This is a genomic window from Noviherbaspirillum phoenicis (assembly GCF_047237965.1).
In the GTDB taxonomy this organism is placed as follows: Bacteria; Pseudomonadota; Gammaproteobacteria; order Burkholderiales; family Burkholderiaceae_D; genus Noviherbaspirillum_A.
The window spans coordinates 1,536,941-1,594,611 of sequence record NZ_JBDFLX010000001.1; the positions used below are offsets into that span (position 1 = coordinate 1,536,941).

Annotated in this window: 47 protein-coding genes, 1 tRNA gene and 1 pseudogene (2 of these 49 running past the window's edge); 21 read left to right on the plus strand and 28 right to left on the minus strand. The window is 60.8% G+C overall.

Annotated elements, in window-relative coordinates:
* From hisS to ndk, 6 genes are all read right to left on the minus strand, one after another.
* A protein-coding gene (gene hisS, locus ABC383_RS06935) for a histidine--tRNA ligase (RefSeq protein ID WP_413012625.1) crosses the window boundary here: on the minus strand, positions 1–773 show its 5' portion. It extends 595 nt beyond the left edge of the window; 773 of the gene's 1,368 nt are visible here — the first part of the coding sequence; it begins with the start codon at positions 771–773; its stop codon lies beyond the left edge, outside the window.
* Between the two features lie 5 nt (positions 774–778).
* Positions 779–2,086 (minus strand): flavodoxin-dependent (E)-4-hydroxy-3-methylbut-2-enyl-diphosphate synthase, encoded by a 1,308-nt coding sequence (gene ispG / locus ABC383_RS06940; RefSeq protein WP_413012626.1) that lies wholly within the window; start codon positions 2,084–2,086, stop codon positions 779–781.
* A 91-nt stretch (positions 2,087–2,177) separates the two neighbouring features.
* Positions 2,178–3,101 carry a RodZ domain-containing protein gene (locus tag ABC383_RS06945; RefSeq protein ID WP_413012627.1) on the minus strand — a complete coding sequence of 308 codons (924 nt, stop codon included), beginning with the start codon at positions 3,099–3,101 and terminating at the stop codon, positions 2,178–2,180.
* A 7-nt stretch (positions 3,102–3,108) separates the two neighbouring features.
* On the minus strand, positions 3,109–3,903 hold the full coding sequence (pilW, locus tag ABC383_RS06950; protein WP_413012628.1) for a type IV pilus biogenesis/stability protein PilW: 795 nt from the start codon (positions 3,901–3,903) through the stop codon (positions 3,109–3,111).
* Positions 3,900–5,072: a dual-specificity RNA methyltransferase RlmN gene (rlmN, locus tag ABC383_RS06955; protein WP_413012629.1), complete on the minus strand. Its 1,173-nt coding sequence runs from the start codon at positions 5,070–5,072 to the stop codon at positions 3,900–3,902. Before rlmN ends, pilW begins: the two co-directional genes overlap by 4 nt.
* A 51-nt stretch (positions 5,073–5,123) precedes the next feature.
* Entirely contained in the window at positions 5,124–5,549 is a 426-nt protein-coding gene (gene ndk, locus ABC383_RS06960) for a nucleoside-diphosphate kinase (RefSeq protein WP_194714824.1), read from the minus strand.
* Between the two features lie 199 nt (positions 5,550–5,748).
* On the opposite strand from ndk, the gene ABC383_RS06965 reads away from it, so the two are divergent.
* Entirely contained in the window at positions 5,749–6,441 is a 693-nt protein-coding gene (locus tag ABC383_RS06965; protein WP_413012630.1) for a Bax inhibitor-1/YccA family protein, read from the plus strand.
* Between the two features lie 67 nt (positions 6,442–6,508).
* Here the strand turns inward: ABC383_RS06965 and rlmD are convergent, their stop codons facing one another.
* The 6 genes from rlmD to surE are packed head-to-tail and all read right to left on the minus strand — an operon-like array spanning position 6,509 to position 12,257.
* A complete protein-coding gene (gene rlmD, locus ABC383_RS06970; RefSeq protein ID WP_413012631.1) occupies positions 6,509–7,864 on the minus strand; it encodes a 23S rRNA (uracil(1939)-C(5))-methyltransferase RlmD in 1,356 nt (451 codons plus the stop codon).
* 57 nt (positions 7,865–7,921) lie between these two features.
* Positions 7,922–8,713 (minus strand): 3'-5' exonuclease, encoded by a 792-nt coding sequence (locus tag ABC383_RS06975; RefSeq protein WP_413012632.1) that lies wholly within the window; start codon positions 8,711–8,713, stop codon positions 7,922–7,924.
* Positions 8,710–9,708, minus strand: coding sequence for an RNA polymerase sigma factor RpoS (gene rpoS, locus ABC383_RS06980; protein WP_413012633.1), 999 nt, complete (start codon positions 9,706–9,708; stop codon positions 8,710–8,712). Before rpoS ends, ABC383_RS06975 begins: the two co-directional genes overlap by 4 nt.
* Before the next feature lie 5 nt (positions 9,709–9,713).
* Positions 9,714–10,685: a peptidoglycan DD-metalloendopeptidase family protein gene (locus tag ABC383_RS06985; RefSeq protein WP_413012634.1), complete on the minus strand. Its 972-nt coding sequence runs from the start codon at positions 10,683–10,685 to the stop codon at positions 9,714–9,716.
* 37 nt (positions 10,686–10,722) lie between these two features.
* Positions 10,723–11,523 carry a protein-L-isoaspartate(D-aspartate) O-methyltransferase gene (locus tag ABC383_RS06990; protein ID WP_413012635.1) on the minus strand — a complete coding sequence of 267 codons (801 nt, stop codon included), beginning with the start codon at positions 11,521–11,523 and terminating at the stop codon, positions 10,723–10,725.
* On the minus strand, positions 11,520–12,257 hold the full coding sequence (gene surE / locus ABC383_RS06995; RefSeq protein WP_413012636.1) for a 5'/3'-nucleotidase SurE: 738 nt from the start codon (positions 12,255–12,257) through the stop codon (positions 11,520–11,522). The genes ABC383_RS06990 and surE overlap by 4 nt, the downstream gene beginning before the upstream one ends.
* Positions 12,258–12,360: 103 nt before the next feature.
* Between surE and ABC383_RS07000 the strand changes: the two genes are divergently transcribed.
* The gene (locus tag ABC383_RS07000) at positions 12,361–13,341 is read left to right on the plus strand and encodes an NADPH:quinone oxidoreductase family protein (protein ID WP_413016260.1); all 981 of its coding nucleotides are present in this window, start codon (positions 12,361–12,363) and stop codon (positions 13,339–13,341) included.
* Here the strand turns inward: ABC383_RS07000 and yoaA are convergent.
* Complete coding sequence (gene yoaA / locus ABC383_RS07005) at positions 13,322–15,331, minus strand: DNA repair helicase YoaA (RefSeq protein WP_413012637.1); 2,010 nt, start codon at positions 15,329–15,331, stop codon at positions 13,322–13,324. The genes ABC383_RS07000 and yoaA overlap by 20 nt on opposite strands.
* A gap of 99 nt (positions 15,332–15,430) precedes the next feature.
* Positions 15,431–15,634, minus strand: a complete 204-nt coding sequence (locus ABC383_RS07010) for a YdcH family protein (RefSeq protein ID WP_413012638.1) — start codon at positions 15,632–15,634, stop codon at positions 15,431–15,433.
* Positions 15,635–15,740: 106 nt separating this feature from the next.
* Between ABC383_RS07010 and ABC383_RS07015 the strand changes: the two genes are divergently transcribed.
* Positions 15,741–16,547 carry a PP2C family protein-serine/threonine phosphatase gene (locus ABC383_RS07015; RefSeq protein WP_413012639.1) on the plus strand — a complete coding sequence of 269 codons (807 nt, stop codon included), beginning with the start codon at positions 15,741–15,743 and terminating at the stop codon, positions 16,545–16,547.
* Positions 16,548–16,566: 19 nt separating this feature from the next.
* On the opposite strand, the gene ABC383_RS07020 is transcribed toward ABC383_RS07015, so the two are convergent.
* The 13 genes from ABC383_RS07020 to ABC383_RS07080 form a co-directional block, all read right to left on the minus strand.
* The gene (locus ABC383_RS07020; protein WP_413012640.1) at positions 16,567–17,325 is read right to left on the minus strand and encodes a hypothetical protein; all 759 of its coding nucleotides are present in this window, start codon (positions 17,323–17,325) and stop codon (positions 16,567–16,569) included.
* Positions 17,322–18,422: a cell division protein ZapE gene (gene zapE / locus ABC383_RS07025; RefSeq protein WP_413012641.1), complete on the minus strand. Its 1,101-nt coding sequence runs from the start codon at positions 18,420–18,422 to the stop codon at positions 17,322–17,324. Before zapE ends, ABC383_RS07020 begins: the two co-directional genes overlap by 4 nt.
* Before the next feature lie 321 nt (positions 18,423–18,743).
* The gene (locus ABC383_RS07030) at positions 18,744–19,172 is read right to left on the minus strand and encodes a hypothetical protein (RefSeq protein ID WP_413012642.1); all 429 of its coding nucleotides are present in this window, start codon (positions 19,170–19,172) and stop codon (positions 18,744–18,746) included.
* Positions 19,173–19,199: 27 nt separating this feature from the next.
* Complete coding sequence (lpdA, locus tag ABC383_RS07035; RefSeq protein ID WP_413012643.1) at positions 19,200–20,627, minus strand: dihydrolipoyl dehydrogenase; 1,428 nt, start codon at positions 20,625–20,627, stop codon at positions 19,200–19,202.
* Positions 20,628–20,704: 77 nt separating this feature from the next.
* Complete coding sequence (gene odhB, locus ABC383_RS07040; protein WP_413012644.1) at positions 20,705–21,973, minus strand: 2-oxoglutarate dehydrogenase complex dihydrolipoyllysine-residue succinyltransferase; 1,269 nt, start codon at positions 21,971–21,973, stop codon at positions 20,705–20,707.
* A gap of 67 nt (positions 21,974–22,040) precedes the next feature.
* Positions 22,041–24,896: a 2-oxoglutarate dehydrogenase E1 component gene (locus ABC383_RS07045; RefSeq protein WP_413012646.1), complete on the minus strand. Its 2,856-nt coding sequence runs from the start codon at positions 24,894–24,896 to the stop codon at positions 22,041–22,043.
* Between the two features lie 372 nt (positions 24,897–25,268).
* Positions 25,269–26,573: a citrate synthase gene (gene gltA, locus ABC383_RS07050; RefSeq protein ID WP_413012648.1), complete on the minus strand. Its 1,305-nt coding sequence runs from the start codon at positions 26,571–26,573 to the stop codon at positions 25,269–25,271.
* 77 nt (positions 26,574–26,650) lie between these two features.
* Positions 26,651–26,920: an FAD assembly factor SdhE gene (locus ABC383_RS07055; protein ID WP_194714847.1), complete on the minus strand. Its 270-nt coding sequence runs from the start codon at positions 26,918–26,920 to the stop codon at positions 26,651–26,653.
* 79 nt (positions 26,921–26,999) lie between these two features.
* Positions 27,000–27,710, minus strand: a complete 711-nt coding sequence (locus ABC383_RS07060) for a succinate dehydrogenase iron-sulfur subunit (RefSeq protein WP_413012650.1) — start codon at positions 27,708–27,710, stop codon at positions 27,000–27,002.
* A 22-nt stretch (positions 27,711–27,732) separates the two neighbouring features.
* Positions 27,733–29,511 carry a succinate dehydrogenase flavoprotein subunit gene (gene sdhA, locus ABC383_RS07065; RefSeq protein WP_413012651.1) on the minus strand — a complete coding sequence of 593 codons (1,779 nt, stop codon included), beginning with the start codon at positions 29,509–29,511 and terminating at the stop codon, positions 27,733–27,735.
* Between the two features lie 2 nt (positions 29,512–29,513).
* The gene (sdhD, locus tag ABC383_RS07070; RefSeq protein ID WP_194715335.1) at positions 29,514–29,885 is read right to left on the minus strand and encodes a succinate dehydrogenase, hydrophobic membrane anchor protein; all 372 of its coding nucleotides are present in this window, start codon (positions 29,883–29,885) and stop codon (positions 29,514–29,516) included.
* 4 nt (positions 29,886–29,889) lie between these two features.
* Entirely contained in the window at positions 29,890–30,300 is a 411-nt protein-coding gene (sdhC, locus tag ABC383_RS07075; RefSeq protein ID WP_413012653.1) for a succinate dehydrogenase, cytochrome b556 subunit, read from the minus strand.
* Between the two features lie 145 nt (positions 30,301–30,445).
* Complete coding sequence (locus tag ABC383_RS07080) at positions 30,446–31,234, minus strand: GntR family transcriptional regulator (RefSeq protein WP_413012655.1); 789 nt, start codon at positions 31,232–31,234, stop codon at positions 30,446–30,448.
* Between the two features lie 313 nt (positions 31,235–31,547).
* On the opposite strand from ABC383_RS07080, the gene ABC383_RS07085 reads away from it, so the two are divergent.
* The 6 genes from ABC383_RS07085 to ABC383_RS07110 all read left to right on the plus strand — a co-directional run bounded on the left by ABC383_RS07085 (position 31,548) and on the right by ABC383_RS07110 (position 38,786).
* The gene (locus ABC383_RS07085) at positions 31,548–32,537 is read left to right on the plus strand and encodes a malate dehydrogenase (RefSeq protein WP_194715783.1); all 990 of its coding nucleotides are present in this window, start codon (positions 31,548–31,550) and stop codon (positions 32,535–32,537) included.
* 100 nt (positions 32,538–32,637) lie between these two features.
* Positions 32,638–33,609: an HpcH/HpaI aldolase/citrate lyase family protein gene (locus ABC383_RS07090; RefSeq protein WP_413012657.1), complete on the plus strand. Its 972-nt coding sequence runs from the start codon at positions 32,638–32,640 to the stop codon at positions 33,607–33,609.
* 70 nt (positions 33,610–33,679) lie between these two features.
* Positions 33,680–34,222 carry a hypothetical protein gene (locus ABC383_RS07095; protein WP_413012659.1) on the plus strand — a complete coding sequence of 181 codons (543 nt, stop codon included), beginning with the start codon at positions 33,680–33,682 and terminating at the stop codon, positions 34,220–34,222.
* 81 nt (positions 34,223–34,303) lie between these two features.
* Complete coding sequence (gene acnA, locus ABC383_RS07100; RefSeq protein WP_413012661.1) at positions 34,304–37,012, plus strand: aconitate hydratase AcnA; 2,709 nt, start codon at positions 34,304–34,306, stop codon at positions 37,010–37,012.
* A 139-nt stretch (positions 37,013–37,151) separates the two neighbouring features.
* Positions 37,152–37,319, plus strand: a complete 168-nt coding sequence (locus tag ABC383_RS07105) for a hypothetical protein (RefSeq protein ID WP_413012663.1) — start codon at positions 37,152–37,154, stop codon at positions 37,317–37,319.
* A 273-nt stretch (positions 37,320–37,592) separates the two neighbouring features.
* Entirely contained in the window at positions 37,593–38,786 is a 1,194-nt protein-coding gene (locus tag ABC383_RS07110) for a DUF2863 family protein (RefSeq protein ID WP_413012665.1), read from the plus strand.
* 90 nt (positions 38,787–38,876) lie between these two features.
* Here the strand turns inward: ABC383_RS07110 and ABC383_RS07115 are convergent, their stop codons facing one another.
* The gene (locus ABC383_RS07115) at positions 38,877–40,013 is read right to left on the minus strand and encodes a M14 family metallopeptidase (protein ID WP_413012667.1); all 1,137 of its coding nucleotides are present in this window, start codon (positions 40,011–40,013) and stop codon (positions 38,877–38,879) included.
* A 78-nt stretch (positions 40,014–40,091) separates the two neighbouring features.
* Between ABC383_RS07115 and ABC383_RS07120 the strand changes: the two genes are divergently transcribed.
* The 12 genes and pseudogenes from ABC383_RS07120 to drmB all read left to right on the plus strand — a co-directional run.
* Positions 40,092–40,168, plus strand: a tRNA-Pro gene (locus ABC383_RS07120).
* Positions 40,169–40,260: 92 nt separating this feature from the next.
* Positions 40,261–40,593 (plus strand): annotated as a pseudogene (locus ABC383_RS07125) (lysozyme); the annotation flags it as partial.
* 163 nt (positions 40,594–40,756) lie between these two features.
* Positions 40,757–40,954 (plus strand): methylation-associated defense system helix-turn-helix domain-containing protein MAD1, encoded by a 198-nt coding sequence (gene mads1 / locus ABC383_RS07130; RefSeq protein ID WP_413012668.1) that lies wholly within the window; start codon positions 40,757–40,759, stop codon positions 40,952–40,954.
* Positions 40,955–41,020: 66 nt separating this feature from the next.
* Positions 41,021–42,064, plus strand: a complete 1,044-nt coding sequence (locus ABC383_RS07135) for a DNA cytosine methyltransferase (protein WP_413012670.1) — start codon at positions 41,021–41,023, stop codon at positions 42,062–42,064.
* Positions 42,065–42,082: 18 nt separating this feature from the next.
* Positions 42,083–42,541 (plus strand): very short patch repair endonuclease, encoded by a 459-nt coding sequence (locus ABC383_RS07140; protein ID WP_413012672.1) that lies wholly within the window; start codon positions 42,083–42,085, stop codon positions 42,539–42,541.
* 19 nt (positions 42,542–42,560) lie between these two features.
* Positions 42,561–45,701 carry a DISARM system SNF2-like helicase DrmD gene (drmD, locus tag ABC383_RS07145; RefSeq protein WP_413012674.1) on the plus strand — a complete coding sequence of 1,047 codons (3,141 nt, stop codon included), beginning with the start codon at positions 42,561–42,563 and terminating at the stop codon, positions 45,699–45,701.
* On the plus strand, positions 45,698–49,750 hold the full coding sequence (locus ABC383_RS07150; protein ID WP_413012676.1) for an Eco57I restriction-modification methylase domain-containing protein: 4,053 nt from the start codon (positions 45,698–45,700) through the stop codon (positions 49,748–49,750). The genes drmD and ABC383_RS07150 overlap by 4 nt, the downstream gene beginning before the upstream one ends.
* Positions 49,747–50,292 (plus strand): KAP family P-loop NTPase fold protein, encoded by a 546-nt coding sequence (locus tag ABC383_RS07155; protein WP_413012678.1) that lies wholly within the window; start codon positions 49,747–49,749, stop codon positions 50,290–50,292. The genes ABC383_RS07150 and ABC383_RS07155 overlap by 4 nt, the downstream gene beginning before the upstream one ends.
* A 4-nt stretch (positions 50,293–50,296) precedes the next feature.
* Positions 50,297–52,177, plus strand: coding sequence for an ATP-binding protein (locus ABC383_RS07160; protein WP_413012679.1), 1,881 nt, complete (start codon positions 50,297–50,299; stop codon positions 52,175–52,177).
* Positions 52,177–53,379: a restriction endonuclease gene (locus ABC383_RS07165; RefSeq protein WP_413012681.1), complete on the plus strand. Its 1,203-nt coding sequence runs from the start codon at positions 52,177–52,179 to the stop codon at positions 53,377–53,379. The genes ABC383_RS07160 and ABC383_RS07165 overlap by 1 nt, the downstream gene beginning before the upstream one ends.
* Positions 53,380–53,387: 8 nt before the next feature.
* Positions 53,388–57,392 carry a DISARM system helicase DrmA gene (gene drmA / locus ABC383_RS07170; protein WP_413012682.1) on the plus strand — a complete coding sequence of 1,335 codons (4,005 nt, stop codon included), beginning with the start codon at positions 53,388–53,390 and terminating at the stop codon, positions 57,390–57,392.
* Between the two features lie 2 nt (positions 57,393–57,394).
* Positions 57,395–57,671: the 5' portion of a DrmB family protein gene (gene drmB / locus ABC383_RS07175; RefSeq protein ID WP_413012684.1), read on the plus strand. The gene runs 1,583 nt beyond the window's last position; 277 of the gene's 1,860 nt are visible here — the first part of the coding sequence; its start codon is at positions 57,395–57,397; its stop codon lies beyond the right edge, outside the window.

Below are 57,671 nucleotides of genomic sequence, written 5' to 3' on the forward strand. Positions count from 1 at the left end.
ATGGTGAATGGGATATTGCTGTGGCGCAGAATGGTCTGTACGCCTTCGAAATGCGCCTTCGATTCCTCGCCCAGATAGTCCAGCAGCTTCGGCGCGGCATTCACCAGTTCCTGCATCGCCGGATTCTTGGTGTCAAGGATGCGCAGCGGATTGCTGTGCAGGCGGCGCTGGGCATCGGCGTCAAGCTGGTCGCGATGCGCCTCGAAGTAGGCGATCAGGTCGGCACGGTGCCGGCTGCGCTCCTCGGCGTCGCCGATCGAGTTGAGTTCCAGGCGGATGCTGTCGAGGCCAAGATCGTCCCAGAGACGCTGGCACAGCATGATCAGTTCGGCATCGATGTCCGGCCCGGCAAAGCCGATCGCTTCAGCGCCGACCTGGTGAAACTGGCGATAGCGGCCGCGCTGCGGACGCTCGTGGCGGAACATCGGGCCGGCATACCAGAGCCGTTTCGGGCCGTCGTAGGTCAGGTTGTGCTCCAGCGCCGCGCGCACCACGCCGGCGGTGCTTTCCGGCCGCAGCGTCAGCTGGTCGCCATTCATCGAATCGGTGAAGGAATACATTTCCTTCTCGACGATGTCGGTGACTGCGCCAAGGCCGCGGGCAAACAGCGGCGTCGGCTCGACGATGGGCGTGCGGATCTGCTGGAAGCCATAGCTCTTGAGCACGGTCTGCACCGTGTTCTCGAACAGTTCCCACAGCGGCGCATCGGCCGGCAGGATGTCGTTCATCCCTTTGACGCCGACGATTTTTTCGGTTTTTTTATTTTCTGACATGATCTCTACGACTCGTTTTCAACTTGGCTGGCCGCGTCGGCGGCCTGCGATGTACTGCCATTTCCATAGTGGCTGCGCACGTAATCCAGCACGATGGCCTGGAATTCCTCGGCGATGCGCTCGCCGCGCAGCGTGACGGTTTTCTTGCCATCGACAAAGACCGGCGCCGCCGGCGACTCGCCGGTGCCCGGCAGGCTAATGCCGATGTTGGCATGCTTGGACTCGCCCGGTCCGTTGACGATGCAGCCCATCACGGCCACATTCATTTCCTCGACGCCGGGGTACTGCGTCTTCCAGGCCGGCATCTGCTCGCGCAGGAAGGTCTGGATATCGTCCGCCAGTTCCTGGAACACGGTGGACGTGGTGCGGCCGCAGCCAGGACAGGCGATGACCATGGGCGTGAACTTGCGCAGGCCCATGGTCTGCAGGATTTCCTGTCCGACGATCACTTCCTTGGTACGGTCGCCGCCCGGTTCGGGGGTGAGCGAAATGCGGATGGTATCGCCTATGCCCTGCTGCAACAGCACCGACAGCGCCGCGGTGGAAGCCACGATGCCCTTGCTGCCCATGCCGGCTTCGGTCAGGCCCAGGTGCAGCGGGTAGTCGCAGCGACTGGCCAGTTCGCGATACACCGCGATCAGGTCCTGCACGCCAGACACCTTGCACGACAGGATGATGCGGTCGCCAGCCAGGCCCAGTTCCTCGGCGCGACGGGCGTTTTCGATTGCCGACGTCACCAGCGCCTCGTACATCACCGCCTGCGCCGACCATGGCTGGGCGCGCCGCGCATTCTCGTCCATGATGCGCGCCAGCAGCGACTGGTCCAGGCTGCCCCAGTTCACGCCGATGCGCACCGGCTTGTCATAGCGGCAGGCCACCTCGATCATCTGGGCGAACTGGCTGTCGCGCTTGGCGCCCTGCCCGACGTTGCCCGGATTGATCCGGTATTTCGACAGCGCCTGGGCGCATTCCGGGAAGTCATTGAGCAGGGTGTGGCCGTTGTAATGGAAGTCGCCGACCAGCGGCACGTCGATGCCCATGCGGTCCAGCTGCTCGCGTATCGCCGGCACGGCGGCGGCGGCCTCGGGATTGTTGACGGTGATGCGCACCATCTCGGAGCCGGCACGCGCCAGTTCCTTGACCTGGATCGCGGTGCCAATGGCATCGGCCGTGTCGGTATTGGTCATCGACTGCACCACCACCGGCGCATTGCCGCCGATGATGATTTCCCGGCTGCCATGGCGCACCACCGCGCGCCGCGTGGCGTGGCGCGGGGACGGGCCCGATGCCGCGGCCTGGCTTGCTTGATTCATGGCGAATTTCCTTCCTTGTATGACGTGGCCTTGGCTTGGCGGGGAAGCAATCAGGGATGCTCTGCTGCCCGCCTGCCTGCCGCGCTCGGTGTTATTTCACGGTGAGGCGGGCAACGTTGTTGCGTGTCGTGCCAGCCAGGTTCAGCGGCTCGCCGCGCACGCTGGCCTCGACGCCCCGGGCATTGCCCACGGTCAGGGACAGCGGACCAGCCAGCTCGAAGGATTCGGTCGTGCCGGCACGCATCACGCGCGCCACCACGGTGCTGTTGTCCGCCCGCTTTACTTCAACCCAGGAATCCTGCCTGAAATTGAGCACCAGCGCGCTGCTGGCTGGCGTTGCAACGGCCAGGGGCGCTTGCGCGGCCGGCGCCGGCGTTGCCGGCTCGGGCGGCGGGGCTGCCGGGACCGGCGTCGGCGCAGCCTGCTGTGCCGGGGCCGAATCGGCATGCGACAGCGGCGGCGTCACGTCCGTTTCCACCACGCGGCCCGGCTTGTCGGCGGCAACCGTCGGCGCTGCCTCCTTGTTCAGGCGCTCGGCCACCGACGGCGGCATCAGTTCAGCCAAACGGTCGCGCTGACTGATCAGGGCAGCCGCGGCAAAGGCCAGCACGACCACGCCGCCCACCATCAACAATTTGCCTGGGCCACGCTGCCGACGGTGTGAAGCGGCGCGGTGCGGCGTGAAGGTGGCGGTCGGGATCGCCCGGCGCAGGGGAATCGCCTGTTCCGCCACGCCGGGGATCTGGGCAATCTGCGCCAGCATGGGCGTCGCGTCGAGCTGGAGCAGCTTGGCATAGGCGCGAATGAATCCGCGTGCCACCGCCATACCCGGCAGCGCGCCGTAATCGTCGGTTTCCATCGCGAGTATCTGGCGCGGCGCCAGGTTGAGCTGCCGGGCCACCTGGTCGACGGTCCAGTTGAATTGCTGACGCCGCATGGCCAGTTGCATGCCTGGCGTTGGCTGTCCGTGTTCCGCCGGCGTCTGCTGGCTGGCGTGTTCAGTCGGTTCAGTCATGGAAAAATCACTCATCGTATGCCCCGCGCGTCAGGGCGGCATATTCACGCGAATCCGGAAAGCGGCGGCGCAGCTGGTTCGACAGCGAGGATTCGGCGTCCCGGTCGCCGAGCTTGCGCTCGACCCTGATTGCCATCCAGAGCGCGGCGGCGTTGCTTTGCTCTGCGCGCAACAGGCGGCTGACGTAAAAACGCGCGCGCTGATAGTCGCCGCGGTCGTAGTAAAGCCGGGCCAGGTTCAGGTTCGCATCCGGATTGCCGGGATCGGCCTGGAAAGCCTGGTTGAAATAGCGCTCCGCTGCCGCCGCGTCCTTGAGCCGCAGGCTGCAGACGCCGGCATTGTTCAACGCCTTGGCGGGCGAAGTGTAGCTGCGGTTCTTCAGCGCGCTTTCGAAATAAGCCAGCGATTCCGTTGCACGACCGTTTTCGCACAGGAACCACCCATAGTTGTTGGCAAAGTCCGGGTTGCCGGGCGCCAGCTTCATCGCCCGCTGGAAGCTGTCTTCCGCCAACTGGGTTTCATGCATGTCCATGTAGATCAGCGCGCGCACGCTGTAGGCATCCGCCAGCGCCGGATTGATCTGGATTGCCTGCTTGATCTCGTCCAGCGCAGTGGCGAGCTGGCCCTGGCCATAGTAGCCGACCGCAAGCTGCAGCCGGATCTGGGCGCGACGCTCGATGTCAGTCTGATCGACGCTGGTACGCAGGTCCTGCGGCGCCGGCGCCTGGCCGACGCCCGCGCACGCGCCGAGCAACAGAAGGGAAAACGCTACGCCTGACCAGCCGTCCAGGCCAGCCTTCACGAAGATATCTCCACGATGCGGCCGAAATCCTTGCCGAACTTCTGCTGGTACTCCGCCATCTTCTGCATCCGTTCCTGCACCCGGGTACGGTCCTGGACTTCACCCGCCAGCTGGCCGCAGGCGGCATCGATATCGTCACCGCGGGTCTTGCGGATGGTAGTGACGATGCCGGCATCCATCAGCACCTTGGCGAACGCCTTGATGCGCACATTGTTGGAGCGTTTCAGGCCCGATTCGGGGAAGGGATTGAAGGGGATCAGGTTGAACTTGCACGGCACCGGGTTATCGCCTTGCTGCACCAGCGCGATCAATTCACGGGCATGCTGGTCGGTGTCGTTGACGCCATCCAGCATGCAGTATTCGAAGGTAATGAAGTCGCGCGGCGCGAACGCCAGATAGCGACGGCAGGCCGCCATCAGGTCACGCAGCGGATATTTCTTGTTCAGCGGCACCAGTCCGTCGCGCAGCGCATCGTTGGATGCATGCAGCGATACGGCCAGCGCCACCGGGCATTCCTGGGAAAGCTTGTCCATCATCGGCACCACGCCACTAGTCGACACGGTGACCCGCCGGCGCGACAGGCCGTAGGCATTGTCGTCCAGCATCAGCTTCAATGCCGTGACGGTGGGCTCGAAATTGAGCAACGGCTCACCCATGCCCATCATCACGACATTGGTGATCTGGCGCTCGCCCTTCGGCCCGGGCTCGATACCCTTGGCGCGACGCAGCGCAAATTCAGCCATCCAGAGCTGGCCAATGATCTCGCCCACCGTTAGGTTGCGCGAGAAGCCCTGCTTGCCGGTCGAACAGAAACGGCAGTTGACCGCGCAACCAGCCTGGGTGGAGATGCACAGGGTGCCGCGATTTTCCTCTGGAATGAAAACGGTTTCGACCGCATTGCCCTGTCCGACGTCGAGCAGCCACTTGCGGGTGCCGTCGCTGGAGGTGTGGTCGCTGATCACGGACGGCGCCGCGATGAAGGCGCGCGTGGCCAGCTTGTCACGCAGGGACTTGGCAAGATCCGTCATCGCATCGAAGTCGCTGGCGCCAAACTGGTGTATCCAGCGCAGCAATTGCTTGGCGCGAAACGGCTTCTCACCCAGCTCGGCGCAATAAGCGACGAGTTGCGCGGGATCCTTGTCCAGCAGATTGGTGAGGTGCGTCATCACTAGCATTCCAGAGGAATGGCGCCGCCTGAATGGCGGCGCCGGTTGAACGAATTAACGGGAGTAGACGTTCAAGGTGGGGAAGAAGTAGGCGATTTCAACGGCAGCGGTTTCGGCCGCGTCGGAGCCGTGAACGGCGTTTGCGTCGATGGAATCGGCGAAATCGGCGCGGATCGTGCCCTTGTCAGCCTTCTTCGGATCGGTGGCGCCCATCAGGTCGCGGTTCTTGGCAATTGCGCCTTCGCCTTCCAGCGCCTGCACCATCACCGGGCCGGAGATCATGAAATCGACCAGGTCCTTGAAGAAGGGACGCTCGCGGTGCACCGCGTAGAAGCCTTCAGCTTCGGCACGCGACAGATGCATCATGCGGGCGGCGACCACTTTCAGACCCGCGTTCTCGAAACGGGTGTAGATCTGGCCAATAACGTTTTTAGCGACTGCGTCCGGTTTGATGATCGACAGGGTGCGCTCAATTGCCATAGTTGAAAACTCCAATGAAAATAATGGGTTAAAGATCAGGGGAAGGAATAGGATTAGCCGGTGATTTTACCACGAATGCTCTACCGCACAGAAGAAGCGAGCTTGCCGCCGTCAGGAATGGACCGGGAGGGAACTTCAAATGAAGCGTGGTATGCTTTCCGGGTACTTACCTGCATTGCTCACATACGGAGAAAACAGCATGGATACCAGATTGCAATCGACTTTCGGCGGCGCCGGCGAAGCTCTGGCAAGCCGCCACCGCGTCCTGCGCAACACCTACTGGCTGCTTGCGCTGTCAATGATTCCCACGGTGCTGGGCGCCTGGCTGGGCGTGCAGATGAAGTTCACTTTCTTTGCCGGCAGCCCGATGATCGGCTTCATGGTGTTTCTCGCCATTGCCTTCGGATTTTTCTACGCCATCGAAAAAACCAAGCACAGCGCCGCCGGCGTGGCGGTCCTGCTGGGCTTCACCTTTTTCATGGGCCTGATGCTATCTCGGCTGATCGGCCACACCCTCGGCTACAGCAATGGCGGTACGCTGGTAATGACGGCATTTGGCGGTACGGCGGCGATTTTCGGCGTGATGGCAACCGTCGCCACCGTGTCCAAGCGCGACTTTTCCGGCATGGGCAAATGGCTGTTCGCCGGCGTGCTGGTGATCCTCGCCGCTGCCGTGCTGAACATCTTCCTGCAGTTGCCAGCGCTGTATCTCGCGGTGTCGGTCCTGGCGATCGGCATCTTTTCCGCATACATCCTGTATGACGTGCAGCAAGTGATCAACGGCGGCGAGACCAACTACATTTCCGCCACGCTGGCCATTTATCTCGACCTCTACAATGTGTTCGCCAACCTGCTGGCCCTGCTCGGCTTTCTGGGCGGCAATCGCGACTGACGGGCTTTCCGCCAAATGAAAAGCCGGCCTTCGTAGCCGGCTTTCTTTTTGCTTTCAGGCGCTCCGATCAGGCCGGCAACTCGAATACCGCAATCGACTCCACATGGGCCGTGTGCGGGAACATGTTCATCACGCCTGCCATGTGCAAGCGGTAGCCAGCCTGATTCACCAGTATGCCGGCGTCGCGCGCCAGCGTGGACGGGCTGCAGGAGACATACACGATCCGCTTGGGCAAGACTTCCGGCGCGCGCTCCTTCAAGCTGGCCAGCGCCTCGCACACCGCGGCTGCGCCGTCGCGCGGCGGATCGATCAGCATGCGGTCGAACCTGCCCAGGGCCAGCATGTCGTCCCCGGTCACTTCGAACAGGTTGCGGGTGCTGAAGCTGACCTTGTCCGCCAGGCCGTTGTGACGGGCATTGTCGAGCGCCCGGGCAGTCAGCGTGGCGCTGCCCTCGATGCCCATTACCTCCCTGGCACGGGTGGCAATCGGCAAAGTGAAATTGCCGAGACCGCAGAACAGGTCGGCCACCCGCTCATCCGGCTGTGCATCAAGCAGGGCCATCGCGCGCGCCACCAGGGTGCGGTTAACCTGGTGATTGACCTGCGTGAAGTCGGTCGGCTTGAACGGCATTTCGATGCCGAACTCGGGCAGACGGTAAAGCAGGCGGGTATCGGTCGGGTAAAACTGGTACACGCTGTCCGGACCGGCCGGCTGCAGCCACCACTGCACCTGGTGCAGGTCGGCGAATTCGCGCAGCAGGGCCTCGTCCTGCGCGGACAGCGGCGCCATGTTGCGCATCACCAGCGCCGTGACCGGACCATTGACGCCATCGCCGACCGCCAGTTCCAGTTGCGGCACCTGCTCCATGATGGACAGCGAGGCAATCAGGCGCCGCAAAGGCCCCAGCATGGCCGACACATGCGCCGGCACCACCTCGCAGGACTGCATGTCGGTGATGAAGCCGGACTTGCGCTCGTGAAAACCGACCAGTACCCCGCCCTTCTTCACCACGTTGCGCACTGAAAAACGCGCGCGGTAGCGGTAACCCCAGGTCGGTCCATGGATGGGTCGCAACATCATTTCCGCCTGCAGCCGGCCGATATGCTTCAGATTGTCCTCCAGCACCCGCTGCTTGGCCGCCACCTGGGCCGATGGCTCGATGTGCTGCATCGCGCAGCCGCCGCAGGTGCCGAAATACTGGCAGCGCGGCTTGACGCGCAGCGCGCTCTCGCGATGCACCGCCAGCATATGCGCCGCTTCCCACTTGGACTTGCGCCGGTAGGACTGGAAACTGACCAGTTCTCCGGGAAGAGCTCCCTCGACGAAGACCACCTTGCCGGGCGAGCCATCCTCATTCTTCAGATGGCCGACACCGCGGGCCTCCATGTCAAGGGATTCGATTTCTATCAGTGATTGGGACATGAGCTAGGAAAATTCAACAGGGACGCGGCGAACGGGGCGCCGGCGCGAAGGGTGAGATTATGGCTGCAATTGTTGCCGGGGCCAAGCATCGAGGAATGCCGGCCAGTGGCAGCCTTCCAGTTCTGCGAGCGAGGACCTGACCAGCGCGATTTCCGCTTCATAGGCGGCAGCGGACATCTGGCCGCGCAGGAACTGGAAGCGGCAATAGACGAGGTAGGTATTGACCACGTCGGTTTCGCAGTAATCCCGAATTTCCTGCAGCCGCCCCCGTTGGTACAGCGGCCAGACCTGCGCGCCATCCACGCCCTGCTTGCCGGGAAAGCCGCACAGCCTGGCAATGTCGTCCAGCGGCGCATAGGCGCGGCTGTTGTAGAGCGCCAGGAAATCCATCATGTCGAGATGCCTGCTGTGGTAGCGGCCCAGGTAATGGTTCCAGCGGAACTCCCTGTCCTCCTCGCCCTGATCCCAGTACCGCGGCGCCGGCACGCCAAGCGCAAGAGCGCGATAGTGCAACACCGGCAAGTCGAAGCCGCTGCCGTTCCAGGAAACGAGCTGCGGCGTGTAGCGCTGGATAACGCGGAAAAAATCCGCCACCAGGCGTGCCTCGCCATCCTCCGGGCTGCCGAGCGAGCGCACGCGAAATCCCTGATCATCCCGGAACACGCAGGAAATCGCGGCGACCCGGTGCAGATGATGCGGCAGGAAGGTCGAACCGTTCTGCGCCTGACGCGCCTCGACTGCGGCTTGGGCCACCGCGTCATCGGTCATTGCATCGGGGTGCCGGTGCAGCAGGCGCAGTCCGGTTACATCCGGGATGGTTTCGATGTCGAACACCAGCACCGGCGTCAAAACAAGGCATCCTTGCCGACACCGCGTGCGGCGAGCGCCCGCTTCAGTTTGACCAGCGCCTCCTGCTGGATCTGCCGCACCCGCTCGCGGGTCACGCCCATTTCCAGCGCCAATTCCTCCAGCGTGGCCGGATCGTCATGATCCAGGCCGAAGCGACGCATGATGACGACCCGCTGCTTCTCCGGCATGCGGCCCAGCCACTCCCGCACCAGCACCATGATTTCATGGTGCTCGGCCTGGGAGTCGGGGGCATCATCGAGATTGCCGGGCAGCATATCCATCAGGCTGGCCTGCGGATCGTTGTCCAGCGGCGCGTCCAGGGAGGTGGCATGCTCCGACAGGCTCAGGATGTCCTGCACATCCTCCACCGGTCGGTCGAGCAGATGGGCAATGTCCTCGCAGGTAGCATCCTTGCCGTCGTGGTGCTGGGCTTCGAGGTGATACTTCGCGCGCAGCACCTGGTTCAGTTCCCGCACCACGTGGACCGGCAGCCGCACGGTACGGCCCTGGTTCATGATGGCGCGCTCGATGCTCTGGCGTATCCACCAGGTGGCATAGGTCGAAAAACGGAATCCGCGCTCAGGCTCGAATTTGTCGATGGCCCGCATCAGGCCGAGGTTGCCTTCCTCGATCAGGTCGAGCAGCACCACGCCACGGTTGATGTAATGCTTGGCGATCGACACCACCAGCCGCAGGTTGTGCTCGATCATCTTCTGGCGCGCACTGAATTCGCCCGCCTTGGCAAGCGTCGCAAAATGCTGCTCCTGCTCCACCGACAGCAGGGGATGCAGGCCGATGCGGTTCAGATAATGCTGGGTGGCGTCGGTGGACAGCTCCGCCGCCAGCACCGTCCTGAGTTCATCCACCGGCGCGGCCACCTCGATGCGCAGCTCGCCCGCGCCTTGCTCCACCGCACCCTCCCCTTCGAGCACTATTTCCGGGGGAGCTTCCGGAAGATCGTCATCTTCAGGCGGATCGCGGTGGTTGGGATTCATCGCATTTATCTGGCCGGTAGAAACTTCGAGGGATCGACCGGCTTGCCCTGCTGCCGGATTTCAAAATGCAGCTTGACGCTGTCCGTGTCGGAGTTGCCCATTTCCGCAATCCGCTGTCCCTTGGTGACCGCCTGCCCTTCCTTGACCAGGATGGTCTTGTTGTGGGCATAGGCCGACAGCAGGTTGCTGCTGTGCTTGACGATGACCAGATTGCCGTAACCGCGCACGCTGCTGGCATACAGCACGGTGCCGGCGCCGGCCGCCATCACCGGCTGGCCCATCTTGCCGGCAATGTCGATGCCCTTGCGGCCGCCTTCGAAGGTGCCGACCACGCGGCCTTCGGCCGGCCAGATCCAGCCAATGCCGTCGTCCGGCGCCCGCGCGGCGTCAGAGGGCTTGTCGGCAGGTTTTTCCAGTGCCTTCTCGGCGCTGCGCGCAACTTCAGTCCGTGCCGGCGGTGCGCTGTCCGGCTTTTGCAGCTCGGCCAGGGCGCCCTCGGAATACGGCCGCTTGTCGCCGCGCGGCCAGGTCTTGTTGCCGCCGTTGGCTGCCGGCGCGGCGATCGGGTTGCCGTTCGCCGCAGGCGCCGCGGCCGGCGCACCCAGCGGACGCACTTCCACGCCCGACGAGGTGGCAATGCTGCCGGTCTGCGCCGCTCCGGGCGCGGGCGCGCCGGCGCCATCCGGCGGCGCCACCCGCAGCACCTGGTCGACCTTGATGTCGTTGGGGCTGGTCAGCCCGTTCCAGATCACGATGTCGCGGAAGCTCTGATTGAATTCCTGGGCGATGCGGTTGAGCGTGTCGCCCTTCTTGACCGTGTAATAACCCGGTCCGTTTTCCACCGGGCGCGGCTTTGCTGCCGGCGCCGACCGCGGCACGGACGCGCGCTCGACCACGGGCGCAACAGTGTGAGTCGTGCCGCATGCGGCCAGACCCGCCACCATAACGATCGTCAATGCCAAGCGTGTATTCTTCATTCTTACCATATTGAGTGTTTCATTTCGGGTATGCCGGTCAGGCTGCCGTACCAGGGCGCAGCGGCACAAAGTGACAGTCCTCCAGCGTTGCTGTCGTCCATTCTTCATTGCCCACGCGCTCGATCACTTTCAGGACCTGATGGCGCGCGCCGACAGGTGCAACCAGGCGGCCGCCGATTGTCAGCTGTTCGAGCAGGGCTTGCGGAACTTCCATGCCCGCGGCGGCCAGTATGATGCCATCGAATGGCGCCACCTGCGGGAAGCCAAGCATACCATCTCCATAATGCAAGCGGATATTGGGGATGCGCATTGGCCGCAAGTTTGCTTTCGCCAACTCGTGCAGGGCGCGTATGCGCTCGATGGAATACACCTCGGTTGCCACCCGCGACAGCACCGCCGCCTGGTAGCCGCAGCCGGTGCCGATTTCCAGCACCCGTGTCAGCGCTCCGCCGTTGCGGTTGCTGCGCATGACTTCGATCATGCGCGCCACGATGTAGGGCTGGGAAATGGTCTGGTGATGGCCTATTGGCAGCGAGGCATCGATATAGGCCTGGCTGGCAAGGCCTGGTTCAAGGAACAGGTGGCGCGGCACCACCGACATGGCGGCCAGCACTTTCTCGTCGCGCACGCCCTGGCGGGCAATCCGCGTCACCATGGCCGAACGCACTGCATCGGACACCATGGACATCGGGCGCGCCGGCTCGGCGCCGGGCGCCGCTTCCCGGGCGCTGGTCTGCGCGCGGTTGCGGGTGGCGGTTTGCGGCGTGGCCACGCCGCTGGTCTTGGCGCGCTCGCCCAGCGAAGCCAGCGACAGCGGGAAGCGTTTGCCTTGTGTCATGGAAGCGCCTGACGCAAGGCGTCGAGTTGCACGGAATGCGTCAGGTCGATGCGCAGGGGCGTTACCGAGACGCGGCCCTGCCCCGTCGCGTGGAAATCGGTGCCCTCGCCGCTGTCGAGCGCCGCGCCGGGCGGCCCGATCCAGAATATCTCGTTGCCCTGCGGGTCCGTGGTGCGGATCACCGGCTCGGATTGATGCCTTTTCCCCAGCCGGGTTGCCACCGCCGGGCCAATGTCCTCGTACGGCAGATTCGGGATGTTCACGTTCAGCAGCCAGGGCTTTTGCAACTGCTCGAAGCGGCGCAGCACGATCTCTCTGGCCACGCGGGCCGCGGCGTCCAGATGCGCCCAGCCATGCTGCACTTGTGAAAATGCGATCGCGGGAATGCCAAACAGGAATCCTTCCGTGGCAGCCGCCACCGTACCGGAGTACAGCGTATCGTCGCCCATGTTCTGGCCCTGGTTGATGCCCGACACCACCAGGTCCGGGCGCTGTGCCATGATGCCGGTCAGGGCAATGTGGACGCAGTCCGACGGCGTACCGTTGATCGAGTAAAAGCCGTTGGCGGCGCGGTAAACGCGCAGCGGGCGGTCCAGTGTCAATGAATTCGAGGAGCCGGAACGGTTGCTGTCTGGCGCCACGACCGTAATCTCGGCAATGCCGGCCAGCGCATCCGCCAGCGCGGCGATGCCAGGGGCCAGATAACCGTCGTCGTTACTCACAAGAATTTTCATAGCGCGATTCTAACCGATGCCTTCGCAGTGATTTCGCCAACCAGACTGCATTTTTACGGCATAATCCCAAAACCAAACGACCGTTCTATTTTAAGGAGACATGATGAAGGCTATCGTCTGTGAAGCATGGGGTCTGCCCGATACATTGGCAGTAAGAGAACTGCCGGACGTTGTTCCTGATGCCGGGAAGGTGGCAATCAAGGTCGAAGCCGCCGGCGTGAATTTCCCGGACGTGCTCATCATCCAGAACAAGTACCAGTTCAAGCCGGAACTGCCGTTCACGCCAGGCGGCGAACTGGCCGGCACCGTGACCGCCGTCGGCGAAGGCGTGACCCAGTACAAGCCGGGCGACCGGGTGATCGCCTTTGTCGGCCAGGGTGCATTCGCACAGCAGATCGCGGTGCCGGAAAAATCGGTCATGCCGATGCCGCCGGGCATGGACTTCGACACCGCCGCCGCCATTACCCTGACCTACGGCACGTCGCACCATGCCGTGGTGGACCGGGCGCAGCTGAAAGCCGGGGAAACCATGCTGGTGCTGGGCGCAGCCGGCGGCGTTGGCCTGGCGGCAATCGAGATCGGCAAGGCGCTGGGCGCGCGCGTGATCGCGGCCGCCTCTTCCGACGAGAAGCTGGAAATCTGCAAGCAGCACGGCGCCGATGCCACCATCAACTACAGCACGCAGGACCTGCGCGAAGCGATCAAGGCCACCACCGACGGCAAGGGCCCGGACGTGATCTACGACCCGGTCGGCGGCATCTATGCCGAGCCGGCATTCCGCTCGATCGGCTGGCGCGGACGCTACCTCGTCGTGGGCTTTGCCAACGGCGAGATTCCCAAGCTGCCGCTGAACCTGACGCTGCTGAAGGGCGCTTCGCTGGTCGGCGTGTTCTGGGGCGAATACGTGCGGCGCGAGCCCAAGGCCAACATGGCGGGCATGCGGGAACTGATGGGCTGGCTGGCCGAAGGCAAGATCCGGCCGCACATTTCCGGACGCTATGCGCTGGCCGACACGCCCAAGGCGTTGAACGACATGGCCGCCCGCAAGGTGACTGGCAAGGTCGTCATTCAGCCTCAGAAGTAAGCGCCTCGGCGCTTGGCGCAAAAAAGGCCCGCACCTGCTCCAGGTCGCGGGTCCGCTTGAATGCCGGCAGGCTTTGCCAGATGCGCCGGCCATAGGGCTTGGTGATGAGCCGGGTGTCGCAGATCATCAGCACGCCACGGTCGGTCTCGTCGCGTATCAGCCGTCCGGCGCCCTGCTTCAGGTTGATGATGGCCGACGGCAGCTGGTGGTGCACGAAGCCGTTCAGGCCCTTCTTTTCCAGCGCAGCAATGCGTGCGGCCAGCACCGGATCATCCGGCGGCGCGAACGGCAGCTTGTCGATGATCACCACGGACAAGGCCTCGCCCCGCACGTCCACCCCTTCCCAGAAACTCTGGCTGCCGATCAGCACCGCATTGCCGGCGGCCCGGAAGCGGTCCAGCAGTTCGGTGCGCCCGGACTCGCCCTGCACCATCAGCGGAAACGGCAGCCCACGCTGCTCGAACTCCTCGCGCAGCCGCTCGGCGGCGCGGTTGACTGCCCGTATCGTGGTGCACAGCAGGAAGGCGCGGCCGCCGGCGGCTTCGATCACCGGCAAGGCCGCATCGATCACCGCATCAGTGTAGTTCGGCGCATTTGCCTGCGGCATGTCGTTGGGCACGTACAGCAGGCCCTGGTTGCCATAGTCGAACGGGCTGGGCCAAGTGCGGGCCGACTCGTTCATCATGCCCATCTGGGCGGTGTAATGATTGAAGTCGTTCTTCACGGCCAGCGTGGCGGAAGCAAAGATCCAGCTGCGCGGCGGACCTTCGCGCTGCTTGCTGAAGATGGGCGCGATCGACAGCGGCGTCTGGTGCAGCTGCAGCGAGGAGGCATAGGCTTCCACCCACAGCACCTTGTCGGGGTCGGACGCGGCCTGCTCGCCGCCGGCGGTCCAGGCGCCCAGGCGGGCGGCCAGTTCCACCGCGCGCACCCGGCACTGCTCCAGCGTTTCGGCGCGCTGCGCCTGGTCTTCCAGCACCTCGATCATCGCCGCCAGTTCATCCTGCACCGCTTCCAGCGCCGGGAAGAACGGGCTGGACGGCGCGATCTGGTGAGCGGCCAGCTTGACCGAGTCCTGCGGAAAGGTCAGGCGCAGATCGCGGGCCGCACGTTCGACGGCGCCCGACAGCTGGCTCCAGTCGGCGCCGTCGCGGGCATGGGACAGGCCCTCGGCCAGTACGTCGCGGCACAGTTCGATGATCTGCGAGGTCGATACCGTCTCGCCGAAGAACAGGGTCGCCGTCTCCGGCAGCTGGTGGGCTTCGTCGAAGATGATGGTGTTAGCCGAAGGCAACAGTTCCGCCACGCCGGTGTCCTTCAGCGCGACATCGGCGAAAAACAGATGGTGATTGACCACCACCACGTCCGCCTGCTGCGCTTCCTTGCGCGCCTTCATCACGAAGCAGTCGTTGTAATACTGGCATTCGCTTCCCATGCAGGTGTCGCGCGTGGACGTCACCAGGTTCCACACCGAGGCATTCTCCGGCACCTTGGACAGTTCGGCCTTGTCGCCGGTGGAAGTGGTCTTGATGAAGCGCGAGATCTCCCGCAGGAAGCCGACATCCTCGCGCGAGGTCAGGCGGCCGTTCTGCAGCGTGCGCTCCAGGTGGAAATGACACAGGTAATTGGCACGCCCCTTGAGCAGGGCGACCGACACCGGCGCGTTCAGGGCCTTGCGCACTGTGGGAATATCGCGCAGGTAAAGCTGGTCCTGCAGATTCTTCGTCCCGGTGGAAATGACCGTCTTGCCGCCCCAGAGCAGGGCCGGAACGAGGTAGGCAAAGGTCTTGCCTGTGCCGGTGCCGGCTTCCGCTATCAGGGTTTTCTGGCCGGCAATCGCATCGGCAATCGCCTTGGCCATTTCCGTCTGGGGAAGGCGTGGCCGGAAACCACGCACGGCATCCACCAACGGACCTGTCGGGCCAAAGAGCTGCTCGACCTCGGCGTCGCGCTCGCCGGTGATATCTGCGCTGGAATGTTCTGCTGTCAAGTTCGATGCTGTATTGGATGCACGCGCTGCGTGCCGGTGGGCCGGACCATGATGGCCGGAAAAGAGCCGCTATTTTATCAGGAGCCGGCCCCGGCCCGCTCAGGCCGGGATGTCGGGAATCAGCTGCATCTTGAGGAGGGTGATGTGATCCTTCAACTGCAGGCGCCGCTTCTTCAGGCGCCGGAGTTGCAATTCTTCATGCTGGCCATTGGCGCTGAGCATGTCGATGACAGAGTCGAGATCGCGATGTTCCACTTCCAGTTCGATGATGCGTTTTTTTATGTCTTCAGCAAGCTTATTCATGGAAAAGTTTCCGTGCTTTCATCGCAATTCTTTCCTACAGGACATTTTGCGTGGGATAATTTGGCGAATTTCTCGACAGGCGGCAAGTTTAATCCAAGCGGAACACATGGGCCAGTACAAGATAGAGGCAGCAACCGGTCAGCACATCGGCGACCGCGACGAGCAGCAGGACCGGGTGGCGCTGTTTGCCGCGCCCCGCGCGCCGGGCTACATGATGGCGGTGCTGGCCGACGGCCGCGGCGCCGGTTCGGGCGGCGCGATGGCGGCGGAACAGGTAATTCGCACCGCGCGCCAGGTGTTCGAGCAGTTTTCGCCGCTGACCGATCAGGTCGATGAGATGCTGTCCTCCATCGCGCTGGAAGCGCACACCATGATCAACCTGGCGCGGATCACTTCCGGCGAACGGCCGCTGAGCACCCTGGTTGCGCTGGTGCTGACGCCGGAAGGCTCGGCGCACTGGGCGCATGTCGGGAATTCACGGCTGTACCGCTTCAGCGGCCCCAATCCGGCGTTTCGCACCGTCGATCATTCCTACCGCGAAAAGCTGATCGCCGAAGGCAAGCTCAGGCCGGACGATCCCGGCGGCGCCAAGCTGGCGCGGCTGCTGGTCAATACGCTGGGTGGCGGGAACGAGCACATGAGCATCACCAGCGGCCGCCATGACGGCCTGCAGGCAGGCGACAGCTTTCTGCTTTGCTCCGATGGGCTGTCGAACTACTTCGCGGATGCCGAACTGGGCGCGGCCCTGGCCGCACGCTCGCCGCGGGAAGCGTCGGAAATGATGATCGCCAAGGCACGCGATCGCAGCGCCGGCAAGCGCGCCGATAACTGCACGCTGGCGCTGGTCAGGCTGGTCACGCCGCCGCCGGAGAAGAAGACCTATCAGGCACAGGGAATACGGCGCGCGGTTTGAGCCGCGCAGCCAGCCAGTATCACGGCGCCTTGGCCGCGCCCTGCTTTTCCTTGTCCTGCTTTTCCTTGTCCTGCTGCGCCCGCTTGGCTTTCTTCTCTTCCACCTTGCGTTGGCGCTCCAGCGCCTCTTCCTGCTTGCGCTGGTAGGCGGCGATATTGCGTTCCCGTTCCGCCGCCTTGGCTTCTCCCTCGGCGCGCGCCTTTTCCATGCGCGCCTCATGCTCGGCGATGCGGTCCCGGCCATCCGTACGGGGCGCGTCGGACTCGGAACGCGGCGTGGCCGGCTTTCTTCCTTTCGGCGGATTTTCCGGCGCCGCCTGGCGCGCCGCGACGTCCGCGGCCTTTCTGGCGGATTTCTCCGTATTGATCCGCTCCCGCTCGGCCCGTTCGGGCGCCTCGCGCGCCTCGCGCGCGCGCTGCTCTTCCAGCACGCGATCGCGTTTTTCGACGACATCGCGGCGCTTGAAGGCATTGGCCTCGACCTCGATCGGCTTGAGCCGCTCCAGGTCTGCCCGGCGCCGCTCCTTGACCTTGCTGACGCAAGGCGAGGAAAAGAACTTGCTGTAGCAGGCATATTCGGCATCGCGGGCATGCGCCTCGACTTCCTCGCGTTCCCGCCGGACGTCCGCCAGCGCCGCATCGGCCGACTCGACCGAGTCGATCGACCCCTTTGGATAGCGTGCGACGACCTCATCCGTGTCGCTGGCCGCGGCATGCAGCGCAGCGAGGCCCAGCACCATGGTCAGCGCCAGCCGGCGCACGGCAATCAATCGCATCATCGGGACAGGGACTCCATCACGTTGCGCCGCTCGGACTGCATGTACTCGCGCGACTGCATCTCGACAATGCGCGACACCGTGCGGTGAAATTCATTGGACAGCACGCCTTCGGTATAGAGTTCCTCGGCCGGCACTTCGGCCGACATCAGCAGCTTGACCTTATGGTCGTACAGCACGTCGATCAGCCAGGTGAAGCGGCGCGCCTCGGACGACATCGCGGCCGACATCTTGGGCACCGACGACAGGATCACGGTGTGGAACTGGCTGGCGATTTCCAGGTAGTCGTTCTGCGAGCGCGGGCCGCCGCACAGCGTGGCAAAGTCGAACCAGATCACGCCGCCGGCGCGCCGCAGCGCCCGGATTTCGCGGGATTCGATGCGGATCAGCGGATCCTGGTCCTCGCTTTCGGCGATCTTGCTGTAGGCATGGCGCAGCTGGCGATCGGCGTCCTGCCCCAGCGGCGTGTGATAGGCCTCGACCTGCTCCAGCGCCCGCTTGCGGTAGTCGATGCCGGCGTCGACGCACATCACGTCCAGCCGGTCCTTCAGCAGCTCGATGGTGGGCAGCATGCGGTCGCGATGCAGGCCGTTCGGATAGAGGGTATCGGGCTCGTAGTTGGAGGTCATCATGAACGACACGCCATTGTCGAACAGGGCCTTGAGCAGGTTGTAGAGGATCATCGCGTCGGCAATGTCCGACACATGAAACTCGTCGAAGCAGATCAGCCGGTACTTCTTGGCGATGCGCTGTGCCACCGTATCGAGCGGATTGGCCACGCCCTTCAGGTCGTCGAGCTCGCGGTGCACGCCGCGCATGAATTCGTGGAAGTGCAGCCGGGTCTTGCGCACGACCGGCACCACCAGGTAGAAGCTGTCCATCAGGAAGGACTTGCCGCGCCCGACACCGCCCCACATGTAGACGCCGCGCGGCACCGCCGGGCGACTGATCAGGCGCTTGAACACGCTGGCGCGCTGCGCCTTGTAATGCACCCATTCCTCATAGCAGCGCTGCAGCCGCTCCACGGCCGCATGCTGGGCCTGGTCCGCCGAAAAGCCACGCTCGGCCAGCGCATGCTGGTAATACTCGCGCACATCCATCAAATTCCGCCTCCCGTGCCGCGTCTTGCGCGCGGCCATGAACAAAGTCTTTCACGGATGAGCGTGGCCTCGTAATTGCCTCGCAGGGTGCAATACCCGAAGGGCATTGAACCATCGTCGCCAAACGGCGATTGGCCTTATGGACCGTTTGCCGTGTCAACCATCGGTGCAATGCCCCTCTTGGTGTATTGCACCTTGCGGGATCACGGGCATCCGTGAAGAACCTGAAAAAAATTGGGGCGAGAACATGCCTCGCCCTTCTGCTACTACTGTTGTCCGGCTGTCATCCAGCGGCAAAGCCCTTTTCAAGCCGTCGCACCCTCACAGCGGGTTCATTTCAACCAGGACGGTGGCCGGCACCGGCGACGGGCTGGCGCCCCCGCCTATGGGCACGCCAAGCCCGATGCCGTATCCGATACTGCCGCTCCCGCCGCCGAGGCCAAAGCCCAGGCTGGTGCGGCTGCCATAACCGTCGTAACCGGCATAGCCGCCACGGTAGAGCACCTCGGACGTCCGATAGCCCTGCTTGTTGCATATCACCCGCAGGTCGCCTCGGGTGTTGCGCGCCGGTACGACCGCAGGCGTGACGATGTTGAAGCTGCCTTCGACCAGTTGCACCGTGCAACTGGCGCCAGCCACGGGCTGGCCGCGGCTGACGGTTTCGATGCCGAGGTCATTGCTGACCGGCGCCGTGGCACAGGCCGCCAGGACCAGCGCCGACAGGATTGCAAGCAGTGCGCGCCTTCGCATCATCGCCTCCGTCAAAGAACGTTCGACCTAGAAATTGAGCGAACGTTTCTCCACTGCCAGCGCAGCTTCCTTGGTCGCTTCCGACAGCGACGGATGGGCGTGGCAAATGCGGGCGATGTCTTCCGACGATGCCTTGAACTCCATCGCCACCACGGCTTCGGAGATCAGTTCCGACACGACCGGTCCGACCATGTGCACGCCCAGGATTTCATCGGTCTTGGCATCGGCCAGGAATTTCACCATGCCCGAGGTATCGCCCAGCGCGCGTGCGCGGCCGTTGGCCAGGAAGGGGAAGGTGCCGGCCTTGTAGGACACGCCTTCTTCCTTCAGCTGCTGCTCGGTCTTGCCGACCCACGCGATTTCCGGCGAGGTGTAGATCACCCACGGAATGGTGTTGAAGTTCACATGGCCATGCTGGCCGGCGATGCGCTCGGCAACCGCCACGCCCTCTTCCTCGGCCTTGTGCGCCAGCATCGGGCCGCGCACCACGTCGCCTACTGCCCAGACATTGGGCAGATTGGTGCGGCACTCGTCGTCGACCTTGATGAAGCCGCGCTCGTCGAGCTGCAGGCCAACACCATCGGCCTGCAGGCCGATGGTGTTGGGCACGCGGCCGATGGAGACGATCAGGCGGTCGAACTCGCCCTTCTGCGCGGTGCCCTTGTCGTCGACGTACTCGACCGTCACGCCGCTGTCGTTAGCGGTGATGGCGCCGATCTTCACGCCCAGGCTGATGGCCAGGCCCTGCTTGGTAAACAGCTTGTGGGCTTCCTTGGCGATCTGCTGGTCGACAGCGCCGAGGAAGGTCGGCAGCGCTTCCAGCACGGTCACTTCCGCGCCCAGGCGACGCCAGACGCTGCCCATTTCCAGGCCGATCACGCCGGCGCCGATCACGCCCAGCTTCTTCGGGACTTCCTGGATCGCCAGTGCGCCGACGTTGGACAGGATGCGCTGCTCGTCGAACGGCGCGCCCGGCAGTTCGCGGGCATTCGAGCCGGTGGCGACGATCACGTGCTTGGTCACCAGCGTTTCGGCGGCGGCGCCGGCCACGGCGATTTCATAGGCGCCATCGGCGGCCTTGACGAAGGAAGCGCGGCCATGGAAGAAGGCGACCTTGTTCTTCTTGAACAGGAACAGGATGCCGTCGTTGTTCTGCTTGACCACGGTGTTCTTGCGGCCCAGCATCTTCTGCACGTCCATAGCCAGGCCCTGCACCGTGATGCCATGGTCGGCGAACGAGTGCGCGGCATGCTCGAAGTTTTCCGACGACTGCAGCAGCGCCTTGGACGGAATGCAGCCGACGTTGGTGCAGGTGCCGCCGGGCGCGGGTCCGCCCTTCTCATTCTTCCACTCGTCGACACAGGCAACGTTGAAGCCGAGCTGGGCGGCGCGGATTGCCGCGATATAGCCGCCGGGGCCGCCGCCGATCACTACCACATCAAAATTCTTGGACATTGTTTTCCTTCCATTTCTTGTACATCAGTCGGCAAAACAATGGCGGCTCGTGGCCGCCATTGTTCGCCGCGGGGTGATTACAGATCGAGCAGCAGGCGTGCCGGATCTTCCAGCGCTTCCTTCATCGCCACCAGGCCGAGAACCGCTTCGCGGCCGTCGATGATGCGGTGGTCGTAGGACATGGCCAGGTAGTTCATCGGACGGATCACGATCTCGCCGTTCTCGACCACGGCACGGTCCTTGGTCGCGTGCACGCCCAGGATCGCCGACTGCGGCGGGTTGATAATCGGGGTCGACAGCATCGAGCCGAAGGTGCCGCCGTTGGAGATCGAGAAAGTGCCGCCGGACAGGTCGTCCAGGGTCAGCTTGCCGTCCTTGGCCTTGGCGCCGAATTCGCCGATCTTCTTCTCGATCTCGGCGATCGACATCTGGTCGGCATTGCGCAGGATAGGCACCACCAGGCCGCGCGGCGAACCGACCGCGATGCCGATGTCGAAGTAGCCGTGGTAGACGATGTCGTTGCCGTCAACGGAGGCGTTGATGATCGGGTACTTCTTCAGTGCTGCAACCGCTGCCTTGACGAAGAAGGACATGAAGCCCAGCTTGACGCCGTGTTCTTTTTCGAACTTGTCCTTGTACTTGTTGCGCAGGTCCATCACCGGCTTCATGTTGACTTCGTTGAACGTCGTCAGGATGGCGTTGGTGGACTGCGACTGCACCAGGCGCTCGGCGATACGGGCGCGCAGGCGGCTCATCGGCACGCGCTCTTCCGGGCGGTCGCCCAGGTTGCCGGCGACCGGCGCGGCTACCTGCGGCAGCGCAGGCTTGGCGGCTGGGGCCGGAGCGGCGGCAGGCGCTGCGGTCGGCTTGGCTTCCAGCTTGTTCAACACATCGCCCTTGGTCACGCGGCCATCGCGGCCGGTGCCGGCGACGTCGCCTGCGGACAGGTTGTTTTCCGACAGCAGCTTGGCAGCGGCCGGCATGGCCACGCCGGACGATGCCTTGGCGGCCAGGTTGGCGATCGCAGCCTGTACCGGGTCGGCGGCAGGTGCGGCGGCAGCGGGCGCAGGCGCAGCTGCGGCGGGCGCGGCGGCGCCGGCCTTCGCTTCGGTGTCGATCCTCGCGATGATTTCACCGGCGACGACCATGCTGCCGTCGGTCTTGATGATTTCGGTGATCACGCCGGCGTCCGGCGCGGGAAGCTCGAGCACCACCTTGTCGGTCTCGATATCGATCAGGTTTTCATCGCGGCTGACTGCTTCGCCGACTTTCTTGTGCCATTGCAGCAGGGTCGCCTCGGCGACGGATTCCGACAGTTGCGGGACTTTGACTTCAAGAATTGCCATGTATTACTCCGTTTCGGTATATGCGCAACGCGCCGCCCGCTTCGGGCGGGCGCGTCGAAAGTTTTTCTTATTTGGTCAGGACGAAGCCCTTGAGCTTGGAAAAGGCGGTGTCGATCAATGCCTTCTGCTGCGCATAGTGCTTGTCGTAGTAACCGACAGCGGGCGATGCGCTGGCCGGACGGCCCGCATAGGCCAGCTTGCGACCTTCCTCGATGTTCTCGAAGATGTTGTGCTGGATCTGGAACCATGCGCCCTGGTTCTGCGGCTCATCCTGCGCCCATACCAGTTCGGTGTAGTTGGGGAATTTCTTCAGCTCGGCCGCGAATGCCTTGTGCGGGAACGGATACAGCTGTTCCATGCGGATGATAGCGGTGTCGGACTGGCCGCGTTCCTTGCGGGCATTGACCAGGTCGAAATACACCTTGCCGGAGCAGGCGACCACGCGCTTGACCTTGCGCGGATCGATCGCTTCGTCGACTTCGCCGATCACGGTCTGGAAGGTGCCCTTGGCCAGCTCGGACAGGGGCGATCCGGCATCCTTGTTACGCAGCAGCGACTTCGGCGTCATGATGACCAGCGGCTTCCTGAACAGGCGGATCATCTGGCGACGCAGCAGGTGGAAGATCTGCGCTGCCGTGGTCGGCTGCACCACTTGCATGTTGTTGTCCGCGCACAGCTGCAGGTAACGCTCCAGGCGTGCCGACGAGTGCTCCGGACCCTGGCCTTCATAGCCGTGCGGCAGCATCATCACCAGGCCGGAAGCACGGCCCCACTTCACTTCGCCGGAGCTGATGAACTGGTCGATCACGACCTGCGCGCCGTTGGCGAAGTCGCCGAACTGGGCTTCCCAGATGGTCAGGGTGTTGGGTTCGGCGGTCGAGTAGCCGTATTCGAAACCGAGCACGGCTTCTTCGGACAGCACCGAGTCGATCACGTTGAACGGCGCCTGCTGTTCCGACACGTTCTGCAGCGGAATGTAGGAGCCGGCGTCCCAGCGCTCGCGGTTCTGGTCGTGCAGCACCGCATGGCGATGCACGAAGGTGCCACGGCCGGCGTCCTGGCCGGTCAGGCGCACTGCATAGCCGGACGACACCAGCGATGCATAGGCCAGGTGCTCACCCATGCCCCAGTCGAGGTTGATGTCGCCGCGGCCCATGGCGGCGCGGTCTGCCAGCACCTTTTCCACCAGCGAGTGCGGCTTGAAGTTTTCCGGCACCGTGGTGATGCGGGAAGCCAGGCGCTTCAACTCGGCCAGCGGCACGGCGGTGTCGGCGGCGTCGGTCCACTTGCGGTTCAGGAACGGCATCCAGTCGACCGCGTACTTGCTCTTGAAGTTCGAGATCACCGGGTCGACGGTGTGGCGGCCGGCATCCATCGCGTCGCGATAGGCCTTGACCATTTCGTCGCCGGCCGTGGCCGGGATGGTGTTCTGGGTGGCCAGCTTGTCGGCATACAGCTTGCGGGTGCCGGGATGCTTGGCGATCTTCTTGTACATCAGCGGCTGCGTCAGCGCCGGGGTGTCCTGCTCGTTGTGGCCCAGCTTGCGGAAGCAGATGATGTCGACCACGATGTCCTTCTTGAACTGGACACGGTAGTCCAGCGCGATCTGGGTGGCGAACACGACGGCTTCCGGATCGTCCGCATTCACATGCAGCACCGGCGCCTCGATCATCTTGACCACGTCCGAGCAGTACAGCGTGGAACGCGAGTCGCGCGGATCGGAGGTGGTGAAGCCGATCTGGTTGTTGATCACGATATGCACCGTGCCGCCCGTGCCGTAGCCGCGGGTCTGCGCCAGGTTCAGGGTTTCCATCACGACGCCCTGGCCGGCGAATGCGGCGTCGCCGTGCACCAGCACCGGCAGCACCTGCGAGCCATCCTTGTCGCCGCGGCGCTCCATGCGCGCCTTGACCGAGCCCTCAACCACCGGGTTGACGATTTCCAGGTGCGACGGGTTGAAGGCCAGCGACAGGTGGACCGGGCCGCCTGGCGTGGTGACGTCGGACGAGAAGCCCTGGTGGTATTTCACGTCGCCGGCCGGCAGGTCGTCCGCATGCTTGCCTTCGAATTCGGCGAACAGTTCCTGCGGCATCTTGCCCAGGATGTTGACCAGCACGTTCAGGCGGCCGCGGTGGGCCATGCCGATCACGATTTCCTGCACGCCCTTTTCGCCGGCGCGCTGGATGGTTTCGTCAAGCGAGGCGATGAAGCTCTCGCCGCCTTCCAGCGAGAAGCGCTTCTGGCCGACATACTTGGTGTGCAGGTAGCGTTCCAGGCCTTCGGCCGCGGTCAGGCGCTCGAGGATGTGCTGCTTCTTTTCAGCGGTGAAGTTCGGCGTTGCGCGCACGGATTCCAGGCGCTCCTGCAGCCAGCGCTTCTCGCCCGGATCGGTGATGTACATGAATTCCGAACCGATGGAGCGGCAGTAGGTGTCGCGCAGCGCGTTGAGCAGGTCGCGCAGCGATGCGGTCTCGGAACCGAAGTAGGTATTGCTGATATTGAACACGATGTCCATGTCGGCATCGGTGAAGCCATAGAAGCTCGGCTCCAGTTCAGGGATGCTGGGGCGCTCCTGGCGCTGCAGCGGATCGAGATTGGCCCAACGGGAGCCAAGGAAACGGTAAGCGGCGATGAGCTGGGTGGCGGCGACGCGCTTGCGGCCCATTTCGGCATCGGTGGACGCTGTGACGGTGCGGATCGGGCCTTGCTTGGCGCGTTCTGCAAAGGAAGCGACGACGGGTGCGTGGGGAACGTCAGGGCGGGTCGATCCATCCACTGCCGGCACGTGCTGCATGGCGTCGAAGTAAGCGCGCCAGTTGTCAGGCACCGAGCCGGGATTGTTCAGATACGCTTCGTACAGTTCTTCGACGTACGGTGCGTTTCCTCCGAACAGATAGGAATTGGAGAGGTACTGCTGCATCATCTTGCTCACCTTTCTTCGCGTTTCGCGAGATTAGCGGGTTGTTTAACCTTCCGCGACACGGCCTGACCGGTTAGCGGATTGCACATCAAGTTGTGGGGGAAGGACCTGTTTGACCTGGACCACGGAGTGGATTGAAATCAAGTGCGAAAGAATAGCATAGAAAGCCGAATGCCAAGAAGGCGGCGGGAACGGGCGGCAGGTTTATTTGAGCGCGTCGCGAAAGCGTGGCCGGGCGGCCTCAATCCCGCATCCGAATGCGGCGGCTGCGCATCGGTGAAGGTGCGCGGTGCGGGAATAAAAAAACCCCGGCCTGCAAGGAGGCCGGGGTTTTCAGGTGACAGCCCTGTCCGGGGCTAGTGGGCAAAGCGGCGATTAGCCACGTTTGTCCATGGTCGGCACGTCGCGGCGGGTGGCGCCGACATACAGCTGACGCGGACGGCCGATCTTCTGCTCCGGATCGGAAATCATCTCGTTCCACTGGGCGATCCAGCCAACGGTACGGGCCATTGCGAAGATGCCAGTGAACAGCGAGACCGGGATGCCCAGCGCCGACTGCACGATGCCGGAGTAGAAGTCGACGTTCGGGTACAGCTTGCGCGAGACGAAGTATTCGTCTTCCAGGGCGACCTTTTCCAGCGCCATGGCCAGCTTGAACAGCGGGTCGTTTTCCAGACCCAGTTCGGCCAGCACTTCGTGGCAGGTTTCGCGCATCAGCTTGGCGCGCGGATCGTAGTTTTTGTAGACGCGGTGACCGAAGCCCATCAGCTTCACGCCCGAGTTCTTGTCCTTTACCTGCTTGACGAATTCGCCGATCTTGTCGACCGAGCCGATTTCCTTGAGCATGTTCAGGGCTGCCTCGTTGGCGCCGCCGTGCGCCGGGCCCCACAGGCAGGCGATGCCGGCTGCGATACAGGCGAACGGGTTGGCGCCCGACGAACCGGACAGGCGCACGGTGGAGGTCGATGCGTTCTGCTCATGGTCCGCATGCAGGATCAGGATGCGGTCGAGCGCGCGCACCAGCACGTCGTTGACCTTGTACTCCTCGCAAGGCGTGGAGAACATCATGTGCATGAAGTTGGCGCTGTAGGACAGGTCGTTGCGCGGGTATACGAAAGGCTGCCCGACCGAGTACTTGTAGGCCATTGCAACCAGCGTCGGCATCTTGGCGATCAGGCGGATGGCCGACACTTCGCGGTGATGCGGGTCGTTGATGTCCAGCGAGTCATGGTAGAAGGACGCCAGCGCGCCGACGGTACCGACCAGCACCGACATCGGATGCGCGTCGCGACGGAAGCCGCGGAAGAAGAATTGCATCTGCTCGTGCACCATGGTGTGCTTGGTCACGGTGTCGACGAAGGTCTTCTTCTGCTTTGCATTTGGCAGTTCGCCGTTCAGCAGCAGGTAGCAGGACTCCAGGAAGTCGCAGTTCACGGCCAGCTGTTCGATCGGGTAGCCGCGGTACAGCAGCTCGCCCTTGTCGCCATCGATATAGGTGATCGACGAGTTGCAGGAAGCAGTCGACATGAAGCCCGGATCGTAGGTAAAGCTGCCGGTGGAGCCATAGAGCTTGCGGATGTCGATGACGTCCGGGCCGATGGTGCCCTTGTAGATCGGGAATTCCAGCGAGGGTGACCCGTCGGAGAAAGACAGGGTGGCTTTGTTGTCAGATTGGGTCATGGCTCTTCCTTCTGTTGAGCGGTTTATCGATGGGGAATGATGCTAGTACAAAACCCCGCAAAGCCGATGAATCAGAATCAAGCCTTGCGCAGACGTGCCAGCAGCGCGTGCACGTGCGGAAGGTCGATTTCGCCGCTGGGCTCCTTGCGGGCCAGCAGCAGATCCATCAGGTCGTTGTCGGTCAGATCCATCAGGCGGGTGTAGGCGTCGACTTCCTCGTCGGTCATCGATTCCTCGTTGGCGTCCAGAAAACGCGTCAGCAGGATGTCATTTTCCAGCAGTCCGCGACGGCTGCGCCAGCGCAGTCGTGCTCTGTTGGCGGGATCGCTTTGATGGTTGGCAGACATGGGATTCTTCATTCAATCGGCCCGATGCGCTCACGGGCTGGCAGCGCATCGGAATGGGGCATTATCGCCCCGACTCGGCTTACACCGCGCGGCGGACCAGCAGTTCCTTGATCTTGCCGATGGCTGCATTCGGGCTCAGGCCCTTGGGGCAGACGTCGACGCAGTTCATGATCGAGTGGCAGCGGAACAGCCGGTACGGATCTTCCAGGTTGTCCAGGCGCTCGCCGGTGGCTTCGTCGCGGCTGTCGGCGATGAAGCGGTAGGCTTGCAGCAGGCCGGCAGGTCCAACGAACTTGTCCGGGTTCCACCAGAACGACGGGCACGATGTCGAGCAGCAGGCGCACAGGATGCACTCGTACAGGCCGTCCAGCTCCTCGCGCTCGGCCGGATACTGCAGCCGCTCCTTCTCCGGCGGGATCGTGTCGTTGATCAGGAACGGCTTGATCGAGTGGTACTGCTTGAAGAAGTTGGTCATGTCCACGATCAGGTCGCGGATCACCGGCAGGCCTGGCAGCGGGCGCAGCACGATAGGCTGGCTCAGCTCGTTCAGGTTGGTGGTGCAGGCCAGGCCGTTCTTGCCGTTGATGTTCATCGCGTCCGAGCCGCACACGCCTTCGCGGCACGAGCGGCGCAGCGCCAGCGAATCGTCCACATCGGCCTTGATGCGCTGCAGCGCGTCCAGCAGCATCTTGTCGGTGTCCTTCAACTCGACCGTCAGGTCCTGCATGTAGGGCTTGGCGTCCTTGTCCGGATCGTAGCGGTATATCTTGAATTTGACTGTGCGTGGCATGGTCTGTGTTCTCTGTAAGCGTTCAGAAGGTGCGGGCTTTGGGCTTGAAGGTCTCGACCGTCAGCGGCTTGGTTTGCACCGGCTTGTATTCCAGGCGGTTGCCCTCGGAGTAGAACAGGGTGTGCTTCATCCAGTTCTCGTCGTCGCGCTTCTCGAAGTCGCGGTGGGCATGCGCGCCGCGCGATTCCTTGCGCGCCGCCGCCGAGGTGATGGTGGCCTTGGCCGTCTCGATCAGGTTGTCCAGTTCCAGCGCTTCCACCCGCGCCGTGTTGAACACCTTGGACTTGTCCTTGAACGCCACATGCTTCCTGCGCTCGTCCAGCACCATGATTTCCTTGTAGCCCTGCTGCAGCAGCTCGTCGGTGCGGAACACGCCGCAGTAGTGCTGCATGGTGGCGCGGATGTCGTTGGCCACGTCCTGCACCCGCTCCGAACCCGTGGAGGTTTCCAGCTTGGCCAGGCGCGACAGCGCCAGATCGGCCGCATCCGCCGGCAGGTCCTTGTTGCTGCGCGCCTTCAGGTTGCTGTTGACCACATGGTTGCCGGCCGCGCGGCCGAACACCAAGAGGTCCAGCAGCGAGTTGGTGCCCAGGCGGTTGGCGCCGTGCACCGACACGCAGGCGCATTCGCCCACCGCGTACAGGCCGTTGACGATCTCGTTGGGGTTGCCGTTCTTCGGCGCCACCACCTGGCCGTAGATGTTGGTCGGGATGCCGCCCATCTGGTAGTGAATCGTCGGCACGACAGGGATCGGTTCCTTGGTCGCATCCACGTTGGCAAACTTGTGGCCGATTTCCAGAATCGACGGCAGCCGCTTCTGGATGGTCTCGGCGCCGATATGGCGCAGGTCCAGCAGCACATGGTCCTTGTTGGGACCGCAGCCGCGGCCTTCCTTGATCTCCTGGTCCATCGAGCGCGACACGAAGTCGCGCGGCGCCAGGTCTTTCAGCGTGGGCGCATAGCGTTCCATGAAGCGCTCGCCATTGCTGTTGATCAGGATGCCGCCCTCGCCGCGCACGCCTTCGGTGATCAAGACGCCCGCGCCGGCCACGCCGGTCGGGTGGAACTGCCAGAACTCCATGTCTTCCAGCGGCAGGCCGGCGCGCGCCGCCATGCCCATGCCGTCGCCGGTGTTGATGAAGGCATTGGTCGATGCCGCCCAGATGCGCCCGGCGCCGCCGGTGGCCAGAATCGTGGTCTTGGCTTCGAGCATCATCACGTCGCCGGTTTCCATCTCCAGCGCCACCACGCCCAGCACGTCGCCGTCGGCGTCGCGGATTAGGTCGATGGCCATCCACTCGACGAAGAAGTGGGTCTTGGCGCGCACGTTGCGCTGGTACAGCGTGTGCAGCATCGCATGGCCGGTACGGTCGGCCGCGGCGCAGGCGCGCTGCACCGGCTTCTCGCCGAAGTTGGCGGTATGGCCGCCGAACGGGCGCTGGTAGATGGTGCCGTCCGGATTGCGGTCGAACGGCATGCCGAAGTGCTCGAGCTCGTAGACGACCTTGGGCGCTTCGCGGCACATGAACTCAATGGCGTCCTGGTCGCCCAGGTAGTCGCCGCCCTTGACGGTGTCGAACATGTGCCAGTACCAGTTGTCCTCGGACATGTTGCCCAGCGAGGCGCCGACGCCGCCCTGCGCGGCCACGGTGTGGGAGCGGGTCGGGAAGACCTTGGACAGCACCGCCACGTTCAGGCCGGCCTCCGCCAGTTGCAGCGAGGCGCGCATGCCGGAACCGCCCGCGCCGACGATGACCACATCGAAGCGACGGGAAGGGATGGAAGATTTGATTGCTGCCACGATTACACTCTCCAGAGAATCTGCGCCGCATAGCCGGCGCAACCGATGAGCCACACGATGGTGGCACTTTGCAGCAAGAGGCGGGCGACGACGGGCTTGACATAGTCCATCCAGATGTCGCGCATGCCGACCCAGACGTGATAGAACATCACGAGCAGGGTGACGAAGGTGGCGATCTTGAACCACTGGCGAGCGAACATGCCGGCCCAGCCTTCATAGCTGAAATTGCTGCCTGTGAGGAAGGTCACCAGGATGATGACGGTATAGAGGGCCATGACGATGGCGGTGACGCGCTGGGCCAGCCAGTCGCGAAAGCCATAGTGGGCGCCGACGACGAGGCGCTTGGAGCCGATGTTGTTGTGCTTGATGGCCATGATGTCAGAACACTCCGAACAGTTTCAGTGCGACCAGGAGGGTCAAAAACAGGCTGATGGCCAGCACGCTGGCGGCCGAGTGGCGCGAGCCTTCCTTGCTCAGGCCCATGTGCATGTCCATGAACAGGTGGCGCACGCCGGCAGCGAAGTGGTGCAGGTAGGCCCAAGACAGCGCCAGGATGATCAGCTTGATGTACCACTGCGAAGCGAAGCCGCGCAGGTAGTCAAACGAGATTTCAGAGGTGATGCTGCGCTCGAGCAGGTAGAGCACGAAAGGCAGCAGCAGGAACATCAGCGCGCCGCTGATGCGGTGCAGGATGGAAACCACGCCGGCCAGCGGCAGGCGGTAGTGCATCAGCTGCGTGACGTGGATATTGCTGAACTGCGGCCGGCTTTTTTTTGCGGCTTCTGACATACAAACACCTCTTCTAACAAATAATCATCGATTTTCGCCGATTTTTGTGCAGCACACCAATAGTTATTATGGCCGCTCGCACAGATATCCGCCGCCCGGAGGCAGCTTACGCTCTTGCCCGGCCGGCAATGCGCATGACGCCAGTTCAGCTCAATTCATTGTGGTAGTGATGCCTGTCGGTCCGGTACAGACCGCGCCGCACCTCGACCGGCTTGTCGCCATAAGTAAAGGACACCCGCTCGAGGCTGAGCAGCGGCGTGCCCGGCGGCACTTCCAGCAACTCGCTCACCTGGGGTTCTGCCAGCACCGCCTTGACCCTCTCGGTGGCGCGGATCATTCGGGTGCCGAATTCGGTCTCGAACAGGCCGTACATCGGCCCCTTGTACTCCACCAGCCGTTCCGCGGTCAGACCGCGAAACAGCGCGCCGGGCAGCCACAGTTCTTCGAGAATGGTGGGCACGCCGTCGAACGACTGCACGCGCCGAATGAAGATCACCGAATCGCCGGACTTGACGTCGAGCAGGCGCGCCACTTCGGCCGGGGCGCGCATGCGCCTGACCTCGATGATGCGATTGTCCGCCTGGTGCGCCTCGCCGACGTCGGGCATCAGGCGCAGAAAGCGATAGTGGGCGCGTTCCTCGTGATGGGTGGCGACGAAGGTTCCCTTGCCCTGGCGGCGCACTACCAGGTTTTCGGCCGACAATTCATCGATGGCCTTGCGCACCGTTCCCTGGCTTACCTTGAACCGGGCGGCAAGCTCGACTTCGCTGGGAATCAGTTCGCCCGGCTTCCATTCGCCGGACTGCAGGCTCTGGGTGATCAGGGCCTTGATCTGCTGGTAGAGGGGACTGAACGTGGGTGAAGCATTGACGGCAACCCCCGACCCTGCGCCGGGCGCATTGCTGCTTGACTGGTTGGAGGCTGCGGAACTCATAACTGTTGATTTCACCATAAAACCGGGTTTGCCGTCCAGCAAAAACCTTAAATATATGTCTTATATAAGATATAAGATAGCCATTGCAGGCATTGACAGAGATATTACACCCACCTACACTCGCGGGCGACCGGCCCGGGCTGACCGCAGGAAACACGCGCATCGCGGGCCAGTGCGATTCGCATCAAGCAGCGCAGGCTGACGTTATCCGGTTTCGACGGTATGATTGCGTTCTGTCGATTTCGGCAACTTCTTGAACCAAGCTGCCTGCGGCGTTACCCCGCCCTTTTCTTTATCACTTTGGAGATTCAACATGGCTAAAGCCCCAATGCGTGTCGCCGTGACCGGCGCCGCCGGCCAGATCGGCTATTCCCTGCTGTTCCGCATCGCCAACGGCGACATGCTGGGCAAAGACCAGCCGGTGATCCTGCAACTGCTTGAAATCCCCGACGAGAAAGCCCAGAAAGCGCTCAAGGGCGTGATGATGGAAATCGACGACTGCGCATTCCCGCTGCTGGCCGGCATGACCGCCCATAGCGACCCGATGACCGCATTCAAGGATGCCGACGTCGCCCTGCTGGTTGGCGCCCGTCCCCGCGGCCCGGGCATGGAGCGCAAGGACCTGCTGGAAGCCAACGCGCAGATCTTCACGGTGCAGGGCAAGGCGCTGGACGCCGTCGCTTCCCGCAACGTCAAGGTGCTGGTTGTCGGCAACCCGGCCAACACCAATGCCTACATCGCGATGAAATCGGCGCCGAGCCTGCCAGCCAAGAACTTCACCGCCATGCTGCGCCTGGACCACAACCGCGCGCTGTCGCAGATCGCCGCCAAGACCGGCAAGCCGGTTTCCTCGATCGAGAAGCTGTTCGTCTGGGGCAACCACTCCCCCACCATGTACGCGGACTACCGCTACGCCACCATCGACGGCCAGTCGGTCAAGGACATGATCAACGACCAGGCATGGAACAAGGACACGTTCCTGCCGACCGTGGGCAAGCGCGGCGCCGCCATCATCGAGGCGCGCGGCCTGTCGTCGGCCGCTTCGGCAGCCAATGCAGCCATCGACCATGTGCATGACTGGGTGCTGGGCACCAACGGCAAGTGGACCACGATGGGCGTGCCGTCCGACGGTTCCTACGGCATTCCGGAAGGCACCATGTTCGGCTTCCCGGTCACAACCGAGAATGGCGAGTACAAGATCGTCCAGGGCCTGGAAGTCGATGCCTTCTCGCAAGAGCGCATCAACATCACCCTGAACGAACTGCAGGAAGAGCGTAACGGCGTGAGCCACCTGGTAGGCTAAGCATCACCCTGCCCGCAGCCGCCTCCATGGCGCTGCGGGCAACGTGGTTAACGTCCGGCATCATTCACCACCTTGCCCACCACCTGAAGCGTCGCTTTACATGCATCCTTCCGAAGTTCTCTTCCAAGGCAAGCGTCAGCCGGTATCCCTTCCGGTGTGTGATCACTACGCCGGCTCAGAAAAGCTGATGCGCCGCTCCATGGCCCTGCAGCAGGAGCTTGGCCCTCTTTTCGACATTACTTTTGACTGTGAAGACGGCGCCGCCGCCGGCGACGAGGAAGCGCATGCGCGCCTGGTCGCCTCGCTGATCGCCGGCCCGGACAACCATCACGGCCGCATCGGCGCCCGTCTTCATGATGTGCACAGCCCCTGGTTCGAACGCGACGCCGCCATCATCTGCGCCGGCGCCGCCCGGCGGCTGGCCTACCTGGTGCTGCCCAAGCCCGAAAGCCTGGCCGACGTGCAGCATGGCCTTGCCATCATCGAGCGCCATGCGCAGGCCGCCGGACGTGAGCGTCTGCCGGTGCATGTGCTGATCGAAACCCATGGCGCGCTGGCCGCGGTGCGCGAGATCGCCGCGCTGCCGCAGGTCGAATGCCTGTCCTTCGGCATCATGGATTTTGTGTCGGACCACTATGGGGCCATTCCCGGCGCCGCCATGCGCTCGCCGGGCCAGTTCGAGCATGCGCTGGTGGCGCGCGCCAAGACCGAGATTGCCGCCGCCTGCCATGCCCATGGCAAATGCCCTTCCCATAACGTCACCACCGAGATCCGGGACGGCTCGGTGGTTGCGCAGGATGCCGCGCGCGCCTTCCGCGAGTTCGGCTTCACCCGCATGTGGAGCATTCACCCGTCCCAGATCCGCGCCATCGTGGCGGCGTATGCGCCGCCGGTGGCGGAGGTCGACGATGCGGCCGCCATATTGCTGGCCGCCCGCGCCGCCAGCTGGGGCCCGACCCAGTATCAGGGCGCCCTGCACGACCGTGCCAGCTACCGCTATTACTGGACCGTTCTGCAGCGCGCCAAGCTGTCCGGCCTGCCACTCACGGCCGACGCCCTATCGCTTTTATAAAACACGCGCCCTGCCCTTGCGAGATCGCAGATCGGAAAAGGAGGTACGGGCGCAACCTGGAGAGTAATTGATGAGCAAGTTTTTGACCGCCCTGCTGTTGATGGGCGCATGCATGACCGCAGCGGCGCAGGACCATGACAGCGCCGGCAGCAAGAAGAAGAGCAAGGCTGCGGCCACCAAGACGGTGAAGAAGGAAGCCCCGTCGAAAAAGAAAGCCGCAGCCGCCGCCGCAGCTGGCACGGCCGCAGGCGCAGGCGCAGCAGCGGCGCAGGGAACGGATGAGGAAGACCGCGAGCCGGATACCGCCGGCAGCACCGGCCTGGACTACAACTGCGCGCTGGGCGACAAGGTCACGATCTTCTCCAACGCCGAGGATGACAAGCACATCGCGCTGCGCTGGAACAAGCGGCTGATGCGCCTGACCCGCGTGGAAACCACCACCGGCGCGCACCGCTTCGAGAACCGCCGCCAGGGCATGGTCTGGATCGGCATCCCGGCCAAGGGCATCCTGCTCGACTCCAGGAAGGGCCAGCAGCTGGCCAATGAATGCAAGAGCGCCGAGCAATTGAAGCCGTCCGACGCACCGGCCGCCCCCGGCCTGGGCATCCAGTAAGCAGTAAACGCGAAAACACGGAAACAAAGCCAGCAGCGGTATTGTCAATTTGATTTGAACGGTAAATAACAAGGAGAGGCCATGACCCGCAATACACTGAATACGCTGAAGGATTTCCCCATTTCCGGCGCGAAGAAGGGAAAGTTTCATTCCCTGCCCGCGCTGGAACAGGAACTGGGCGTCAACCTCTCGCGCCTGCCCGTGTCCATTCGCATCGTGCTTGAATCGGTGCTGCGCAATTGCGACGGCAAGAAGGTCACGGAAGACCATGTCCGTGAACTGGCGAACTGGAAACCGAACGCGCCGCGCACCGATGAAATTCCCTTCGTGGTCGCCCGGGTCGTGCTGCAGGACTTTACCGGCGTGCCACTGCTGGCCGACCTCGCCGCCATGCGCGGCGTGGCCAACAAGATGGGCGTCAATCCGAAGAACATCGAGCCGCTGGTGCCGGTCGACCTGGTGGTCGACCACTCGGTGCAGGTGGACTATTACCGCGACAAGAAGGCGCTTGACCTGAACATGAAGCTGGAATTCGAGCGCAACAACGAGCGCTACCAGTTCATGAAATGGGGCATGCAGGCCTTCGACACCTTCGGCGTGGTGCCGCCGGGCTTCGGTATCGTCCATCAGGTCAACCTGGAATACCTGGCACGCGGCGTGCACCAGAGGGATGGCGTCTATTATCCCGACACGCTGGTCGGCACCGACTCCCACACCACCATGATCAACGGCATCGGCGTGGTCGGCTGGGGCGTGGGCGGCATCGAGGCCGAAGCCGGCATGCTGGGCCAGCCGGTGTATTTCCTCACGCCCGACGTGGTGGGCGTGAACCTGACCGGGGCGCTGCGCGAAGGCTGCACCGCGACCGACCTGGTGCTGACCATCACCGAGATGCTGCGCAAGGAAAAAGTGGTGGGCAAGTTCGTCGAGTTCTTCGGCGAAGGCACCCGCACACTGACCCTGACCGACCGCGCCACCATCGCCAACATGGCGCCGGAATATGGCGCCACCATGGGCTTCTTCCCGGTCGACGAAGCCACCATCGACTACTTCCGCGGCACCGGCCGCAGCAAGGCCGAGATCGACGCCTTCGAAGCCTACTTCCGTGCCCAGAACCTGTTTGGCGTGCCGACCTCGGGCGAGATCGACTACACCAATGTGGTCGCGCTCGACCTCGGCTCGGTGGCGCCTTCCCTGGCAGGCCCCAAGCGCCCGCAGGACCGCATCGAGATCGGCAAGGTCAAGAACACCTTCGCCGACCTGTTCTCCAAGCCGGTTTCCGAAAACGGCTTCAACAAGCGCGCCGAAGAACTCGACACGGTGTATGAGAATGCGGACGGCATCAAGGTCAGGAACGGCGACGTGCTGATTGCCGCCATCACATCCTGCACCAACACCTCCAACCCCAGCGTGCTGCTGGCCGCAGGCCTGCTGGCCAAGAAGGCGGTGGAAGCCGGCCTGACGGTTGCGCCGCACATCAAGACATCGCTGGCCCCCGGCTCGCGCGTCGTCACCAAGTACCTGGAAGCGGCCGGCCTGCTGCCCTACCTGGAAAAGCTCGGCTTCGGCGTGACCGCCTACGGCTGCACCACCTGCATCGGCAATGCCGGCGACCTGACCCCGGCCATGAACGAAGCGATTACGAAGAACGACATCGTCGCTTCCGCCGTGCTGTCGGGCAACCGCAATTTCGAAGCCCGCATCCATCCCAACATCCGCTCGAACTTCCTGGCATCGCCGCCGCTGGTGGTTGCCTACGCCATCGCCGGCAACATGAATGTCGACCTGATGACCGAGCCGGTGGGCGTGGTCAAGGGCCGGGGCGTTTATCTCGGCGACATCTGGCCCACCAGCACCGAGATCAGCAACCTGATGAAGTTCGCGATGAACCCGAAGACATTCACGGCGAACTATGCGGAAGTGAAGGAAGCGCCAGGCAAGCTGTGGCAGCAGATCAAGGGCGTGGCCAGCGGCGAGGTCTACAACTGGCCGGATTCCACTTACATCGCCGAGCCGCCCTTCTTCGACGATTTCGACATGGCGCCCAAGGCCGCCGCTAGCGGCATCGAAGGTGCGCGCGCCCTCGGTGTATTCGGCGACTCGATCACGACCGACCACATCTCCCCGGCCGGCTCCATCAAGGAAAGCAGCCCGGCGGGCAAATGGCTGCTGGAAAATGGCGTGCTCAAGGCCGACTTCAATTCCTACGGCTCGCGCCGCGGCAACCATGAGGTAATGATGCGCGGCACCTTCGCCAATGTGCGCATCAAGAACCTGATGATCCCGGCCAAGCCGGACGGCTCGCGGGTCGAGGGCGGGTTGACGCTGTACCAGCCGGATGGCGAGGAAATGTCGATCTACGACGCGGCGATGAAGTACATTGCCAACGGCGTGCCGACCATGATCTTTGCCGGCGAGGAATACGGCACCGGCTCGTCCCGCGACTGGGCCGCCAAGGGCACCCAGTTGCTGGGCGTGAAGGCCGTGTTTGCCCGTTCCTATGAGCGCATTCACCGTTCCAACCTGGTCGGGATGGGCGTGCTGCCGCTGCAGTTCATGGGCGACGACAGCGTGCAGTCGCTGGGCATCACCGGCACCGAAACCTATGACCTGAAGGGACTGGAAGGCGAGATCACGCCGCAGCAGGAAGCCACGCTGGTGATTCATCGCGCCAATGGCCAGACCCAGGAAGTCACGGTGCTGCTGCGCATCGACACGCCGATCGAGGTCGACTACTACAAGCACGGCGGCATCCTGCCATTCGTGCTGCGCCAGCTGCTGGCCGCCTGAATCCGGGCCGGAAGCAAGGCCGGGGAAATGACCCCGGCCTTGCAAGCATGCTGTAAGACTGTGTTGTTACGCTTCTTGTCAGGACCAACGCCGGCATTGTCCGGCGTTTATTTTTATCCAGACAAAGAGGAGACAGACTATGTGGAAAGTTGCTGTGGGATTCGTCGCTTTTGCGGCGCTGGCCCTGTTCATCATCATGCAGGCCGGCGACAAGGTCGACATGCGCGGCGAGTCCGCTGCCCATGAGCAGACCGAGCATACCGCACCCGCCACGCCGGCAGCCCCGGCAGCGCCCGCGGCCAAATAAGCCGCGTGACCCGCAGGGCGGCATGGCTCGTGCATGCCGCCCTTTTCAGAGCGCCCGCTTCCGGCGCGCCCGCATCATCCCTTCAACCCATCCAGCAGGCCCCGGTTTTCCGCAAGGTAAAACCCGCCAAACTATTTCCTTCCCCAAAGGTCGAATCCACTACAATAGCCCTCCGAGTTATCAAAGCTTTCACAGACTATGCGTCGCCCTTCCAAATCCCGCACTCCCCGTATTTCCGCAGATAGCCAGCGCCTGGCGGCGATGGCGCAAGCCATGGCCCTGGCAAGCAGCCGGCATGAAGAGCGGGCCTGGGAGCGCAGCCTGGACATGCTGATCGAAAAGCTGCTGCGCACCGACCACCAGAACACGCTGGACTCCGCCCTTGACAAGCTGTTCAGCACCGACCCCATTGCCTACGACGTGCTGATGGAATCGATCGAGGCGGTCAGTTCCAGCGCCGTGATTGAGCACGATGGCAAGCGTTACGACGCGCTGCTGGTTGCCCTGCCCGTGCTGGCCTGGACCCGCTTCGCTATCTTTTCCGGCACGGTTGCCGGCGACACCCTGATCACCCTGGCCGCACAGCTGCACGCGCATGTGCTGGCTGACGATACCCGGGTTGCGCTGGCGCCGATGCTGTACTCGATCGACCAGCTGCCGCGCACCCATGCCGAAACCCATGCGCTGACCCTGCGCATGGCCCAGGCCGCACTGGGCAATACGGTATTGAAGCCCATCTCCAATCCGCCCGAGACCGCACCTTTCCTGGCCGACACCCGCTATCTGCTGGCGGCCGTCGTCGCACCGTCCGAAGCACCGCTGTTTCGCTGGCAGACCGCCGAGCCGGCACAGGACATCATCGCCCAGCGCCAGAGCGCGATCGAGGCATTGCGCGAGCAGGCCAAGCCCACCATCGAGCGCCTGCTGCCCGGCTGCGGCGTCGAACTGCTGGCGCCTGAAGCCTATTACGTCGCCTGCCGTGAAGCGGACCGTGCCATCAGGCCGGTGTCGGTGCATTCGGCGATCCATTACCTTACCCACATCCTAAGCATCGAGCCGAACGGCCTGTCGGCCATCATCGGCGCCTTTGGCGACGAGGGTGGCGACATGCGGGTGGATGAATACCGCATCAGCTTCACCCTGCGCGACCAGGCGGAAGTGGTCTATGGCATCGTCTGGCCGCTGTATGGCCAGGAAGAGGACAGCGAAGAGCCGGTGTCGGCAAGCGCCGGCATGACGCTTACTGTCCCGCCCGCCGGCGCCGAAGTGGACATTCCCCCGCCGATCACGCAGCTGGTGCTAGCCCTGCGCGCCAATGGCATCACTGACATCATGCGTCACCAGGAACGGTTTGCGATGGAGTTCTGCGAAGACTGCGGCGCCCCGCTCTTCTGCGACCGTGAAGGCGAACTGGTGCACGCCGAACTGCCGGAAGACACGCCGCAGGCTTCAGGTCATTTGCACTGATGCTGCCTCACCATGCCGGGATGCATACCGGCATGGTGATCCATACCGCCACCCCATCGCTTTTTTATCGCATTGACCAGCAGCCCAGCCTCACGCCTGGCTCACGACATTCAACGACCGCCCTATCGCCTTCAGGCATGCCGCACCCAATTGCGCGCTGCGAGCCCCATTCCAGCCCACTGCCGGGTCGGGCCGCTCGGCATTGTCCTTGAAGGGCAATTCCAGGGTCAGCGATACGCACTTGAAGTGATGGCCCACATACTTCGACGCAAGCTTCAGCATATCGGCGCGATACTTCCCTGACGGATAGCCATGCCGGTCCTGGAAGTCCGGACTAGCTACCTTGAAGGCGTCGATAAACGTCTGCTGCGCGGCCGCCTGCTCCGCGCTGAAACCCTCCAGCATTTCACTGCCAGCGGCAAACACATAAGGCAGGCCTTCATCGCCATGCACATCCAGGAACAGGTCGCAGCCGGTCTGATGGAGACGCTCACGGACATGAAAAACCTCTGGACTGTTCTCCAGGCTGGGCGACACCCACTCCCGGTTCAGATTGGCGCCGGCGGCATTGGTGCGCAGGTTGCCGCGGGCGGCGCCATCCGGATTCATATTGGGCACCAAATAGAAAACCGCGTGTGACAGCAATGCGCGGGAATGCGGATCGCCCGCATTCAGCAAGGCGTCCAGCAATCCCTCGACGAACCATTCAGCCATGGTCTCGCCCGGGTGCTGACGCGCGATAACCCATACCTTGCTGGCGGCATCGGGGTTGCCGACAACCAGCAGATTCAGATCGCGGCCATCGACGGTATTGCCCAGGTCTTCCACATGCACCTGATCATGGCAGGCAACGCGGCCGATCAGGTCGAGATGGCGTTCAAACGAGTAAGGCTCGAAGTAGGCGTAATAAACGTCGTCGCGTTTCGGCTGGTGGCTGATTTCCAGCACGCCGTTGCCATAGGTAGTCGGCACGCGAAACCAAGACTGCCTGTCATAGCTGGCCACCGCCTGATAACCCACCCAGCCATCCGGATAGCTGGCTTCCCCGGCGTTAAGGATGCGCATGCGACATGGAAGCGCACGCGCGCCCTGCAACCTGAAATAGAACCATTGCGAGAAATCGGCATGGCTATCCTTGCGCAGCCTGAGCTGGATATCTGTGGCTGAAGTTGCATTGACTACCTCGATGGCGCCAGCGTCAAAGTGATGACTGATCTTGATGGACATAAATATTGAAAAAGACATGTTTTTAAATGCTGCAAGGATACGCGGATTGGAAACCCTCTGCTATAATCCGTGCCTCGTCGGGGCGTAGCGCAGCCTGGTAGCGTACTTGCATGGGGTGCAAGGGGTCGGAGGTTCGAATCCTCTCGCCCCGACCAAGAAAATCAAAGGGTTACAGATTCCGGTCTGTGACCCTTTTCTTGTTTACATCGGCTGTGCCTTAAGCGTGCCTTAAATCCGGCCTGCCTGCTGCGACCCGAAGGATTCGCCCATCACAGAGCGCGGAGCAGAGATCTATCGAGCCTGGGACCCGAACACTGCACTGGTTGCCACGCTGCCCTTCTGCCCAGTGCTCGCGACCGAATCAGAGGGGAGACTCGCCGCGATCGTCGATTTCACCTTCAGTCTCGGCGCGGGGCACCCCAGGCGTCGACGTGCTGGCAACGGGTCAACCAGCGAGACCGAATCGCTGCTGGGCAGAAGCTGCACCGATAGGTCTACAGCGGAGGGAAAAGTGCTGCCAGGACTGGTGACGGAACGGGAATGTGGGATCACGCTGTTGTCTGGCGGACACACGACTTAGGGCAGAGCCGGACGCCCTCCGGATTCAGCTGAGACACAGAATTCAATCGCATAAGACCATACCCAATCACCTCAAATCTGATCTATTCATATTTCCTGCAGGCTTAATCTATATAATTATTAGCACGCTGTACTTATTCCGACTTTCAATGGAAACCCATGCCATGTCAGATCGCTGGCTGTCGGTCGAGGAGATTGCCGAATACCTCGGCGTGAGCAAGGACACCGTTTATGCATGGATCAACAAACGGAACATGCCTGCTCATCGAATCGGCCGGTTTTGGAAATTCAAGACCGAGGAAGTCGACGAATGGGTGCGGTCTGGTGGCGCCGCAGAGAACGAGAATCGAGGCAAAGAATGATTGTCTTGCCAAAGACAGGTTTCGATCACCTCATCCGGCGGTTAAAACGAATTGAGGATTGTTGGAATGACGAAAATTTCTTGTGTTGATTTGTTCTGTGGAGCTGGCGGGCTGACGCATGGCTTCGTGCTTGAGGGGGTGCCGGTCGTTGCTGGTATCGACATGGACCCCGCTTGCCGCTTTCCTTATGAGGCCAACAACAGCGCCAAGTTTGTAGAGCGAGACATCAGCAAAGTCACCACTGCCGAGTTGAATTCGCTGTTCGGCGATGCCGATTTGAAGATTCTTGCAGGTTGCGCTCCATGTCAGCCTTTTTCCACCTATGCACAACGCTACGAGCTGGATGGCAAAGACGGGAAATGGGGGCTCTTGTATGAGTTTGCCCGTCTGGCAGAGGGCACTCACCCAGATGTCATCACGATGGAGAACGTTCCGACCGTCGCCAAGCACGAGGTGTTTCATGACTTCGTCGACACGCTGAAGAAACTCGGTTACAACGTATGGTTTGATGTCGTCGATAGCTCCCAATACGGTGTGCCACAAACTCGCCGACGCATGGTGTTGTTGGCATCCCGGCACGGCGAAATCAAGATGCTCGAACCTACGCTCGAAACGCCCAAGACGGTAAGACAGGCGATTGGTCGCCTGCGCGCGTTGAGCGCCGGCGAGGCAGCTCCCAAAGACAAGCTGCATGTTTCATCCAAGTTATCTGAGAAGAATCTCAAGCGTATCAAATCTTCGAAGCCGGGCGGAACGTGGCGTGACTGGCCGGAGCATCTCGTGGCCGACTGCCATCGCGCAGAAAGCGGCAGGACTTACCCGGGCGTGTATGGGCGAATGGAATGGGACAAGCCTGCTCCCACTATGACGACTCAGTGCTTTGGCTTCGGGAATGGTCGATTCGGGCACCCTGAACAGGATCGTGCAATCTCATTGAGGGAAGCGGCAATCCTTCAGAGCTTTCCGCGTGACTACGCGTTTATTCCCAATGACGGTGAATTGAGCTTCAAAGCTCTTGGGCGCCTCATCGGCAATGCCGTCCCAGTTGACCTCGGCCGCGCCATTGCGCGCAGCATCAACGAGCACTTGGCTTCAGCCAAGTTCCGATGATCTGACGAGTCTTCATTAATGCCACGCATTCAGCCTTCATCTTCAGAAGCAAGTCGCCGAATGGCGAAAGTACGGCAAAAAGGAACCGGTCCTGAGATCGCATTGCGTCAGGAGCTGTATCGGAGAGGCCTGCGCTACCGAGTCGATTTCCAGGTGCTGAAAAAACCTCGTCGGGTCGCGGATATTGCTTTCCCAGGGCTGAAGATCGCCATATTCGTCGACGGGTGCTTCTGGCACGGATGCCCCGAACACGCCACATGGCCGAAGCAAAACGCGGAGTTCTGGTTACAAAAGATAGAGGCGAATCGGCATCGAGATGCAGACACAAACGAGCGACTTCGCAGTATGGGATGGACGGTACTGCGATTTTGGGAGCACGAGTTAGCGCCCAAAGCTGCGGACGCCATCGCGAATTGGGTGATCAGGACCAGATCGACTCACCGTGAATCGCTACCCAGCTCGAACCAAACAAAATGAACAGGAAAACAGCAGACGCATGGAAATTTCGAACACACAGGATAGCCAGGCCTACCGTGCACGTCCTGAACCTGGTCAGTTAGTCGAGGTTAGGCGGCGTCAATGGGTCGTCGCGGAAGTCGCCTCATCCAAACTTACATCGACGTCGGCACAACAGAATGCGGTAACCCTTTCATCTATCGACGAGGATGGTCTGGGCGAGGAGCTCGAGGTTATCTGGGAGATCGAGCCGGGTGCGCAAGTCATCGACCGCGCCGGCCTGCCTTCGATCACCGGCCAGGATAACTCCGCCACCCTCGAAGCGTTCCTCAATGCAGTTCGCTGGGGTGCAGCGACCAATGCGGACAGAGGCTTTCTGCAGGCACCGTTTCGCAGCGGCGTCAGCATTGAAGATTTCCAACTCGACCCATTGGTGCGCGCCATCGACATGGCTCGCGTCAACCTACTCATCGCCGATGACGTCGGCTTGGGCAAGACCATTGAGGCCGGACTCGTCATCCAAGAGATGTTGCTGCGGCACCGCGCCCGCACTGTACTGATCGTCTGTCCCGCGTCGCTGCAAGAGAAGTGGCGAGTGGAGATGCTGGAAAAGTTTGGCCTCGATTTCAGGGTTGTCGACACGGGCTACATTAAACAGTTGCGCCGAGATCGCGGCATCCACGCCAACCCCTGGACTTCGCATCCACGCTTGATCGCATCCATGGACTGGGTCAAAAGCGGCGAAGGATTGCGCGCCATGCGCGACGTATTGCCCGCGCACACCAGCTATCCACGCAAGTTCGACATGCTCGTCGTCGACGAAGCACACAACATCGCCCCCGCTGCCGGTGCGAACTACGCGCTGGAGAGCCAGCGCACACGCTTTATTCGTTCAATCAGTCCGCACTTCCAGCATCGGCTGTTCCTCACCGCCACCCCTCACAACGGCTACACCGAATCCTTTACTTCTCTGCTGGAGTTGCTGGACGACCAGCGCTTCGCTCGAAACATCCTGCCGGATGAGAAGCAGCTGAGTCAGGTGATGATCCGCCGCCTCAAAAGCGACCTGGTCGATGCGAAAGGAAAGCCTCTCTATGCGCAGCGCAAGTTGCAGGCACTGTTGGCCTCGTACTCTTCGCAGGAGCGCGCCATTCACCAGAAACTGAACGACTACTGCACGAGCCGCGAGCAGGATGCCGAGAAGGTCGGCAATGCTTTCGGCACGTCATTCGTCAACCAGTTACTCAAGAAGCGACTCTTTTCTTCTCCCGCTGCTTTTGCTTCCACCCTTGAAAAGCACATTGCCAGTCTGACCAATGGCAGCAAACGCAAAGACAAAGATACGATGGCCGACCGCATTTTGCGCAAGGCCATCCTGCGGGTCGATGAAGACTACGCTAACGATCAGGAGGTCGAAAACGCACAGTCCGAGGCCGTTGAAGAAGCCTCACGCCGCGCGCAACCGCTGACTGTTGACCAGCAACAGATGCTGAACGAACTGCGGCAGTGGGCTCAGACTGCCAAAAACCAAGTCGACGCCAAAGCCAAAGCGATCCTCGACTGGCTCACTGCCAATCTCAAAACCGACGGTCAGTGGAATGAGCGCCGGGTGATCTTGTTCACTGAATACCGCACCACCCACCAGTGGATGCACGAGATTTTGGCAAGCCACGGTTTCGGTGGTGATCGGCTGGCCATCCTTCATGGCGGCATGCCGCAGGATGAACGCGAGAAGGTCAAAGCGGCCTTCCAGACTGCGCCCAAAGATTCAGCGGTGCGCATCTTGCTGGCCACCGACGCCGCGTCCGAAGGTATCGACTTGCAGAACCACTGTAACTGCCTTATTCATCTGGAGATCCCATACAACCCCAATGTGATGGAGCAGCGTAACGGTCGTATCGACCGGCATGGTCAGCGTCAGAAGGAAGTATTGATCTGGCACCCCGTCGATGGTGGGGAGCAAGGAAGAGTCACCATCGGTGGCCATGGTGACGACATCATCCGGGCGCTACGCAAACTCGAATCGATGCGTGCGGACATGGGCAGCGTCAACCCGGTCATCGCGCCGCAGATGTCGGGGCTGATCGAAGGCTCACTCAAAGACCTCGACACCCGCCTTGCTGAAGCCAAAATCGCCAAGGCCAGACGCTTTGTGCGCGCCGAGCGCGAACTCAAAGACCGAGTCGCCAAGCTGCACGAACGGCTCCTGACCACGCAGCAGGATTTCCATCTCACGCCAGAACACATCCTCATGGCGGTCAAGACAGGTCTTGTACTTGCAGGCCGCCCGCCGCTCAAGCCTTTTGCTTTGGCTGATGCTCCAGCAGGAACCGTATTCGAGATGCCCGCGCTGTCGGGCTCGTGGGCGCGATGCCTTGAGGGGCTGCGTCACCCCCACACACTGCAAATTCGGCCCATCACCTTCGATCATGCTGCCGCCACCGGGCGTGACGACGTAGTGCTGGTTCACCTCAACCACCGACTGGTGCAGATGTGCCTGCGCTTGCTACGCGCCGAGGTCTGGGCACAGGACGACGTGAAGAAGCTGCATCGTGTTACCGTGCGTTCTGTGCCGAATGCACTGATCGACAGCCCTGCCGTGGTCGTTATCTCGCGGCTGGTCGTCACGGGCGGCAACCATCATCGCCTACACGAAGAGCTGACCGTGGCCGGCGGCTACCTGGGGGACAAATCGTTCCGGCGTGAGGACGGCGTCACCAAAGTCGAACAATGGCTGGATCAGGCCAAGCCACTGACGGCCACAGACTCTCTGTTCGATGCCCTCCGTGTGCGTTTTGACCGTGCGCAAGGCGCCATCCTGCAGTCGGTCGAAGCCCGCTCAAAAGACCGACTCAAGTTCTTGACCAACACCCTGCAATCACGCAAGGAGCAGGAAGTGGTCGACATTGGCACCGTGCTTGATGAGCTCGAAAAAACCATCCAAGCCGAACTGAAAAAAGATCAACAACCGTCGCAACTCTCCCTGTTCTCGGAAGATGAACGAACACAACTCAGGCGCGACACCGCTGCACTGGAGGCGCGTCTTGCCCGCATTCCAGCCGAGCGCCAGCAGGAGGCTGAAGCCATCGAAACCCGCTACGCCAAACTCAACGACCGCACATTCCCGGTCGCCGTCATTTTTCTGGTACCTGCATTTGCCGTTCAGGGAGGTGCCGTATGAGTGCTCCCAGCGTACATGATGATTGGCTGTCGCTGATCGAGATCTCTGGTCCTTTTCTCGCCGTTCCCGTTCTGAAGGAAGCCTTTCCGCAAGGGCTGGAAGAACTTGATGCCACCAAGCGCAAACGCCTGCGCCAAGCCTACGAGGAATGGCGCGAAGCACTGGAATTGGAGGACGCCCAGTTCCCCGAGTTGCACGGTGCGTGGATCGACGAGGTGCTGTCGCGTGGCCTTGAGCTTGATGAAGACGGTAAAGGTGACGTTCTCAAACGCGCCGACTGGGGCGCCGCTAACCTCAAAGCCAGTTTGCCCGAACACGGCGTGACGCTGTCGCCTGATCTTGCGGTGATTGATGAACAGCGCGCCAACAAGCCGCTACTGCTGATCCAAACCTATGCGCAGGATGTCGACCTTGATGCCACCCTGAAGCAAGACGGATGGGCCGCCAAACCTGCCGATCGCATGGTTACTTTGTGCCGTTCGTTGGGTTGCCGGCTCGGACTAGTGACCAACGGCGAGCGCTGGATGCTGGTGGATGCCCCGGTGGGTGCAGTTACCACCTTTGCCAGTTGGTATGCCCGCATCTGGAGCCAAGAGCCTATTACCCTGCAGGCCTTTGTGCACCTGCTCGGCATTCGTCGTTTCTTTGTCGACGAATCTGAACAACTGCCCGCACTGTTCGATCGCTCCCTGAAGTTCCAGGACGAAGTCACCGACGCCCTTGGCGAGCAAGTACGCCGCGCCGTCGAAGTATTGATTCAGACGCTCGACAAAGCCGACCAGGATCGCAATCGAGAGCTACTGCACGGCGTCAAGGAACCCGAGCTGTATGAGGCCGCGCTCACGGTGATGATGCGCTTAGTGTTCCTGCTCTCCGCTGAGGAGCGTGGCCTACTCTTGATGGGAGACGAGCGCTACGAGGCCAATTACGCGCTCTCCACCTTGCGCATGCAGTTGCGCGAAGAATCTGAGGAAATCCTTGAGCGCCGCTGGGACGCCTGGTCACGCTTGTTGGCGATCTTCCGCGCGGTGTTTGGCGGTATTGAGCACGAAAACCTGCGCCTGCCTGCCTTGGGCGGTTCGCTGTTTGATCCCGATCGCTTCCCTTTCCTCGAAGGTAGGGCCAAAGGCTCCAATTGGCGCAGCGATGCAGCCAAGCCGCTGCCCATCGACAACCGCACCGTGCTGCTGTTGCTAGAGGCCATTCAACAGTTCCAGGGCCGCACGCTGTCTTACCGTGCATTGGATGTCGAACAGATTGGCTACGTGTACGAGGGTCTACTCGAACGCACCGTCAAGCGCACCGATGAAGTCACGCTGGAACTGGATGCCACCAAGAGCGCCAAGACGCCATGGGTCAAGCTGGCCGAGCTGGATTCGGCGCGTTTGGATGGTACTGCGCGAATGGCCGAGTTGCTGCAAGAACGCTCCGGCAGTTCCGTCAGCCGGGTACGCAATGATCTGGCCAAAGCTGTCGACGACACCCTGGCCGACCGCCTGCTGACCGCTTGTCAAGGCGATACCAAGCTCCGCGATCGCGTAAAACCCTATGTCCATCTGCTGCGCACCGACCCATGGGGCTATCCGCTGGTCTATCCCGCAGGTGCCTTCATCGTCACCACCGGTTCCGACCGGCGCGAAACCGGCACCCACTACACGCCGAAATCGCTGACCGAAGCCATCGTCGCCGAGACTCTCACCCCGGTGGCCTATGTCGGCCCAGCCGAGGGAGCGCCGCGTGATCGATGGACACTGAAATCCCCTGCCGAACTGTTAGACCTCAAAATTTGCGATCCAGCAATGGGCTCGGGTGCATTTTTGGTTCAAGCCTGCCGTTGGTTGTCTGATCGCCTAGTCGAAGCGTGGTCACAGGTTGAATCCTTGGGTAAGACCGTGAGTGTGGATGGTGACGTTCTGGAAACAGGAGCGGCTAAAGAACCTCTGCCTCGGGACAGCGAAGCACGAACGGTGATCTCGCGCCGTCTCATCGCCGAGCGTTGTCTGTACGGCGTCGATTTGAACCCGCTTGCAGTTGAACTAGCCAAACTCTCGATCTGGTTGGTGACACTGGCCAAGGGGCGGCCTTTTGGGTTCCTTGACCACAACCTGCGTTGTGGCGACAGCTTGTTGGGCATTCACAGGCTGGATCAGCTCACCAAGCTCTCAATGTCTCCCAGCGGTAAAGGGCAGCAGCGTCTGTTTGGCCAGAACATCGAAAAAGCCGTGCATGAAGCGATTGAGTTGCGCCAGCGTTTGCGAGAGATGCCAATTCGCGACATCCATGATGTGGAGGCAATGAAGAGGCTAGACGCTAACGCGCGGCAGCGACTATGCATAGCTGAACAAATTTCAGACGCCTTCATTGGGAGTGTTCTCAGTGCAAACGGCAGTGGCGCTCTACTTGATTCACAAATTGATTCACTTGTTATTCAAGCGAGTGCGGCTATTGACGGGGACAGTCCGTCAGCGAATGTGCTTTATGCAATTGCACATGAAGGCCTGTCAGTCGATCTCCCAAATGGTGCAGCAAGACGTCGCACATTTCATTGGCCGCTGGAATTCCCAGAGGTTTTTCAATCCGAGAGATCGGGCTTTGATGCCATGGTTGGCAACCCGCCTTTTCTATGGGGAATGAGAATTTCCACGACGTTCGGATCAAGTTACCTAAAGTACCTGGAGCAGAAAGCCCAGTCTTCTTTAGGGGCTGCAGATTTATGCGTGCACTTCTTGCTTAGATCTGACGAGATTACATCAAGCTCATCGACAACAGGTTTCATCCTAGTTGATACGATTTCTCAAGGTGATACCCGTGAGGTTGGTCTTGGAAAGCTGCTCTCTAAGAATCTGGCAATTATATGGGCGCAATCAAGTACGCCATGGCCAGGCAAAGCGTCGGTGAAAATTTCACCGCTGGTTATTCGAAAAGGTGACTGGAAAAACTTTTCCAAATTAGATGGAAAAATGGTGGACTCGATTGATTCAAGGCTGTCTGATCAGTCGGAAGAGCCTCAGCCTGCCAAGCTACATGGCAGTGAGAACCTGTCGTTCGTTGGGCACTATTTAATGGGCCAGGGATTTACTCTGACAGATGGTGAAGTTGAACAACTACTCAAGAAAGAACCAAGTGCAAAGGAAGTGATATTTGATTATTTGCGAGGCGAAGATGTTAATCAACAACCATCCCAACGCACTCAACTTTCTGTAATCAACTTTGGGAACAGAACTCTAGAGGAATGCGAGCAACGATTTCCAATTACTCTCAACCGAATTCGAGAGTTAGTTAAGCCGGAACGAGATCTTCAAAAACGCAAAGCTAACCGGGAACGCTGGTGGCAATATGCTGAACAGCGGCCTGGCCTAAACAAAGCAATCGCAAGACTCGAAAAGGTAATTGTTCAACCATTCACAAGTAAATATTTGTCATTTACTTTGATGCCAGCACGAATGGTCTTTGCCTCTCCGATGGTAGTAATTGCATCTGATGATTTAGGCCTCCTTGGAGTCTTGCATAGTTCAATTCATGATTGCTGGGTGAGAAAATACTCCTCAAGAATGGGCGATCGTATCAGGTATGCATCTTCAGATTGTTTTGAAACATTTCCCTTTCCAAACATCACCAATCGTATACGAAGCTCCGCGGAGGATTTTTATCAAAAGCGTCAAACTTTATTGACTGCGCTCGAAATTGGCGTGACCAGTCTCATCAATAAATTGAATGATGCAAATGAAGACTCGGCTGAAATTCAGGGTCTTAGGATGGCGTTGCGCTCTCTTGATGAGGCAGTTGTTGAAAGCTACGGATGGTCGGACATCCAGTTAGAGCACGGCATTACTGATGTATCTAAAGATGAACGTTTTTCAATTTCGGAGGGCTCTAGAAAAGAGTTGCTTAGACGGTTGTTAACTCTAAATCTTCAACGCCATAAGGAAGAGTTTCTCCAAAACCAAGCATTAAGTGCAGAATTAAAAAAAGTTAGCAAAGGTCGATTACGTTCCAATATCTCGCATTCAATGAGTTCGGGTGACTTGTTTGACGGAGAGAAGGCATGACCGCTCGCTCCGCTGACCGTCCCAGCTCAAACCCGCAGGACGATATGTTCGAGCACGCTCCGTTCGCTGAAAGACTTTCTGACAGCATTTGTCGCTACCCCGGCAATGATGGCTTGGTGCTGGCGCTCTATGGTCCGTGGGGTTCGGGAAAGTCCACGGTACTGAGTTATGTGCAGCACTTCCTGGAACAGCGCCCGGAGGCCGAACAGCCTGTCATTGTGACCTTCAATCCGTGGTGGTTCTCCGGCCAGGAAAACCTCGCTCGCGCTTTTCTTGACCAGTTGCAGGCCGTACTACCCACCCAAAGCAAGAAGTTTAAAAAACTGGGCGATCTGCTGGGCCTTGCCGAAGGTGTCGGTGGTCTGATCGACCTGAGCGGTATGACTGGCGGCGCGGCTGGCATGATCGGCAAAGTCCTCGGCATGGTCGCCAAGCGCAAGCCCAAAGACATTCAAGCGCTCAAATGTGAAATCAGAAAAATACTGAGAGCAACAAGGCTAACAAAGCGCGTATGCCGTTATTGGCAATTATTAAAGGGATAGAAGGATGAAACAGTACCGACTGAATGTTGATCCACGCATCCTGGAGTTGCTTGGACCGAATCTTTATACCAATATTTACTACGTCTTAGCAGAGTTGATCGCCAACGCATATGACGCTGACGCAAAAAACGTCTATATTATTTCCGCTAAAGATGAGGTTCGCGTCGAAGATGACGGACACGGAATGTCGTATGAGGCCGGAGACATCGATAGGTACTTGAATGTCGCAGGCGTCTCCAGAACCTCTGACGAGGACTCGAAGACCAAGTCCGGTAGGCGTCGCAAGATGGGGCGCAAAGGCGTAGGCAAACTCGCAGCCCTCTCTGTTTCAGAAAATGTCGAAATCTTGACAGTCGCCAATGGTGAACGGTCTGGCTTCGTTTTGGCACGACGTCCAGAGAACGGCAACGAATTAAAGGCTATTGAGGAAGACAAGATTGTTTTTGAGCGTGTTACGGACCATGGCTCCGCCATCGTCATGCGCAACCCGCAGTACCGGCTTCACAAGACATTGGATTCGGTCAAGCGCAACCTCCTCAAGATATTTCCTTTGGTTGGTGCGGATTTTAAAATCCATATCATCCGTGGCGAAGAGAAGTTGACTATTGATGATTTCGATCGAAGCGTAATGCGGGAGCTTAGTACGCTCATCACGCTCGGAGACAAGTTCGCACCATTGTGTGATCTTGTACCGGATAGCTACCCAGGTAAGAGAGGTGATCTGGTCGATGCACGGGAAAGGACAACCCGTCCGCTTAACTTGAAAGCGAACGACGGGATAGTGCACGAATACTCGTTAGTAGTTGAGGGATGGATCGGGACTTACAAATCAACACGTGGACGAAAAGCCGAAATGACGGATTTTCCGGACAACTTCATCTCGCTCTTCGCCAATGAGAAGATGGGTGAGTTCAACATCCTTCCGGTCGTTGGTCAGAACAAGCTCAATGAGGTGTATGTCGTCGGTCAGTTGCATGTAAATATTTTTGAGCTTTCGGAATTACCTGATATGGCTCTGAGCAATAGGCAAGGCTACAAATCCGACGACCCACGCTATGTGGTTGTGCGCGATTACGTGCGAAGCGAGTTACTTGCTGATATTTTAAAAATGCGAGAAACGTTTGCAGACCTTGCGAATGCTGAGAAGAAGCGACTCAAAGATGAGGATCAGAAGGGTAACGAGGAAAAATTGAGGCGATCTGTTGACGCTTTCCGGAAGAAAGCCAGTGAAGACGCAGCTCAGGATTTAGTGAAGCTTGGATCCAATGTGTCGCGTGAAGCGATGCAAGAAGCGATATCTAGATCAATCAACGCCAACAGCCCTGACATTGGTTTGAAAGTGAAAGTGGACGCTCAGAAGAAGAAGATACTGATCAGCCAAACCTTTCCAGACAAGTCGTTTGCTGACATCGTTTACCAAATGCTCATCTTCAATAATGTACATGCCGATGAAATTCTGTATACCAACTGCGATGACGAGGTATGCCGGGTGCCAGAAGGTCGTGGCGTCTATGACTACCTTCGCGAGTTCTTTGTTGAGAGCTACTCAACGCAGAAGATATATGTACTCTTCGTAACCAGCGAGAACACGAAGGTTTCGTGGGGCGCCATAACGGAGGTTGGTGCTTCGTGGATCACCAAAGTCGATCATAAGATCTTTAACATTCATCCCTTCAGGCCCGAGCATCCTCTCAACGATGAGATGCAGTGGCAAAGCACCAATCGGCAAGAGCCAACCAAAGGCGAACTTTGGATGATCCCGCTGAATGCAGATGTTTTTTGCCAAAAAATCGAAGCTGTTTGTGATTTGCTTGGCTATGTGAAGAAAGCGAGAGTAGACAACAAAGCTTACCTTGGTACGCTGGTGTCCATTCGAGGCGCCTGATGGTGAGAGTCGTTCCGCACGCTGACCTGGCTCTTTCCAATTTAATTGTCGATGCAGTTTACGAAAGTAGTGTCGACGGCCAACTTGCGGGGGAGCCCATATCCAGGTTGTTGCCAGGTTCCGGAAACATGGGCGGCTTCCGCGTTTCGGGCCGAGGTGATAGAAAGAATTGGGTGGTCTTGTTCACTACGGGTGAGGACCGAGACTGGCCTGACTTTCTTGACATGAACACAGGTAAGTTCAATTATTTTGGGGACAACAAAACCCCAGGTCACGAGCTACATGACACGCGAGCTGGTGGAAACAAAGTACTTCGGCACGCTTTTTCTCGCTTGCACGATGATGTGTCGCCTCGTATTAATGTGTCGCCTTTCTTCATCTTCAAAAAGCATCAAACAAAAAATGGGGCTCGGTCAGTCCAATTCAAAGGCCTAGCAGTGCCAGGTTTTCCTGGTATGTCTGCAACTGAGGATCTCGTGGCTGTTTGGAAGTCTACCGATGGCCAGCGCTTCCAGAACTATCGCGCCACATTCACTATTTTGGACGTCCCGGTAGTTTCAAGGCTTTGGCTTGCAGACTTGGCAGCTGGCAGACCGAGTACTGAAAGCGCACCGAAGGCCTGGCAGGATTGGGTGGCGACTGGAAGATATCATCCGCTTGTTGCTGAACCTACGACAGTCATTCGATCAGTAGACCAGCAAACGCCAGACACCTTGCTAAAAGGGTCGATCTTGGAATGCGTTTGGACGCATTTCCAAGACACGCCTATTGCTTTCGAGGCGTTTGCCGCTCGTATTTATCAGATGACAGATTCAAGAGTCATCATTGATGAAATTACTCGTGGAACGATTGATGGTGGGCGCGATGCTATCGGTCGATACCTGCTCGGTTTGGCCGATGACCCGGTATATGCAGAGTTCTCTCTAGAGGCGAAGTGCTACCGTCCACCGATAAATGGTAAAACACCCAATACGGTGGGCGTTAAAGAAGTTTCTCGCCTTATCTCTCGTATTCGACATAGACAGTTTGGAGTACTAGTTACTACATCTTTGATCGCCCGGCAGGCTTACGAAGAGGTCCGGGAAGACCGACATCCAATCTTGTTTCTTTCCGGACGAGACATTTCTGAGATATTGATCGCGAACGGTTTCAATACCGTAGAGCGTGTGGCGGTGCTTTTGGCCAGTGAATTTAAAGTTTGAGGATCGTTATGTCAGAGCAGATACAAAATAAAAGCCTCAACGCATGGATAGCCATTGACCATGGCCTTGCTGCCGATTTCACGCTGGCACAGTACACACTGCGGCTGAAGGGCGAGCATTCGCTGTATCAAGCCATCGAGAATAATGATTGGGTATTGATCCTGAGCAGCACTGGTCTCATCACACGAGTCGGGCGGGTGCTGCGGCTTCGTTCCAGTCTGGAGACCACCACGATCTTCTTCGATCGCATGCTGCTGGTCGATCCGGCGATTCCGATTGGCCTTACATCGCTCACCTCGCCATCTTCTGGCAGCGTTGGTCGTGTTCAGTGGACGGACTTCCTAGAGTCGCTCCCAAAGGCATTGCACAAGACCATCGCCGAAGTACCGACCATTGAGGATCAGGCCTATATCCGCGAATTGCTGCAGCTAGCCGTAATGGACGACCTGCTCGGCCCAGCTGGCGGCCCCCATGAACGCATTGTCGATATGGGTGTGCGCGACCGCTACCTGGTTGGCAAACTGGCCCCACGTGAGGCCGCGCAGGGTGGCATTGAGGGGTTGGACGGTCCACTGGCCAATGACGACGCAGAAGAGCCCACGGAGGCTAAGGCGCCCGGACGGCACGAGCCGGGTGCGGAGTTTGGAACGGCTACCGGGCGTGTGGAGCCGGAGTCGGATTCGGCTGATGAGATTGATGCTGCCAGCAACCAGTCGCTGGTGCCCAGCAGCCTCGGCATGACCTTCTGCGTCGATGGCGATGCCGATCGGATCGAGATCGAAGCGCGCTGGGGCAGGTATGAGCGCAGCGATGAGCACGAGATTTTCCGTACCCGCAAGAACAAGGAAACCGGTGCCGAAGTGCAGACCAAGGCCAAGGTCTGGCAACGTATTCCCTGTGGCGGCAAGATCGTGCTGCCGCTGACCGAGGGAGTGATTCCGCATCAGGCACCCGACAACGAGTTTCCCGAAGTGCGCGTGCAGGGTTCCATCCGGGCCAAGAATGCCAATGGCGATCGACTGGTCACGTTGTTCCTGGTGAATGCACAGGAAGAGCCTCCCACCAACCGCGACACGGCGTGGGTGTTCCAGCCCGTGCTGATCGTGCGTTCGGAGAAGGATGCCGCCAAGCGCGCAATCTTCCGGCGCAGGCCGGTGTTGGATGCCGACGGTATGGACCCGGAGCGTGAAGCTCTGGAGATGATCTACCGCAACCGCGTCGAGTTCGCCGTGGGTCACGGCGTCGCCGTCCATGCCGAAACGGCAGAGGACGTGACGCTGGCCACCGAGGTGCGCACTACGGTGATGCCACAGTACGAGGTACAGGTGACAGAGACTCCCGGGCTAGATCCAAGCGATCGCCCGGCGATGCGCGAGATGGTTAGTAGTGGTTTACTCGATATGCAGCGGCTGGCGGCTTTGGACATTGATCCGCTGGTCGACGCCCTGAGCATGCTGACCAAGGACTACGCAGCGTGGATTGATGAACAGCGTGCTCGCGTCGGAGCAGAAGTGACCGGCTACGACGCCCAGTCGCAACACGCGATGGACCGCTGCCAAGAGATCCACACCCGCCTGCAGCAGGGTATCGACACGCTGAAAAGCAATGAGAAAGCGCTGGCCGCGTTCCAGTTTGCCAACCGGGCGATGGCGACGCAACGCGTGCGCAGCCAATACGCGCTGGCCATGCGCCGGGGCGAGGATGTCACCATCGACAAGTTCGATGTGCTGAAGAACCGCAGCTGGCGTCCGTTCCAATTGGCGTTTCTTCTGCTTTCGATTCCGTCAATGGCAAACCCGAGCCACCCGGATCGGGTTGAGCCCGTAGAAGCCTACGCCGATCTGCTGTGGTTCCCGACCGGTGGCGGTAAGACCGAAGCCTATTTGGGCGTGGCGGCCTTCACCATGGCCATTCGGCGCATGCAGGGTAATCTTGGCGGGTTCGACAGTTCGCGCGGTTTGGCCGTGATCATGCGCTACACGCTCCGCTTGCTGACGCTGCAGCAGTTCCAGCGTGCCACAGCATTGATTTGCGCCATGGAAGTATTGCGCCGACAGGCGCTGGACAAGGACGACAAATCGCTCGGCACGGAACCCTTCACCATCGGCCTGTGGGTTGGCAACAAGGTAACTCCGGGTACGACTGAGGACAGTCACCGCGCTATTGAGGACGTGCGCAACCCTGGCAAGTACAACGCAGGAGCTGCATCACCCGCGCAACTCACCAGTTGCCCGTGGTGTGGTTCGGAAGTGGCACCCGGACGGGATGTGGAGGTCGACAGAGGCTCTGGCCGCACTTTCGTCTATTGTGGCGACAAGAAAAGCCGCTGCGATTTTTCCAAAGGTAAGTCCAGCAAGCAGGCGCATCCAGGGATTCCGGTACTGGTTGTAGATGAAGAGATATACCACCGCCCACCAACCATGATGATCGCCACCGTGGACAAGTTCGCCATGATGGCTTGGCGTGGTCAAGTGCGCACATTGTTTGGTCGAGTCGGACGGGAATGCGAGCGCCACGGGCTACTTTGGCAGGGTGCCGATTGCAATGGCAATCACCAGGCTGGTAAAGGGCTTCCTTCTTCGAAGGTAAAGACCATCAGCCCTATCCGCCCGCCTGACTTGATCATTCAAGATGAGTTCCACTTAATCAGTGGCCCGCTGGGCACCATGGTAGGTTTGTATGAGACGGCCGTGGATGAACTGTGCGGCTGGACGCTTAATGGCAAAACGGTCAAACCGAAGATCATTGCCTCCACGGCAACGGTCCGTAAAGCCAAGGAACAAGTGAATAACGTCTTCATGCGCCGTGTTTCGGTGTTTCCCCCGCACGGACTGGATGTGGAAGACAACTTCTTCTCGGTGCAACGACCGATCGAAGAAAAACCGGGGCGGCGTTACCTTGGCGTGTGCTCACCTGGCAGTTCACGACCTGCGATGTTGATCCGCGTCTACACCGCGTTTCTGACGGCAGCGCAGGAACTGTTCGACCATTTTGGCGAACCCGCCGACCCGTACATGACCATGATCGGCTACTTCAACTCTCTGCGTGAGTTGGGCGGCATGAAGCGGCTGGCAGAGGACGATGTGCAGACGCGTTCCTACCGCGTGCAAATGAGCATGGTGCAGCGGCCCGCACTGGCACAACGCAGTATCAGCAACATTCGCGAGCTGACGTCTCGGGTATCGAGCCAGGACATTCCCAAGTACCTCGACAACCTGGAGGTCAAATTTAAGTCTGAATTCGACACTGCAACCGGCAAATACGTAACCCACTGGCAGGAGGGCGACGCGCGCGCGATCGATGTCGTGCTGGCGACCAACATGCTGTCCGTGGGTGTCGACGTGAACCGACTTGGGCTGATGGCAGTGAACGGGCAACCCAAGGGGACCGCTGAATACATTCAGGCCACCAGTCGTGTGGGGCGTTCCTTCCCAGGCTTGGTCTGTACGGTGCTGACGTGGGCCCGACCGCGCGATCTGTCGCATTACGAAACTTTTGAGCACTACCACGCCACGTTCTACAAACACGTCGAAGCGCAATCGGTAACGCCGTTCTCACCGCGCGCGATGGACCGTGGTCTGACGGGCACGATGCTTAGTCTGATGCGCCTTGAGAACGATGTCTTCAGCCCGAACGAAGGCGCGGGCCAACTAAGCGTACCCAACCAGGCCGAGATGACAGATGCCATCAAGATATTGGCGACTCGAGCAGGCAATGTCGCTGAAAATAATTCGCGCAAGCAGTTGGCTGAGACTGAGCTGAAAGAACGCGCAGACGAATGGGCCAAAGAAGTCAGCAAGGGCGGACGCATCTTAGCCTATGAGAAGCGCGGTCCTGAAAAAGACAAAACCGTTGCATTGATCAAGTCGCCCGGCCTTCAGGCCTGGGATAACTGGACCGTACCGATGTCGATGCGGGAGGTCGAGCCCGGCGTGCGCCTGATCATGAACACGAGCCATATCACGGACGACCACAATTGGAAGCCTCGTCCCGCAACGAAGGATGAGGATTGAACATGATCATCAACAACAAAACGCCAGTCGGCGAAGTACGACCCAGCCAATTGCTGTGGACTTATGGCCCCGGTGCGCTGATTGACTTGCCCAGCCTGTCAGTCGTGACGCTCGGCATCGACCGATGGGAAAAAGACCGCTGCCAGCCGATTCAAGAGGCACGGCTGCTTGCTGCCGTTCGGAAGGTATTGGGCGCGCAGGTCGAGAACCTGCGGATGCCTCCATTTCAGAAAAGCGAACTCGTTGATGTCTGGTCAGCCGAAGCCAACATCGGCGTTC

What these genes read in the sequence shown, in the direction of transcription:
- sdhC (WP_413012653.1), bottom strand. Translation starts at nt 30,300, where the DNA reads ATGTCAGAAGCCGCAAAAAAAAGCCGGCCGCAGTTCAGCAATATCCAC.
- ABC383_RS07085 (WP_194715783.1), top strand. Translation starts at nt 31,548, where the DNA reads ATGGCTAAAGCCCCAATGCGTGTCGCCGTGACCGGCGCCGCCGGCCAG.
- mads1 (WP_413012668.1), top strand. Translation starts at nt 40,757, where the DNA reads ATGTCAGATCGCTGGCTGTCGGTCGAGGAGATTGCCGAATACCTCGGC.
- drmA (WP_413012682.1), top strand. Translation starts at nt 53,388, where the DNA reads ATGTCAGAGCAGATACAAAATAAAAGCCTCAACGCATGGATAGCCATT.
- ABC383_RS07000 (WP_413016260.1), top strand. Translation starts at nt 12,361, where the DNA reads ATGAAGGCTATCGTCTGTGAAGCATGGGGTCTGCCCGATACATTGGCA.
- ABC383_RS07105 (WP_413012663.1), top strand. Translation starts at nt 37,152, where the DNA reads ATGTGGAAAGTTGCTGTGGGATTCGTCGCTTTTGCGGCGCTGGCCCTG.
- lpdA (WP_413012643.1), bottom strand. Translation starts at nt 20,627, where the DNA reads ATGTCCAAGAATTTTGATGTGGTAGTGATCGGCGGCGGCCCCGGCGGC.
- ABC383_RS07090 (WP_413012657.1), top strand. Translation starts at nt 32,638, where the DNA reads ATGCATCCTTCCGAAGTTCTCTTCCAAGGCAAGCGTCAGCCGGTATCC.
- ABC383_RS07055 (WP_194714847.1), bottom strand. Translation starts at nt 26,920, where the DNA reads ATGTCTGCCAACCATCAAAGCGATCCCGCCAACAGAGCACGACTGCGC.
- ABC383_RS07160 (WP_413012679.1), top strand. Translation starts at nt 50,297, where the DNA reads ATGAAACAGTACCGACTGAATGTTGATCCACGCATCCTGGAGTTGCTT.
- ABC383_RS07165 (WP_413012681.1), top strand. Translation starts at nt 52,177, where the DNA reads ATGGTGAGAGTCGTTCCGCACGCTGACCTGGCTCTTTCCAATTTAATT.
- ABC383_RS07155 (WP_413012678.1), top strand. Translation starts at nt 49,747, where the DNA reads ATGACCGCTCGCTCCGCTGACCGTCCCAGCTCAAACCCGCAGGACGAT.
- sdhD (WP_194715335.1), bottom strand. Translation starts at nt 29,885, where the DNA reads ATGGCCATCAAGCACAACAACATCGGCTCCAAGCGCCTCGTCGTCGGC.
- acnA (WP_413012661.1), top strand. Translation starts at nt 34,304, where the DNA reads ATGACCCGCAATACACTGAATACGCTGAAGGATTTCCCCATTTCCGGC.
- rpoS (WP_413012633.1), bottom strand. Translation starts at nt 9,708, where the DNA reads ATGAATCCCAACCACCGCGATCCGCCTGAAGATGACGATCTTCCGGAA.
- ABC383_RS07140 (WP_413012672.1), top strand. Translation starts at nt 42,083, where the DNA reads ATGCCACGCATTCAGCCTTCATCTTCAGAAGCAAGTCGCCGAATGGCG.
- ABC383_RS06965 (WP_413012630.1), top strand. Translation starts at nt 5,749, where the DNA reads ATGGATACCAGATTGCAATCGACTTTCGGCGGCGCCGGCGAAGCTCTG.
- zapE (WP_413012641.1), bottom strand. Translation starts at nt 18,422, where the DNA reads ATGGATGTGCGCGAGTATTACCAGCATGCGCTGGCCGAGCGTGGCTTT.
- ABC383_RS07010 (WP_413012638.1), bottom strand. Translation starts at nt 15,634, where the DNA reads ATGAATAAGCTTGCTGAAGACATAAAAAAACGCATCATCGAACTGGAA.
- ABC383_RS07115 (WP_413012667.1), bottom strand. Translation starts at nt 40,013, where the DNA reads ATGTCCATCAAGATCAGTCATCACTTTGACGCTGGCGCCATCGAGGTA.
- ABC383_RS06990 (WP_413012635.1), bottom strand. Translation starts at nt 11,523, where the DNA reads ATGACACAAGGCAAACGCTTCCCGCTGTCGCTGGCTTCGCTGGGCGAG.
- ABC383_RS06985 (WP_413012634.1), bottom strand. Translation starts at nt 10,685, where the DNA reads ATGAAGAATACACGCTTGGCATTGACGATCGTTATGGTGGCGGGTCTG.
- ABC383_RS07045 (WP_413012646.1), bottom strand. Translation starts at nt 24,896, where the DNA reads ATGATGCAGCAGTACCTCTCCAATTCCTATCTGTTCGGAGGAAACGCA.
- ABC383_RS07095 (WP_413012659.1), top strand. Translation starts at nt 33,680, where the DNA reads ATGAGCAAGTTTTTGACCGCCCTGCTGTTGATGGGCGCATGCATGACC.
- ispG (WP_413012626.1), bottom strand. Translation starts at nt 2,086, where the DNA reads ATGAATCAAGCAAGCCAGGCCGCGGCATCGGGCCCGTCCCCGCGCCAC.
- ABC383_RS07030 (WP_413012642.1), bottom strand. Translation starts at nt 19,172, where the DNA reads ATGCGAAGGCGCGCACTGCTTGCAATCCTGTCGGCGCTGGTCCTGGCG.
- ABC383_RS07015 (WP_413012639.1), top strand. Translation starts at nt 15,741, where the DNA reads ATGGGCCAGTACAAGATAGAGGCAGCAACCGGTCAGCACATCGGCGAC.
- surE (WP_413012636.1), bottom strand. Translation starts at nt 12,257, where the DNA reads ATGAAAATTCTTGTGAGTAACGACGACGGTTATCTGGCCCCTGGCATC.
- ABC383_RS07110 (WP_413012665.1), top strand. Translation starts at nt 37,593, where the DNA reads ATGGCCCTGGCAAGCAGCCGGCATGAAGAGCGGGCCTGGGAGCGCAGC.
- rlmD (WP_413012631.1), bottom strand. Translation starts at nt 7,864, where the DNA reads ATGTCCCAATCACTGATAGAAATCGAATCCCTTGACATGGAGGCCCGC.
- drmD (WP_413012674.1), top strand. Translation starts at nt 42,561, where the DNA reads ATGGAAATTTCGAACACACAGGATAGCCAGGCCTACCGTGCACGTCCT.
- ndk (WP_194714824.1), bottom strand. Translation starts at nt 5,549, where the DNA reads ATGGCAATTGAGCGCACCCTGTCGATCATCAAACCGGACGCAGTCGCT.
- ABC383_RS07060 (WP_413012650.1), bottom strand. Translation starts at nt 27,710, where the DNA reads ATGCCACGCACAGTCAAATTCAAGATATACCGCTACGATCCGGACAAG.
- ABC383_RS06945 (WP_413012627.1), bottom strand. Translation starts at nt 3,101, where the DNA reads ATGACTGAACCGACTGAACACGCCAGCCAGCAGACGCCGGCGGAACAC.
- ABC383_RS07020 (WP_413012640.1), bottom strand. Translation starts at nt 17,325, where the DNA reads ATGATGCGATTGATTGCCGTGCGCCGGCTGGCGCTGACCATGGTGCTG.
- odhB (WP_413012644.1), bottom strand. Translation starts at nt 21,973, where the DNA reads ATGGCAATTCTTGAAGTCAAAGTCCCGCAACTGTCGGAATCCGTCGCC.
- ABC383_RS07135 (WP_413012670.1), top strand. Translation starts at nt 41,021, where the DNA reads ATGACGAAAATTTCTTGTGTTGATTTGTTCTGTGGAGCTGGCGGGCTG.
- ABC383_RS07080 (WP_413012655.1), bottom strand. Translation starts at nt 31,234, where the DNA reads ATGAGTTCCGCAGCCTCCAACCAGTCAAGCAGCAATGCGCCCGGCGCA.
- gltA (WP_413012648.1), bottom strand. Translation starts at nt 26,573, where the DNA reads ATGACCCAATCTGACAACAAAGCCACCCTGTCTTTCTCCGACGGGTCA.
- ABC383_RS07150 (WP_413012676.1), top strand. Translation starts at nt 45,698, where the DNA reads ATGAGTGCTCCCAGCGTACATGATGATTGGCTGTCGCTGATCGAGATC.